Annotated in this window: 53 protein-coding genes and 1 pseudogene (1 of these 54 cut by a window edge); 36 read left to right on the top strand and 18 right to left on the bottom strand. The window is 63.8% G+C overall.

What is annotated here, in order from left to right:
* The coding region (locus IVB12_RS13890; protein WP_247298086.1) for a helix-turn-helix domain-containing protein at positions 1 to 183 on the bottom strand (183 nt) is incomplete at its 3' end.
* 359 nt (positions 184 to 542) lie between these two features.
* Positions 543 to 2954, bottom strand: coding sequence for a lytic transglycosylase domain-containing protein (locus tag IVB12_RS13885; protein WP_247299713.1), 2412 nt, complete (start codon positions 2952 to 2954; stop codon positions 543 to 545).
* Between the two features lie 279 nt (positions 2955 to 3233).
* On the opposite strand from IVB12_RS13885, the gene dapA reads away from it, so the two are divergent.
* The 4 genes from dapA to IVB12_RS13865 are packed head-to-tail and all read left to right on the top strand — an operon-like array spanning position 3234 to position 5711.
* Positions 3234 to 4124 (top strand): 4-hydroxy-tetrahydrodipicolinate synthase, encoded by an 891-nt coding sequence (gene dapA / locus IVB12_RS13880; RefSeq protein WP_247299686.1) that lies wholly within the window; start codon positions 3234 to 3236, stop codon positions 4122 to 4124.
* 52 nt (positions 4125 to 4176) lie between these two features.
* Positions 4177 to 4593 carry a large conductance mechanosensitive channel protein MscL gene (mscL, locus tag IVB12_RS13875; RefSeq protein WP_247299711.1) on the top strand — a complete coding sequence of 139 codons (417 nt, stop codon included), beginning with the start codon at positions 4177 to 4179 and terminating at the stop codon, positions 4591 to 4593.
* A gap of 59 nt (positions 4594 to 4652) precedes the next feature.
* Positions 4653 to 5126, top strand: a complete 474-nt coding sequence (gene smpB, locus IVB12_RS13870) for an SsrA-binding protein SmpB (RefSeq protein ID WP_247299684.1) — start codon at positions 4653 to 4655, stop codon at positions 5124 to 5126.
* 3 nt (positions 5127 to 5129) lie between these two features.
* Entirely contained in the window at positions 5130 to 5711 is a 582-nt protein-coding gene (locus tag IVB12_RS13865) for a peroxiredoxin (RefSeq protein ID WP_247299681.1), read from the top strand.
* A gap of 8 nt (positions 5712 to 5719) precedes the next feature.
* On the opposite strand, the gene IVB12_RS13860 is transcribed toward IVB12_RS13865, so the two are convergent.
* Together IVB12_RS13860 and IVB12_RS13855 are read right to left on the bottom strand one after the other, a co-directional pair.
* Positions 5720 to 6394, bottom strand: a complete 675-nt coding sequence (locus tag IVB12_RS13860; RefSeq protein WP_247299680.1) for a uracil-DNA glycosylase — start codon at positions 6392 to 6394, stop codon at positions 5720 to 5722.
* A complete protein-coding gene (locus IVB12_RS13855) occupies positions 6375 to 7019 on the bottom strand; it encodes an NYN domain-containing protein (protein WP_128933338.1) in 645 nt (214 codons plus the stop codon). The genes IVB12_RS13860 and IVB12_RS13855 overlap by 20 nt, the downstream gene beginning before the upstream one ends.
* 331 nt (positions 7020 to 7350) lie before the next feature.
* Here IVB12_RS13855 and rpoZ point away from each other — a divergent pair, with 331 nt between their 5' ends.
* The 13 genes from rpoZ (at position 7351) to IVB12_RS13790 (ending at position 21993) form a co-directional block, all read left to right on the top strand.
* Positions 7351 to 7743, top strand: coding sequence for a DNA-directed RNA polymerase subunit omega (rpoZ, locus tag IVB12_RS13850; protein WP_007603391.1), 393 nt, complete (start codon positions 7351 to 7353; stop codon positions 7741 to 7743).
* A 206-nt stretch (positions 7744 to 7949) separates the two neighbouring features.
* Positions 7950 to 10235, top strand: a complete 2286-nt coding sequence (locus IVB12_RS13845; protein WP_247299709.1) for a bifunctional (p)ppGpp synthetase/guanosine-3',5'-bis(diphosphate) 3'-pyrophosphohydrolase — start codon at positions 7950 to 7952, stop codon at positions 10233 to 10235.
* A 44-nt stretch (positions 10236 to 10279) separates the two neighbouring features.
* Positions 10280 to 11032, top strand: coding sequence for a pyridoxine 5'-phosphate synthase (locus IVB12_RS13840; RefSeq protein ID WP_247299678.1), 753 nt, complete (start codon positions 10280 to 10282; stop codon positions 11030 to 11032).
* Positions 11029 to 11448, top strand: coding sequence for a holo-ACP synthase (acpS, locus tag IVB12_RS13835; protein ID WP_247299675.1), 420 nt, complete (start codon positions 11029 to 11031; stop codon positions 11446 to 11448). Before IVB12_RS13840 ends, acpS begins: the two co-directional genes overlap by 4 nt.
* Before the next feature lie 248 nt (positions 11449 to 11696).
* Positions 11697 to 12461, top strand: coding sequence for a signal peptidase I (gene lepB / locus IVB12_RS13830; protein ID WP_247299673.1), 765 nt, complete (start codon positions 11697 to 11699; stop codon positions 12459 to 12461).
* Positions 12458 to 13294, top strand: a complete 837-nt coding sequence (rnc, locus tag IVB12_RS13825) for a ribonuclease III (protein ID WP_247299671.1) — start codon at positions 12458 to 12460, stop codon at positions 13292 to 13294. The genes lepB and rnc overlap by 4 nt, the downstream gene beginning before the upstream one ends.
* Positions 13284 to 14210 carry a GTPase Era gene (gene era, locus IVB12_RS13820; RefSeq protein ID WP_247277043.1) on the top strand — a complete coding sequence of 309 codons (927 nt, stop codon included), beginning with the start codon at positions 13284 to 13286 and terminating at the stop codon, positions 14208 to 14210. Before rnc ends, era begins: the two co-directional genes overlap by 11 nt.
* A gap of 21 nt (positions 14211 to 14231) precedes the next feature.
* Positions 14232 to 14612, top strand: coding sequence for a hypothetical protein (locus IVB12_RS13815; protein WP_247299667.1), 381 nt, complete (start codon positions 14232 to 14234; stop codon positions 14610 to 14612).
* 40 nt (positions 14613 to 14652) lie between these two features.
* Positions 14653 to 15405 (top strand): DNA repair protein RecO, encoded by a 753-nt coding sequence (gene recO / locus IVB12_RS13810; protein ID WP_247299664.1) that lies wholly within the window; start codon positions 14653 to 14655, stop codon positions 15403 to 15405.
* 83 nt (positions 15406 to 15488) lie between these two features.
* Positions 15489 to 15776 carry a hypothetical protein gene (locus tag IVB12_RS13805; RefSeq protein ID WP_247299661.1) on the top strand — a complete coding sequence of 96 codons (288 nt, stop codon included), beginning with the start codon at positions 15489 to 15491 and terminating at the stop codon, positions 15774 to 15776.
* A 60-nt stretch (positions 15777 to 15836) separates the two neighbouring features.
* Positions 15837 to 18095, top strand: a complete 2259-nt coding sequence (gene parC, locus IVB12_RS13800) for a DNA topoisomerase IV subunit A (protein WP_247299659.1) — start codon at positions 15837 to 15839, stop codon at positions 18093 to 18095.
* A 1194-nt stretch (positions 18096 to 19289) separates the two neighbouring features.
* On the top strand, positions 19290 to 19532 hold the full coding sequence (locus IVB12_RS13795) for a hypothetical protein (protein WP_247299657.1): 243 nt from the start codon (positions 19290 to 19292) through the stop codon (positions 19530 to 19532).
* Between the two features lie 1684 nt (positions 19533 to 21216).
* The gene (locus tag IVB12_RS13790) at positions 21217 to 21993 is read left to right on the top strand and encodes a DUF4239 domain-containing protein (RefSeq protein WP_247299655.1); all 777 of its coding nucleotides are present in this window, start codon (positions 21217 to 21219) and stop codon (positions 21991 to 21993) included.
* A 28-nt stretch (positions 21994 to 22021) separates the two neighbouring features.
* Here IVB12_RS13790 and IVB12_RS13785 read toward each other — a convergent pair.
* Positions 22022 to 22138 (bottom strand): annotated as a pseudogene (locus IVB12_RS13785) (IS110 family transposase); the annotation flags it as partial.
* 247 nt (positions 22139 to 22385) lie between these two features.
* On the opposite strand from IVB12_RS13785, the gene IVB12_RS13780 reads away from it, so the two are divergent.
* A complete protein-coding gene (locus tag IVB12_RS13780) occupies positions 22386 to 24314 on the top strand; it encodes a response regulator transcription factor (RefSeq protein WP_247299652.1) in 1929 nt (642 codons plus the stop codon).
* Between the two features lie 273 nt (positions 24315 to 24587).
* On the opposite strand, the gene IVB12_RS13775 is transcribed toward IVB12_RS13780, so the two are convergent.
* The 5 genes from IVB12_RS13775 to IVB12_RS13755 form a co-directional block, all read right to left on the bottom strand.
* Entirely contained in the window at positions 24588 to 25025 is a 438-nt protein-coding gene (locus IVB12_RS13775) for a nuclear transport factor 2 family protein (RefSeq protein WP_247299650.1), read from the bottom strand.
* A gap of 162 nt (positions 25026 to 25187) precedes the next feature.
* Positions 25188 to 25439: a hypothetical protein gene (locus IVB12_RS13770; protein ID WP_247299649.1), complete on the bottom strand. Its 252-nt coding sequence runs from the start codon at positions 25437 to 25439 to the stop codon at positions 25188 to 25190.
* A gap of 187 nt (positions 25440 to 25626) precedes the next feature.
* Positions 25627 to 26613 carry an ABC transporter substrate-binding protein gene (locus IVB12_RS13765; protein ID WP_247299706.1) on the bottom strand — a complete coding sequence of 329 codons (987 nt, stop codon included), beginning with the start codon at positions 26611 to 26613 and terminating at the stop codon, positions 25627 to 25629.
* 418 nt (positions 26614 to 27031) lie between these two features.
* Complete coding sequence (gene chrA / locus IVB12_RS13760; RefSeq protein ID WP_247299646.1) at positions 27032 to 28417, bottom strand: chromate efflux transporter; 1386 nt, start codon at positions 28415 to 28417, stop codon at positions 27032 to 27034.
* Positions 28417 to 29235 (bottom strand): chromate resistance protein ChrB domain-containing protein, encoded by an 819-nt coding sequence (locus IVB12_RS13755; RefSeq protein WP_247299705.1) that lies wholly within the window; start codon positions 29233 to 29235, stop codon positions 28417 to 28419. Before IVB12_RS13755 ends, chrA begins: the two co-directional genes overlap by 1 nt.
* 197 nt (positions 29236 to 29432) lie before the next feature.
* On the opposite strand from IVB12_RS13755, the gene dmeF reads away from it, so the two are divergent.
* The 3 genes from dmeF (at position 29433) to IVB12_RS13740 (ending at position 32363) form a co-directional block, all read left to right on the top strand.
* A complete protein-coding gene (dmeF, locus tag IVB12_RS13750; protein WP_247299644.1) occupies positions 29433 to 30401 on the top strand; it encodes a CDF family Co(II)/Ni(II) efflux transporter DmeF in 969 nt (322 codons plus the stop codon).
* A 72-nt stretch (positions 30402 to 30473) separates the two neighbouring features.
* Positions 30474 to 31304 carry an N-acyl homoserine lactonase family protein gene (locus tag IVB12_RS13745; RefSeq protein WP_247299643.1) on the top strand — a complete coding sequence of 277 codons (831 nt, stop codon included), beginning with the start codon at positions 30474 to 30476 and terminating at the stop codon, positions 31302 to 31304.
* Between the two features lie 180 nt (positions 31305 to 31484).
* Complete coding sequence (locus IVB12_RS13740) at positions 31485 to 32363, top strand: DMT family transporter (protein WP_247299641.1); 879 nt, start codon at positions 31485 to 31487, stop codon at positions 32361 to 32363.
* Here the strand turns inward: IVB12_RS13740 and IVB12_RS13735 are convergent.
* Together IVB12_RS13735 and IVB12_RS13730 are read right to left on the bottom strand one after the other, a co-directional pair.
* Complete coding sequence (locus tag IVB12_RS13735; RefSeq protein ID WP_247299639.1) at positions 32360 to 32551, bottom strand: hypothetical protein; 192 nt, start codon at positions 32549 to 32551, stop codon at positions 32360 to 32362. The genes IVB12_RS13740 and IVB12_RS13735 overlap by 4 nt on opposite strands.
* A 31-nt stretch (positions 32552 to 32582) precedes the next feature.
* The gene (locus IVB12_RS13730; RefSeq protein ID WP_247299696.1) at positions 32583 to 33740 is read right to left on the bottom strand and encodes an MFS transporter; all 1158 of its coding nucleotides are present in this window, start codon (positions 33738 to 33740) and stop codon (positions 32583 to 32585) included.
* A gap of 177 nt (positions 33741 to 33917) precedes the next feature.
* Here IVB12_RS13730 and IVB12_RS13725 point away from each other — a divergent pair, with 177 nt between their 5' ends.
* Positions 33918 to 35177 (top strand): adenylate/guanylate cyclase domain-containing protein, encoded by a 1260-nt coding sequence (locus tag IVB12_RS13725; protein ID WP_247299637.1) that lies wholly within the window; start codon positions 33918 to 33920, stop codon positions 35175 to 35177.
* Positions 35178 to 35213: 36 nt separating this feature from the next.
* Here IVB12_RS13725 and IVB12_RS13720 read toward each other — a convergent pair whose 3' ends face one another.
* Positions 35214 to 36458 carry an MFS transporter gene (locus IVB12_RS13720; RefSeq protein ID WP_247299634.1) on the bottom strand — a complete coding sequence of 415 codons (1245 nt, stop codon included), beginning with the start codon at positions 36456 to 36458 and terminating at the stop codon, positions 35214 to 35216.
* A gap of 163 nt (positions 36459 to 36621) precedes the next feature.
* Here IVB12_RS13720 and IVB12_RS13715 point away from each other — a divergent pair, with 163 nt between their 5' ends.
* Positions 36622 to 37986: an Nramp family divalent metal transporter gene (locus IVB12_RS13715; RefSeq protein ID WP_247299633.1), complete on the top strand. Its 1365-nt coding sequence runs from the start codon at positions 36622 to 36624 to the stop codon at positions 37984 to 37986.
* Between the two features lie 62 nt (positions 37987 to 38048).
* On the opposite strand, the gene IVB12_RS13710 is transcribed toward IVB12_RS13715, so the two are convergent.
* From IVB12_RS13710 to hemB, 3 genes are all read right to left on the bottom strand, one after another.
* Complete coding sequence (locus IVB12_RS13710; protein WP_247277061.1) at positions 38049 to 38825, bottom strand: arginyltransferase; 777 nt, start codon at positions 38823 to 38825, stop codon at positions 38049 to 38051.
* A gap of 119 nt (positions 38826 to 38944) precedes the next feature.
* Positions 38945 to 39481 (bottom strand): RDD family protein, encoded by a 537-nt coding sequence (locus tag IVB12_RS13705; protein WP_247299631.1) that lies wholly within the window; start codon positions 39479 to 39481, stop codon positions 38945 to 38947.
* 216 nt (positions 39482 to 39697) lie between these two features.
* Positions 39698 to 40762 carry a porphobilinogen synthase gene (gene hemB, locus IVB12_RS13700; protein WP_247299629.1) on the bottom strand — a complete coding sequence of 355 codons (1065 nt, stop codon included), beginning with the start codon at positions 40760 to 40762 and terminating at the stop codon, positions 39698 to 39700.
* A 123-nt stretch (positions 40763 to 40885) separates the two neighbouring features.
* Between hemB and IVB12_RS13695 the strand changes: the two genes are divergently transcribed.
* From IVB12_RS13695 to IVB12_RS13640, 12 genes are all read left to right on the top strand, one after another.
* Positions 40886 to 41383 (top strand): DUF6163 family protein, encoded by a 498-nt coding sequence (locus tag IVB12_RS13695; RefSeq protein ID WP_247299628.1) that lies wholly within the window; start codon positions 40886 to 40888, stop codon positions 41381 to 41383.
* A gap of 536 nt (positions 41384 to 41919) precedes the next feature.
* Positions 41920 to 42438, top strand: coding sequence for a MarR family winged helix-turn-helix transcriptional regulator (locus IVB12_RS13690; protein WP_018320040.1), 519 nt, complete (start codon positions 41920 to 41922; stop codon positions 42436 to 42438).
* 197 nt (positions 42439 to 42635) lie between these two features.
* Entirely contained in the window at positions 42636 to 42872 is a 237-nt protein-coding gene (locus IVB12_RS13685; RefSeq protein ID WP_247299626.1) for a hypothetical protein, read from the top strand.
* Positions 42873 to 42909: 37 nt separating this feature from the next.
* On the top strand, positions 42910 to 43131 hold the full coding sequence (locus tag IVB12_RS13680; RefSeq protein ID WP_028144414.1) for a hypothetical protein: 222 nt from the start codon (positions 42910 to 42912) through the stop codon (positions 43129 to 43131).
* A 265-nt stretch (positions 43132 to 43396) separates the two neighbouring features.
* Positions 43397 to 44695 carry a serine hydroxymethyltransferase gene (gene glyA, locus IVB12_RS13675; RefSeq protein ID WP_247277066.1) on the top strand — a complete coding sequence of 433 codons (1299 nt, stop codon included), beginning with the start codon at positions 43397 to 43399 and terminating at the stop codon, positions 44693 to 44695.
* 15 nt (positions 44696 to 44710) lie between these two features.
* The gene (gene nrdR, locus IVB12_RS13670; protein ID WP_011087793.1) at positions 44711 to 45193 is read left to right on the top strand and encodes a transcriptional regulator NrdR; all 483 of its coding nucleotides are present in this window, start codon (positions 44711 to 44713) and stop codon (positions 45191 to 45193) included.
* Positions 45190 to 46338, top strand: coding sequence for a bifunctional diaminohydroxyphosphoribosylaminopyrimidine deaminase/5-amino-6-(5-phosphoribosylamino)uracil reductase RibD (gene ribD, locus IVB12_RS13665; protein WP_247299623.1), 1149 nt, complete (start codon positions 45190 to 45192; stop codon positions 46336 to 46338). Before nrdR ends, ribD begins: the two co-directional genes overlap by 4 nt.
* On the top strand, positions 46338 to 46949 hold the full coding sequence (locus IVB12_RS13660; RefSeq protein ID WP_247299622.1) for a riboflavin synthase: 612 nt from the start codon (positions 46338 to 46340) through the stop codon (positions 46947 to 46949). Before ribD ends, IVB12_RS13660 begins: the two co-directional genes overlap by 1 nt.
* A gap of 154 nt (positions 46950 to 47103) precedes the next feature.
* The gene (gene ribH / locus IVB12_RS13655; protein WP_247299620.1) at positions 47104 to 47595 is read left to right on the top strand and encodes a 6,7-dimethyl-8-ribityllumazine synthase; all 492 of its coding nucleotides are present in this window, start codon (positions 47104 to 47106) and stop codon (positions 47593 to 47595) included.
* A gap of 3 nt (positions 47596 to 47598) precedes the next feature.
* Positions 47599 to 48096, top strand: a complete 498-nt coding sequence (gene nusB, locus IVB12_RS13650; RefSeq protein WP_027548253.1) for a transcription antitermination factor NusB — start codon at positions 47599 to 47601, stop codon at positions 48094 to 48096.
* A gap of 202 nt (positions 48097 to 48298) precedes the next feature.
* Entirely contained in the window at positions 48299 to 49297 is a 999-nt protein-coding gene (thiL, locus tag IVB12_RS13645) for a thiamine-phosphate kinase (RefSeq protein WP_247299618.1), read from the top strand.
* 233 nt (positions 49298 to 49530) lie between these two features.
* Positions 49531 to 51651 carry a sodium-translocating pyrophosphatase gene (locus tag IVB12_RS13640; RefSeq protein ID WP_247299616.1) on the top strand — a complete coding sequence of 707 codons (2121 nt, stop codon included), beginning with the start codon at positions 49531 to 49533 and terminating at the stop codon, positions 51649 to 51651.
* A gap of 149 nt (positions 51652 to 51800) precedes the next feature.
* On the opposite strand, the gene IVB12_RS13635 is transcribed toward IVB12_RS13640, so the two are convergent.
* Positions 51801 to 52802, bottom strand: coding sequence for a tripartite tricarboxylate transporter substrate binding protein (locus tag IVB12_RS13635; protein ID WP_247299614.1), 1002 nt, complete (start codon positions 52800 to 52802; stop codon positions 51801 to 51803).
* Between the two features lie 187 nt (positions 52803 to 52989).
* Positions 52990 to 53475, bottom strand: coding sequence for an outer membrane protein assembly factor BamE (locus IVB12_RS13630; RefSeq protein WP_247299612.1), 486 nt, complete (start codon positions 53473 to 53475; stop codon positions 52990 to 52992).
* 98 nt (positions 53476 to 53573) lie between these two features.
* Between IVB12_RS13630 and IVB12_RS13625 the strand changes: the two genes are divergently transcribed.
* Positions 53574 to 53832, top strand: partial view of a ubiquinol-cytochrome C chaperone family protein gene (locus tag IVB12_RS13625; RefSeq protein WP_247299609.1) — the 5' portion only. The gene runs 293 nt beyond the window's last position; only the first 259 of its 552 coding nucleotides appear in the window; its start codon is at positions 53574 to 53576; the stop codon falls past the right edge of the window.

Genomic DNA, 53832 nt, shown 5'->3' with positions numbered 1-53832 from the left:
CGGCAGCTGGTTGGCGTAGCGCACCGGCCGTCGCGACCGGTCCGTCAGGGCCTCGAACCCGTGTTCCTTGTACCGGCCAAAGATCTTGTAGCCGGTCTTCCGCGAGATGCCGAACTCCCGGCATACCTCCGTCATGGCCTCGCCGTCCAGCAGCCGGGCGACAAACCGCAGGCGCTCCTCCATCACCGAACTCGCTTTCCACGGCATCTACACCTCCCGCAGAACAAAAGCGGAAAGTGTAACCCGTCTGTCCGGTACGAAATGTCACCTATGTCTCGGGCCGCTCACTGTCCTTCAATATCCCGCGCCCGCCCGTGGAATGCTGCCGCCTCCACGGTGGGTGTTGCCGTGACCGCATGGCGCTCTCGCAAAAACTGTAACCAGGACAGTATGGTGCGAGAGGGAAGGCGGCTGACCGGAATTAAGGCCAAGGGAACCAAGCTCAGGACGCCGCCCCAGCTGATCTGGAACAAGATTCGAACATCGACCCGCGCACCGCGACCGGATACGGCGGGGCATGCCACCCCCTAAAGGTGGCGCGGCTATTCCACGCTGCCGGTGCCGCGGCGCAGGTCGGCCTCGATCTGCAACCGCGTGCCGCCGCCGAACCGGGCGCGGTAGACCTGAAGGTTTTCCATGATCCGCTGCACGTAATTGCGCGTCTCGGAGAACGGAATCAGCTCCACCCAATCGACCGCGTCAACTTTCGGATCGCGCGGATCGCCATAGCGTTCGACCCATTTCTTCACGCTGCCGCGACCGGCATTGTAGGCGGCAAAGGTCATGATGTAGGAGCCGCGATAATCTTCGAGCAGCCCACCGAGTTCGGCCGAGCCGAGCGTGGCGTTGTAGACCGAATCGTTCTTCAACCGGGACAGATCGTAAGTCGCGCCGTGGCGTTTGCAGACGTAGCGTGCGGCGTCCGGCGTCACCTGCATCAGCCCGTAGGCCTGCGCCGGCGAGACCACCGACGGATTGAACGCGCTCTCCTGCCGCGCGATCGCATAGACGATGCTGCGCTCGACCTCGGGCCCGATCGGCGTGAACTGCGGAATGCCGTTGACGGGATAGGCGTAGAAGTCGAACGGCAGGCCGCGATTGAGCGCGGCCTTGCCGAGCAGCAGCATGCCGCGCGCGTCGCGGTAGCGCTGGGTGAGCTCGCCAAGGCCGGCAAGCGCTTCGGGATCGCCGTTCTCGCCCATGTCGGCGAGCAACGGCACTGCCATCTCACGCTCGTCAAGCTCGTAGAGCAGTTGCGCGGCGCGCACGATCTCGAGCCGCTCGGCGCCGCGGCCCCGCGGCTGACTGTTGAGCTCGATCTGGGGCAGTCCGAGTTTTGCGCGCGCGAGCTGGCCGTAATAGCTGGTCGACTGCTCGGCTGCGCGGGCATAGGCGTTGCGCGCCTCCTGCTGGCGGCCCATCGCTTCCGCGGCGCGGCCCTGCCAATAGCCGGCGCGCGCCAGCGTCGTCGGATTGACGCTGCCGACCCCGATCCGGGCGAAATGCTGGGCGGCGGTCGCGGGATCGTTGAGGAAGCGGAGTGCGATCCAGCCCGCGGTAAATTCCTGCTCGGTCTTGTAGATGTCGCGCGAGGGCAGGGCGGCATCGCGCGCGATCAGATAGGCGCTGCGGAATTCCTCGGTGTCGATCATCTTGCGCGCCAGGAGGCGCCGCTCGATCCACCATTCGTCGAGATTGTAGAGTCGGTTCGGATCCTTTGGCGCCGACAGCATGAGCTGCGCCGCTTCGGCAAACTTCTCCTCGCGGCGCAGGAGCTGGATCTTGCTGAAGATGAAGCCGGGATCGTTGTGCAGCTCACGCGGCACGGCGTCGAGCAGCGCGCGCGCGTTGGGCGCCTTCTTGACGGCGGCGATGCGAGCCTTGGCGAGCGCGACATAGCCGGCGCCAAGGCGCTTGGCGGCGCGCAGCGCGGCCTCGTTCTCGCTGCCGTAGAGCAAAGTGTCCATCCGCGCCTTCTGATCGCCTGGCGTCAGCAGGGCGCCGAACTGGTCGAGCGCATTGTTCTCGGTCTCCTCCGACATCGGATCGCTGCGCCAGGCCTCGCGCACCAGCCGCTCGGCGTTGGCGCGGTCGCCGCGCGCCAGCATCGCCTTGGCGAGCGTGAAGCGGCCCTTGGCGGAGATCGGCGACTCATTCTCAAACCACGACCACGCAACTGAATCGTCGCGCCTGTCGTCCCACATCGCGGCCTCCAGGCGTCGGCGGAGGAAAGTCTGCGACGGCCAGCTCGGATTGGCGGACAGGAAGGCGCGGTAGCGCTCCACGGTCGCGCCATTGTCCTCGCTGCGCAGGATGATCCATTCCGCGAGCTTTCGCGCGACGGGATCCGAGATCGAAGCTGCATAATTGGTGGCATCGCCCGCCTTGCGCTTGCGCACGAGCTCGATGACGGTCTCCAGCGTGTCCTTGTCGGCCTGCGAGGTCGACGACGTTGCGGCGACCGCAGCCGGTATGACCGGCTTGCGCGGCGCTGCATGCTGGCGGGTCGCAGGAGCCAGCACGGGAGCTGCGATGGGTTTGGCCGCGGTCGGGGCGGCCGGTCTGACAGTGGCCGTCGAAGCCGGGGCGGGTGCGGTTTTGGGCGGCGCCCCGTTGGCGGTCGGTTTTGATGCTGGCGCGGGGGGAGCTGTCGCGGGCTTGGATGCTGCCGCGGGCTTGGACGCTGCTGCCGCGGGCTTGGGCCTGTCCTTTGCGGGTTCCTTGCCGGCGTTCGTCCCAGCGTCCTTGGCAGATTTCTTCGCGGCATCTTTGGCCGGGGCGCTGGCCCCCTTGCTGGTGCCCTTGGCCGTATCCTTCGAAGTTTCCTTGCCGGTTCCCTTGGACGAGTCCTTGGCGGCTGGCCTCGCGGAATTCTTAGCCTCGTCCGAAGTCGTCTCGTTGGGCTTTTCGTTGGACTTGGCCAAGGCAGCACAGCCGACCGACAGCCCTGCCATCAGGCACACGACCAGACCGGTGGATCGCCATGCGGCACGAGGAAGGGAGGTCACGGCGTTTCGTCGCCCCGAATCAGTCAAGTGGCCCAAGATCGAGCTGAATTTGATTGAATATGCGGACAAAATACCAACAGCCGCTTACCTCGGACCGATTTGCACCATCACCGCGGCAAAATCGCGGCCTAAACAGTGAGTCACACGCGGCGGGCCTTTTACCGGCCGGACAGACCCGATATGAATGGGCCTTGCTCAAGAGATCGCCGCGTACGGAGGAAGTCCATGGCAGCCAAGACGAAATTCCGGGGGTCGTTCACCGCCTTGGTCACGCCGTTCAAGAACGGCTCGCTGGACGAGGCGGCGTTCCGCTCTCTGGTGAATTGGCAGATTTCAGAGGGCACCAACGGCCTGGTCCCGGTCGGCACCACCGGCGAAAGCCCGACGCTCAGCCATGACGAGCACAAGAAGGTCGTCGAATGGTGCATCGCTGAGGCCAAGGGCCGCGTGCCGGTGATCGCGGGCGCCGGCTCCAACTCGACCAAGGAGGCCATCGAGCTCTCCCAGCACGCCGAGAAGGCGGGCGCCGATGCCGTGCTGGTCGTCACGCCCTACTACAACAAGCCAACCCAGGAAGGCATGTATCAGCACTTCAAGGCGATCAACGACGCGATCGGCATTCCCATCATCATCTATAACATTCCGCCGCGCTCGGTGATCGACATGTCGGTCGACACCATGAAGCGGCTGTGGGAGCTGAAGAACATCGCCGGCGTGAAGGACGCCACCGCCAGCATGGTCCGCGTGTCGCAGCAGCGCGCGGCGATGGGCGAGGATTTCAATCAGCTCTCCGGCGAGGACGCGACCATCCTCGGCTACATGGCCCATGGCGGCCATGGCTGCATCTCGGTGACCTCGAACGTCGCGCCGCGCTTGTGTTCGGAGTTCCACGTTGCCTGGCAGAAGGGCGACCATGCCACCGCCTTGAAGCTGCATGACAAGCTGATGCCGCTGCACAACAACCTTTTCATCGAAAGCAATCCGGCGCCGATCAAATACGCGATGTCGCTGCTCGGCAAGCTGGACGAGACGCTGCGGCTGCCGATGGTGCCGGTCTCCGAGCCGACTCGCATTGCCGTGCGCAGCGCGATGGTGCACGCGGGCCTGATCAACTGACGCGTTGGCCTTCGGGGAGCCTTACATGAGCGTCGAGGAAAGGGGCACGCGGATGCTCAAGGAGTTCCGCGAGTTCGCCATGAAGGGGAACGTCGTCGATCTCGCGGTCGGTGTCATCATCGGCGCGGCCTTCGGCGCCATCGTCAACTCGCTGGTCGGCGATGTCATCATGCCGATCATTGGCGCCGTCACCGGCGGACTCGACTTCTCGAACTACTTCACCCCCTTGTCGGCGAAGGTCACAGCCACCAACTTAGCCGATGCGAAAAAGCAGGGCGCCGTACTCGCTTGGGGCAGCTTTCTCACGCTGACGATCAACTTCATCATCATCGCCTTCGTGCTCTTCCTGGTGATCCGCGCCATAAATACCTTGAAGCGCAAGGAGGAGGCGGCACCTGCCGCTCCGCCGAAGCCGTCGGCCGAGGTCGAGCTGCTGACTGAGATCCGTGATCTCCTCAAGAAGTCTTGACGCGCGCGCTTCATCCGACCTGTTAGAATCCGTGCGCATCTTGATCAGGTTTGTCTGCGATGGCCGATAAGAACGAACGTCCGATCAAGGTCATGGCGGAAAATCGCAAGGCCCGCTTCAACTACGCCATCGAGGATACGATCGAGGCGGGCATTGCCCTGACCGGCACCGAGGTCAAGTCGATCCGCAACGGCAAGAGCACGATCGCGGAATCCTATGCCGACTCGAAGAATGGCGAGATCTGGCTGATCAACGCCACCATTCCCGAATATCTCCAGGGCAACCGCTTCAATCACGAGCCCAAACGGCCGCGAAAACTGCTGCTTCACCGCCGCGAGATCAACAAGCTGATGGGCGCGGTCGATCGCGAAGGCATGACGCTGATCCCGCTCAAGCTATACTTCAACGAGCGCGGTCGGGCCAAATTGCAGCTGGCGATTGCAAAGGGCAAGAAGCTGCACGACAAGCGCGAGTCCGAGAAGAAGCGCGATTGGAGCCGGGAGAAGGGCCGCCTGATGCGGGCAAGGGGATAGGGGATGATCCAGAGGAACCTGCTCGAGGTCGATTGGAGCCAGATTCCCGCGCCCGCCGACGACGGCGGCGCCGCGCATCTGACGGGCATGACGTTGCCGCCGATCGGCCTGCGCGCGACGGACGACACGTCAGTCACGCTGTCGGCGCTGCGCGGCCGGACCGTGGTGTTCGCCTATCCCCGCACAGGCGAGCCCGGCAAGATCGCACTGGTCGACGATTGGGACATGATCCCGGGCGCGCGGGGCTGCACCCCGCAGACTTGCGCGTTTCGCGACCTGTTTGCCGATTTGAAGGCGGCTGGCGCCTCGCACGTGTTCGGTCTCTCGACCCAGAGCAACGACTACCAGATCGAGATGGCCTCGCGGCTGCATCTGCCGTTCCCGGTGCTGTCGGACGAGAAGCTGAAGCTGACGCGCGCGCTGAATTTACCGACCATGCAGGTCGCAGGCCTGACGCTGATCAAGCGGCTTGCACTGATCATCGACGACGCCAGGATCACGCACGTGTTCTATCCGGTGTTTCCGCCGGACCGGAACGCCGGCGATGTGCTCGATTGGCTGAAGGCCAATCCAGCCAGGGGCTAGGTCGAGGCCTAATCGAGGTCGGCCTTCACCTTCGCGAACACGGACCGGAACATGTCGGGCGTCAGCACCCCTGTGTTGGTGTTGTAGCGGGAGCAGTGATAGCTGTCGTAAAGCTTGACCGCGCCGGCCTGGTGCACGGCGCCGTGGCCGAAGGGAGCTTGCGAGCCCTTCAGATTCAGCGGCTTGAGCACGCTGTCGTGCGCAATCCGCCCGAGCGCGACGATGGCGCGCAGGTTCGGCATGGTCGCCAAATTGGCGACGAGAAACCGGCGGCAGGTGGTGATCTCGATCGGAAGCGGCTTGTTCTGCGGCGGCACGCAATGCACGGCATTGGCGATCCGGCAATCGACCAGCTTCAGGCCGTCATCGGGGCGCGCCTGATAGATGCCCTTGGCAAACCCATATTCGAGCAGCGTCGCGTAAAGGAGATCACCGGCATAGTCGCCGGTGAAGGGACGACCGGTGCGGTTGGCTCCCTGCATCCCCGGCGCAAGGCCGACGATCAGCAGGCGCGCCTTGATGTCACCGAAGGGCGCAACCGGCGCATTGTGCCACGACGGCTCACGCGCGCGGTTGGCCTCGCGAAAGGCGACCAGGCGCGGACAGAGCGGACAGTCACGGTCGGGAACGACGGTGGAAGGCTGGCGGCTTGGCCGGGCCGCCTCACTCCTCGAAGTCGTCATCGCCCCTCGGCGCCATCGTGGTTGCGCGCTGGAGGAATTGCGGGGCGTGGTGGCGTCCCTCGCGCTCGCCGCGATCACGCGGGGCGGGGCGTTCGGACGGGTCGCGGCCGAGCTTGGATTGCAGCTCGACGAGGTCTGTGAACACGTCGGCCTGGCGGCGCAGCTCGTCGGCGATCATCGGCGGCTGGCTGGCAATGGTGGAGACCACGGTGACCCGCACGCCGCGGCGCTGCACGGCCTCGACCAGGGAGCGGAAGTCGCCGTCACCCGAGAACAGCACCATCTGGTCGATATGCTCGGCGAGCTCCATGGCGTCCACGGCGAGCTCGATGTCCATGTTGCCCTTGACCTTGCGGCGGCCGGAGGCGTCGATGAATTCCTTGGTCGCCTTGGTGACGACGGTGTAGCCGTTGTAGTCCAGCCAATCGATCAGCGGGCGAATCGAGGAGTATTCCTGATCCTCGATGATGGCGGTGTAGTAGAACGCCCGAAGCAGAGTCCCGCGGCTCTGAAACTCCTTCAGCAGGCGCTTGTAATCGATGTCGAAGCCCAGAGTTTTCGCCGTCGCGTAGAGATTGGCGCCATCGATGAAGAGCGCGATCTTGTTGGTAGGAGAAAGTGACATTCAGTTTGCTCGCGTAGTGGTCGTGATTGATCGTTTTATTGTTGGCGCGGCGGCAGCAAGCCGCGCAGTTCTAAGGCGCCGTCGAAAACCCGTCGAAACCGCAAATCCGGAGAAGTCGGGGCAATCAAGGTATAGTTATGGCGGACTTCCACACGCCCGGCGTTACCTTCGATGGCAGCCCGGGAAATCACCCATCCCAGCCCCAATGTGGGGGTAGCAGAGCCGTTTGGCGAGGCCAAATCACAAATTGGCCTTGCGAAAACGGCCCGGTCCCTATAACTAGCCCCGATCACCCACATATTTCGTCCCACCCACAACGGAGCGACAGTCCATGGCTCGCGTCACCGTAGAAGATTGTATCGACAAGGTCGACAACCGGTTTGACCTGGTCCTGCTGGCCGCCCACCGCGCCCGCATGATTTCGTCCGGTTCACAACTAACGGTTGATCGCGATAACGACAAGAACCCTGTTGTGTCCTTGCGCGAAATTGCCGAGACGACCATTTCGCCGGAGGACCTCCGCGAGGAGCTGGTGCACTCGCTCCAGAAGTTCGTCGAGGTCGACGAGCCCGAGCCTGATACGGTCCCGCTGATCGGTTCCGCGGGCGCGAGCGTCGATGCGGACGATACCGAGGTCGCCGTCGAACGCATGACCGAAGAGGAGCTCCTAAAGGGTCTCGAAGGCCTCGCACCGCCCGAGGAGCAGCCGGAGGAGGACGAGTAGGTCCTCCCGTCGCAATCATCGACCTCTTGTGATCTTATCAAGGCCCGAACCGTTGTTCGGGCCTTTGCTTTTGTTGGTGTTTTCGTGGTTACCATAGTGTTGTCGGTTCGCGCTGCGCCCTGTCACCGAATTGATCGGACGCGCCGGGGATCGGCGGTAAGATGTATGCAACGGGTCGCGTCGAGGCCCGTTTGAAGGCGGGACGTATGGTGTATCGGCGCTGGAAACCAATGCAGATGCAGGCCGCAACCGAATCGGTTGCCGTGGCCCCGACTGCGCCGGTGGCGCGCCCGGCGAAGCCACGCGCACGCATGATGCGTCAATATGACCTCGTCGAGCGCGTCAGGTCTTACAATCCCAACACCAACGAAGACCTGCTCAACCGTGCCTATGTCTATGCGATGAAGGCGCACGGCTCGCAGACCCGCGCCTCGGGCGATCCGTATTTCTCGCACCCGCTGGAAGTGGCGGCAATTCTCACCGACCTCAAGCTCGACGACGCCACCATCGTGGCCGCGCTGCTGCACGACACAATCGAGGACACCGAAGCGACACGGGCCGAGATCGACCAGATCTTCGGGCCCGAGATCGGCGCTCTGGTCGAGGGCCTGACCAAGCTGAAACGGCTGGAGCTGGTGTCGCGGGAGGCCAAACAGGCCGAGAATCTGCGCAAATTGTTGCTGGCCATTGCCGACGATGTCCGAGTGCTTCTGGTCAAGCTCGCCGACCGCCTGCACAACATGCGCACGCTGGACTTCGTGCCGACGGAATCGCGCAGGCGCATTGCCGAGGAGACGCTCGACATCTATGCGCCGCTGGCCGGCCGCATGGGCATGCAGGAAATGCGTGAAGAGCTGGAGGATCTGTCCTTCCGCACGCTCGATCCCGAGGCCTATTCGGTCGTGATGCAGCGGCTCGATGCGCTCGCCGAGCGCAACCGCAATCTGATCGGCGAGATCGAGGACCAGCTCTCCAACAATCTGCGCCACCGGGGGCTGGGCGCACGGGTCTATGGCCGCCGCAAGAAGCCGTTCTCGATCTGGACCAAGATGGAGCGCAAGTCGGTCGGCTTCGAGCAATTGTCCGACATCTTCGGCTTTCGCCTCGTCGTCAGCGACATCGAAGCCTGCTATCGCGCGCTCGGCATCGTCCACACCACCTGGCCGGTCGTGCCGGGGCGTTTCAAGGACTACATCTCGACGCCGAAGCAGAACGACTACCGCTCGATCCACACCACCGTGATCGGCCCCGGCAACCAGCGCGTCGAGCTCCAGATCCGCACCGAGGCGATGGACCAGATCGCCGAGCGCGGCATCGCCGCGCACGTCTTCTATAAGGAGGGCGTAGGCTCGCCGACCGAGTACCTCAAGCGCGAATCCAACGCCTTCGCCTGGCTACGCCACACCATCGGCATCCTCTCCGAGAGTGCCAATCCCGAGGAATTCCTCGAGCACACCAAGCTCGAGCTGTTCCATGATCAGGTGTTCTGCTTCACGCCCAAGGGCAAGCTGATCGCGCTGCCGCGCCATGCCAACGTGATCGACTTCGCCTATGCGGTGCATACCGACGTCGGCAATAGCGCGGTCGGCTGCAAGATCAACGGCAAGTTCGCGCCGCTGTCCTCGGAGCTCCAGAACGGCGACGAGGTCGAGGTGCTGACCTCGGAAGCGCAGTCGGCACCGCCGTCGGCCTGGGAGACGCTCGCGGTCACCGGCAAGGCGCGCGCCGCGATCCGGCGCGCCACGCGCACCGCCATGCGCGATCAATATGTCGGCCTCGGCCGGCGCATCGTCGAGCGCCTGTTCGAGCGCGCCAAGATCGAATATGCCGACGACAAGCTCAAGGGCGCGCTGCCACGGCTGGCGCGGACCTCGATCGAGGACGTCATGGCGGCGGTCGGGCGCGGCGAGATCAAGGCTTCCCACGTCGCGCGCGCGATGTATCCGGACTACAAGGAGGAGCGCATCGCGCGCTACGGCCTCAAGAAGGGGCTCGTCGCCAAGCTCAAGGAGAAGTCGTCGGAGTCGCCACGCAGCCCGGTCGCCATTCCGATCCGCGGCATCAATTCCGACCTGCCGGTGAAGTTCGCGCCGAACGGTGGCGCCGTGCCCGGCGACCGCATCGTCGGCATCGTGACGCCGGGCGAGGGCATCACGATCTACCCGATCCAGGCGCCGGCCCTGAAGGATTTCGAGGAGGAGCCGGAGCGCTGGCTCGACGTGCGCTGGGACATCGAGGATTCCTTGCCGCAGCGCTTCCCGGCCCGCATCAAGGTCGAGAACGTCAACGAGCCCGGCGCGCTGGCACAGATCGCGACGGTGATCGCCGAGCACGACGGCAACATCGACAATATCAGCATGCAGCGCCGCTCACCTGATTTCACGGAGACGACGATCGACCTCGAAGTCTACGATCTGAAGCATTTGAGCGCGATCCTGGCCCAATTGCGCGCCAAGGCGGTCGTCGCCCGCGTCGAACGTGTTAATGGATAGACGCTTCTCGCATGGTCTGTCCCCCTGAGCTCGTGAGTCCTGCAATGCCCGCACTTCCGCTCCGCCTCGGCGTCAACGTCGATCATGTCGCGACCCTGCGCAACGCGCGCGGCGGCCGCAATCCCGATCCGGTGCGCGCCGCCCTGGTGGCGATCGAAGCCGGGGCCGATGGCATCACGGCGCATTTGCGTGAGGATCGCCGGCACATCCGCGACGAGGACATGGCGCGGCTGAAGGCGGAGATCTCCAAGCCGCTCAATTTCGAGATGGCGGCGACCGACGACATGATGCGGATCTCGCTCGCCACAAGACCCCACGCGGTGTGCCTCGTGCCGGAGCGGCGGCAGGAGGTGACGACCGAGGGTGGGTTAGATGTCGTCGGCCAGAACGATGCGCTCGCGCCCTACATCGCGCGGCTGAGCGATGCCGGCATCCGGGTCTCGCTGTTCATCGCCGCCGACCCCGCGCAGATCGAAATGGCGGCGCGGCTGCGCGCCCCCGTGATCGAGATCCACACCGGCGCATGGTGCGACGCCGTCGTCGACGGCCAGACCAACAAGGCCGATGCCGAATGGCAGCGGATCGTGGCGGGGGCGAAGCTGGCGAAGGAAGCGGGGCTCGAGGTCCATGCCGGCCACGGGCTCGACTATACGACGGCGGAGACGATCGCGGCCCTGCCTGAGATCATGGAGCTCAACATCGGCTACTACATGATCGGCGAGGCGCTGTTCGTAGGGCTCGCCGAGACCGTGCGCAGCATGCGCGCGGCGATCGACCGCGGCCGGAGCCGGGCATGATCATCGGAATCGGCTCGGACCTGATCGACATCACCCGCGTCGCCAGGGTGATCGAGCGCCATGGCGAGCGCTTCCTCGACCGCATCTTCACCGCGGCCGAGCGGGCCAAGGCGGAGCGGCGCGCCAAGAACGAGAAGATGGTGGTGGCGACCTACGCCAAGCGCTTTGCCGCCAAGGAGGCCTGCTCCAAGGCGCTCGGTACCGGGATCCGGCGCGGCGTCTGGTGGCGCGACATGGGGGTGGTCAACTTGCCGGGCGGACGGCCGACCATGCACCTGACCGGCGGCGCCTTGGCTCGGCTTCAGGCGCTGACACCGGAAGGGTTCGAGGCGCGGATCGATGTTTCGATCACAGACGACTGGCCGCTCGCGCAGGCCTTCGTCGTCATTTCCGCCGTCCCGCTGGCCAAGCCCTGACCGGATCCTGTAATCTCATAATTCGTTTGAAATACCAATATCTTATGCAGTTTTGATGCGATCCTTGATTGCGTGGTCTCCGACAACCGTCTAAAAGTCCGTCGACGCAAATCAGGCTGGGTGAATTCGGCTTTACGCCGGAATTGGCCCTCACTATCAGAATCAGGACAATCTCCTTGGGCCGCGAGCCGATCGGCTGTTCGCGGGAGGAGGGCGCTCTGTGACCGCCGGCCGGAATTGAGAGAGCAATGAGCGTGACTTCGGGAACGAAAACTGAGAGCGGTGTCGGCGAAACGATTCGGGTCGTGATCCATGCCCTGCTGATCGCGCTGGTGATCCGCACGTTCCTGTTCCAGCCGTTCAACATCCCGTCCGGTTCGATGAAGGCCACGCTACTGGTCGGCGACTATCTGTTCGTCTCGAAATATTCCTACGGCTATAGTCACTATTCGATCCCGTTTTCGCCGCCGCTGTTCTCGGGGCGGATCTGGGGCTCTGACCCCGACCGCGGCGACATCGTCGTGTTTCGGCTGCCCAAGGACGATTCCACCGACTACATCAAGCGCGTGATCGGTCTTCCCGGCGACCGCATCCAGATGCGGGACGGTCTGCTCTACATCAACGACACTCCGGTCGAGCGGCAGCGCATGAGCGAGTTCGTCGGCGAGGATCCGTGCGGCTCCGAAGGCGGGGGCATCTCCCGGGTGAAGCGCTGGAAGGAGACGCTACCGAACGGCGTGTCCTACGAGACGCTGGACTGCGCCGACAACGGCTACATGGACAACACCAACGTCTACACGGTGCCGCCCGGTCACTTCTTCATGATGGGCGACAACCGCGACAACTCGACCGACAGCCGCTTCCTCGGCCAGGTCGGTTATGTACCGCAGGAGAATTTGATCGGCCGCGCGCAGATGATCTTCTTCTCCATCGCCGAAGGCGAGCATGCCTGGATGTTCTGGCGCTGGCCTTGGGCGGTGCGCTGGAATCGTTTCTTCAATATCGTCCGATGAAAGACGAAGCCAAGGACATCGCGACCCCACTGACGGAGGCGCAAGCCGGCCCCGAGGGCGAAGCTGCGACCAAACCGCTTGCGAGCAAGGCGCCCGTGAAGAAGAAGCGGACGCGAAGCAGCAAGGCCAAGGGCGCGGACGCGAACGCGGCGCTCGAGGCGCGCATCGGCCACAGCTTCAGTGACCCGAACCTCTTGATGCAGGCGATCACGCATGTCTCGGCACTGAAGTCCGGGCGCAAGCGCGGCGACAGCTATCAGCGCCTGGAATTTCTCGGCGACCACGTGCTCGGGCTGGTCGTCTCCGACATGCTCTATCACACCTTCCCAAACGCCGACGAAGGCGAGCTGTCCAAGCGGCTTGCCGAGCTCGTGCGCAAGGAGAGCTGCGCCGACGTCGCAAAATCGCTCGGTCTGCTCGACGACATCAAGCTCGGCTCGGTCGGCCCCAGCGCCGACGCCCGCCTGCGCAAGAGCGTGCTCGGGGACATCTGCGAGGCCGTGATCGGCGCCGTCTTCCTCGACGGCGGGTACGCGGCGGCCGCCGAATTCGTCAGGCGCAACTGGACCGAGCGCATGCACAAGCCGCGCCGTCCCTTGCGCGACCCCAAGACCGTGCTCCAGGAATGGGCGCAGGGGAAAGGCTTGCCGACCCCGGTCTACCGCGAGGTCGAGCGTACCGGCCCGCATCACGATCCGCAATTCCGGGTTGCCGTCGACCTGCCGGGATTGGCCCCGGCCGAAGGCATCGGCGGCAGCAAGCGTGCGGCAGAGAAGGTGGCAGCTTCAGTGATGATCGAACGCGAAGGCGTTGGCGGCGGCAATGACGGCTGAAGCAAGCGGCGAGGCGCCTACCGCTACGCGCTGCGGCTTCGTTGCGCTGATCGGCGCGCCGAATGTCGGCAAGTCCACGCTGACGAACGCGCTGGTCGGCGCCAAGGTCACGATCGTCTCGCGCAAGGTGCAGACTACGCGCGCGCTGATCCGCGGCATCGTGATCGAGAACAACGCGCAGATCATCCTGGTCGACACGCCCGGCATCTTCTCGCCGAAGCGCCGGCTCGACCGTGCCATGGTCTCGACCGCCTGGAGCGGGGCTCACGACGCCGATCTCGTCTGCGTGCTCCTCGATGCCAAGACCGGGATCGACGAGGAGGCCGAGGCGATCCTCGCCAAGGCGGCCAGCGTCAACCACGAGAAGATCCTGGTGATCAACAAGGTCGACCTGGTCCAGCGCGAGAAGCTGTTGGCTCTGGCCCAGGCCGCCAACGAGCGCATGAAATTCGCGAAGACCTTCATGATTGCGGCGATCTCGGGCGACGGCGTCGACGACATCCGCACGACGCTGGCCGAGATGGTGCCTCCTGGTCCATTCCTCTATCCCGAGGACCAGATGTCGGACGCGCCGATGCGGCAGCTAGCTGCCGAAATCACGCGCGAAAAAATCTATCAGAAGCTGCACCAGGAATTGCCCTACCAGTCCACGGTCGAGACCGACAAGTGGGAGGAGCGCAAGGACAAGTCGGTGCGCATCGAGCAGACGATCTTCGTCGAGCGCGAAAGCCAGCGCAAGATCGTGCTCGGCAAGGGCGGCGCCACCATCAAGTCGATCGGCGCCGACTCGCGCAAAGAACTGATGCAGATCCTGGATGTACCGGTGCATCTGTTCCTGTTCGTCAAGGTGCGCGAGAACTGGGGCGACGATCCCGATCGCTATCGCGAGATGGGCCTGGACTTCCCCAAGGAATAACCAAGAACAGATCGGTATCCGATGAGCGTGCCCAGCAACGTCCGGCGCTTCGAAGCGCTGCTCTATGCATCGTTGATGCTGGATGCCCTGTCGGTCGCGGTGCAGGACCGCACGCCCAACGCCGAGATGGCCGAGCAAATGATCATGACCGCCACCCTGCTCGCCGGCGGCATGATCCTGCTTCTCGTCTATTTCGTCTGGCTCGCCGCGCATGGACGCAAGAACTGGCCGCGCTGGGTGCTTGCGGCAGCCCTCGTGCTGTCGGTGATCTCGCTCGGCCAGATCATCGGCGAGAAGGGCATGGAGCTCGACAGCGCCATCGAGATCGTCTCCTGCGTGCTGACGACGATGGGCCTGTATTTCTCCTTCACGGGCGATGCACAGGGCTGGTTCAACGCCTAGCGTCTCGCGCGACGCCGCAGGGTGGGTTACACTTCCTGCCATGGAATGGACCGACGAAGGCATCGTGCTGGGGGTGCGCCGGCATGGCGAGAGCAGCGCCATCGTCGAGCTGTTGACGCGCGCGCACGGCCGGCATCTTGGTCTCGTCCGCGGCGGTGCCGGCTCGCGGATGCGGCCGCTTTTGCAGCCGGGGAACAGCGTCAGTGCGGTGTGGCGGGCGCGGCTCGACGAGCATCTCGGCACCTATGCGATCGAGGGATTGAAGCTGCGCGCGGCGACGCTGCTGGCATCGTCCCACGGGGTCTACGGCGTTACCCATCTCGCTTCGATCGCGCGGCTGCTGCCCGAGCGCGATCCGCATGAGGCGATCTTTGCTCTGCTCGAACATTCGCTCGATGATTTCGACGATATCGGCGGCGCCGCCGTGCACGTCATCCATTTCGAGCTGGCGATGCTGGCCGAACTCGGCTTTGGGCTGGCGCTGGAGAATTGCGCGGTAACCGGGGAGACCACGGACCTGATCTATGTCTCGCCCAAATCCGGCGGCGCGGTCTCGCGCGGCGCGGGCGAGCCCTGGCGCGACCGGCTGTTGCGGCTGCCGCCATTCCTGCGCCAGGGCGAGGTGCACACCGACCTTACCGAGCAGGATCTCCAGGACGGCTTTCGGCTCACCGGTTTGTTCCTGCTGCGCCACGTGCTGGAGCCGCGCGGGCAGGGCCATTCCGACGCGCGCGCCGGATTTATCAACGCCTTGATGCGGCAGCAGGGAAGGGCGGAGATTCCGGTGCCATGATTAAATAGCGCCTCTGCCGGTTCCCGGGAACCAAATCTTGGCCGGCCGAATTGACCCGCGGTTCCACAGCGGGGTTAGCCTAAATGTTGATCAGGGGATTCGCCTTGTCGGCGGCGCTGCTCGCGTGCGCGCCTGATGCAATGGCCGGCGAGCCGCAACTTGGCGTGTTTCGTCGGGCATCCTGCACCGTCATTCGGTATTATGTGGCCAAATATTCGGTTGCAGCCGCAGAGGCATGGGCGCGGTCCAAGGGCGCGAGCGAGGCTGAGATCGAGACCGCCCGGCGTTGCCTGGCCAATGCACCGGCCAGCACGCAGGCTCAGAATCCGCAAACCACCCAGCCTGTGACCGCCGGCTGGGCGGGGCACTAGCCACCCCCAAGGAACCAATCCATCCTTGCCCGATTCGCTTCCACGGTTTAACCGGGCGGCATGGGAAAACGAATCGTTCCGCCGGAAGAACCGGCCGAAATTCACGAGGTGCCGCTGCGTGAAGCGCTGGAAGAGCGCTATCTCGCCTATGCGCTCTCCACCATCATGCACCGTGCGTTGCCGGACGCGCGCGACGGCCTGAAGCCGGTGCACCGGCGCATCCTCTATGGCATGCGCCTGCTCCGGCTCGACCCCGGTACGGCGTTCAAGAAATCCGCAAAGATCGTCGGCGACGTGATGGGCTCGTTCCATCCGCATGGCGACCAGGCCATCTACGACGCCATGGTCCGCCTCGCGCAGGACTTCTCCTCGCGTTACCCGCTGGTCGACGGCCAGGGCAATTTCGGCAATATCGACGGCGATAACCCGGCTGCCTACCGTTACACCGAAGCGCGCATGACCGACGTCGCGCGTCTTCTGCTCGATGGTATCGACGAGGACGGGGTCGAGTTCCGCGCCAATTACGACGGCCAGTCGAAGGAGCCGATCGTCCTGCCCGGCGGCTTCCCCAACCTGCTTGCCAACGGCGCGCAAGGAATCGCGGTCGGCATGGCGACCTCGATCCCGCCGCACAACGCCGCCGAGCTGTGCGACGCCGCGCTGCATCTGATCGAGAAGCCCGACGCGAAATCCAAGGCGCTGCTGAAGTGGGTTAAGGGTCCGGATTTCCCGACCGGCGGCATCATCGTCGATTCCAAGCAGGCAATCGCCGAGGCGTACACGACGGGCCGCGGTTCGTTCCGCGTGCGTGCGCGGTGGGAGCAGGAGGAGGGCGCTCGCGGCACCTGGGTGGTCGTGGTCACCGAGATCCCCTGGCTGGTGCAGAAGTCGCGGATGGTGGAGAGGATCGCCGAGCTGTTGGACCAGAAGAAGCTCCCGCTGGTCGGTGATGTCAGGGACGAATCGGCCGAGGACGTCCGTCTCGTCATCGAGCCGAAGTCGAAGAACGTCGATCCCGCGCTGATGATGGAGTCGCTGTTCCGGCTGACGGAGCTTGAAAGCAAGATCCCGCTGAACCTGAACGTGCTGATCAAGGGCAAGGTGCCCAAGGTGGTCGGCCTGGCCGAGTGCTTGCGCGAGTGGCTCGACCATCTGCGCGACGTGCTGATCCGCCGCAACAATCACCGCAAGGCGCAGATCGAGCACCGGCTGGAAGTGCTCGGCGGCCTCCTGATCGCCTATCTGAACATCGACAAGGTGATCAAGATCATCCGCACCGAGGATGAGCCGAAGCCCGAGCTGATGAAGGCGTTCAAGCTCACCGAGGTGCAGACTGAAGCCATTCTCAATATGCGGCTGCGCAGTTTGCGCAAGCTCGAGGAGATGGAGATCCGCACCGAGGACAAGAACCTGCGCGCCGAGCTCAAGGGCATCAATGCGGTGCTCGCCTCGGAAGCCGAGCAATGGAAAAAGGTCGGCGAGCAGGTCGGCAAGGTCCGCGACATGTTCGGGCCGAAGACGCCGCTCGGCAAGCGCCGCACCACCTTTGCCGACGCACCCGAGCACGATCTCGCCGCGATCGAGGAAGCCTTTGTCGAGCGCGAGCCGGTGACGGTCGTGGTCTCTGACAAGGGCTGGATCCGCACCATGAAGGGTCATGTTGAGGATCTCTCGGGCCTTGCCTTCAAGCAGGACGACAAGCTCGGTTTCGCCTTCTTTGCGGAGACGACCTCGAAGCTGCTGCTGTTCGCCACCAACGGCAAGTTCTACTCGCTCGATGTGGCGAAGCTGCCCGGGGGCCGCGGCCACGGCGAACCGATCCGCCTGTTCATCGACCTCGAGCAGGAGGCTGCGCCGGTTGCGCTGTTCGTCAACAAGGGCGGGCGCAAATTCCTGGTCGCGAGCCACGAAGGCCAGGGTTTTGTGGTCAACGAGGACGATTGCGTCGGCACCACCAAGAAGGGCAAGCAGGTCCTCAACGTCGAGATGCCGAACGAGGCACGCGCGATCACCGAGGTAACAGGCGACACCGTTGCTGTCATCGGCGAGAACCGCAAGATGCTGATCTTCCCGCTCGACCAGGTCCCCGAGATGGCCCGCGGCCGCGGCACGCGCTTGCAGAAATACAAGGACGGCGGCCTCTCCGACGTCGCGGTATTCGATGCCAAGGCGGGGCTGACCTGGAAGGACTCCGCGGGGCGCGAATTCTCGGCAACGATGAAAGAGCTCGCCGAATGGCAAGGCAACCGCGCCGATGCCGGCCGTCTGGCACCGAAGGGGTTTCCGAAGTCGAACAAGTTCGGCCGGGTGATCGGGTAGGGCGGCTCTCGCCACAACGCCGGTGTCATGCTCCGCGAAACCGGGGCATCCAGTACGCCGCAGCTTCTCGGTCCGATCACGACCTTCTCTGAAATACTGGATCGCCCGGTCAAGCCGGGCGATGACAGCGAGGGGGCTAGACCACCTCCGATGCAATTTTCAAACAGCAGAGGAGCGTTCTCATTCTCGCGGCTCATCTCGCCCGAGCTTTGCTTCACGGCGCGCCCCTCGGAAATACAGGGCGCAGGGAAGGCCGGGCGCCGGCGGCACCCGAGTCCGTGTGCGATGGAAATGCACACGGGGTGGACAACAGGTGATGCCGGTCGCCCGGCCTTCCCTGCGCGAATGGTTTTAACGGTGTCCTTCGTGCTCTCCTCGGGGAGCGATGCACTGTTGCCCCCGTCGCCATGCGGATGACTGATGCGCGGGCCCGGTCGGGCCGCTACATCACCACAGGACTTGACGCACAGACCGCGGGCGTCAGGACCACACGACTTCTCCGTCCGCGCACGTCTTCGCTGGGAATCCGAGGGGTGGCGTGTGCTCGCCCCCGAACCCATGCGAAGACGCTGTCAGCGCCGTGTCGTTCGCGCGAAGGCATTGCTCACGGCTGAAGCCGCCCTGCAATGCCTGTTACGCTCGACGCCGTCGCGTCCATCGCTGCCCAGCCCGCGGTTCGTGACGATCGCGATCCGCCCCTTGTCTCGGGCCAGGGTGCTTTGCGTATACGACAAATCCGAATTTCGGTAAAGTGGAATATTTCGCGAAACGGGCTTGACAGGCGAGGGTGCGGAAGTGGTCAGCTGTTTTGCCCGACGGGTGCTGGCTGACGGGTGCGCTGTGACGAGCCTTTGACCCGCAGCTTGCAATGATGCGACGGCGGAAGGCTACAAAACTGTCCCTCATGGAGTGACGAAGCTCGACGTCGGAACCATAGGTTCGTTGCTACGTTTTCCCGGGCATGGAATGCCCCCGTTCCATGGAGAGGCACCAGCTCGCATTCCATTGCCCGCGAACTGGTGCCTTTCTCGATCGCAAATGGAGCGAACCTCGTGTTTGGTCAGCAACAATGAAATGGATGCTCGTGGTCTTGGTTGGCGGTATCGCGCCGGTGAACACCGACTTGTTTTCGACAAGTTCGCGGATTGCCTCTCAGCCGAAGAGCAAATGTGGAAGCACTATCGGAGAAATTCGATGAAATTCTCTTTGGCGATCCTCAGCCTTCTTGGACTACTCACATCGGCCGCGCTAGCCGACCCCTGGAAGGACGAAAGCGGTAAGCATCGCTGGAGCTACGATCGTGGTCCCTACCGCGCCTACAATTACGATCGCGAATACAAGCAAGAATACCGTCATGGCCCCTGCAAGATCGAACGAAAGTGGGGCAAGCACGGCGAATACAAAGAAGAGACGAAGTGCAAGGGCTACCGCGACTGACCTGACTGAGTTGGTCCTTCCAGATCACGCCTCGATAACGTGGGTCTCAGCTTGGCGCCAGCCTCGGAGCTGAGGCTTTTTTGTCGCCTGTGTACATTTTTGTACAAGCACCGGAACGCAGGCCGAGTTTCTGACTCATCTCACGGGGACCTCGATCGGATAGAAAAGACGTGCCGCGTTACACCTCCTTCGCCCGAGAGGCGGCAGCAACGTTGCTGCGAATGGCAAAAACGACAAAGGACCCGCAGGTCGCGTCGGGATTGGTCCAGCGAGCGGCCGACCTGAAGGACCGCACGGGTGAGCTGCCCCCGGTTGATATTGAGGCCGCCACGGAGCCAAAGAAGCCACTAACGCGGAACTGAAGCCTGCCCCATTGGCCCTTTTCGCTTCGAAACCCGCCGGGCCCCAGCTCGGGGGGCAACGGGGATGAAGCTGGGGTGCCCTCAAGAGAGATTCCGGTCGTGCTCCTTTGGTTCAGGAACATGACGGGCGGGCTACTGTTCGTGCAGGAACCTTGCCCTACCTGAGATGTTTCGAAAGCAACGCAACTCCTCAGGAGGAGGCTCACATGAGAACCCTGTTACTGGCTAGTATACTGGCGATTGCGGGTTTCGCTGTCGCCGCGCCGATCTCTATTGCACCGGCATCAGCTCAAGTTGCCGTTGATACTCCGTTTGGCGGCGTAAGAGTGGGGCCGGAGCGGCGTTACTACCGAGAGTATGATCGGCCCGCTTATCGCGCCTACGGATATGATCGCGGATATCGCGGTGACTGCCGCACCGTCACGATCGAGCGCGACGACGGTTCGGTCCGCAGGATCCGCCGTTGTGACTAGCGGTATCGGACCAGAAGATTGACCTCGGGTGCTTACTAAGAGGATCCGGGGGCACTATTCACTTAGAGGGCCGCTTCAGTTGGCGGCCTCTTTCATGTCGTGAATGTCGCCTGCTGGACCCAGAACGGAGTTGGACTCAGATGCGCACCTCAGCAGGTTGTCACCGACAGAGTTGCGGGATGTGATCCGACGAGCTTTGGCAGGTCAACAGGTTTGTGCCACCGGGCTCACACCTGTAAATCGCTCCGGAATAACATTGGCGTCGTACCCGCTACAGAAGACAAAAAGTTATCCTCTGCCGGATCAGCTCGTCGGCAATTGGGTAAGCCGCCTCATTGTGAAGGTGGCGCCGTATGGTCATCTGAAGGAGTACCCAATAAGCATCCTTCTGAAGCCACTTGCTCCCGCGCAGCTAGTTACGGCCGTTTCGCAGCTTTTCAACATCGGGCTCGCCGACCTGATGATCCAGTCAGATACTCAATAACTCAATAAGATGGGCGCAAGATCGCGGTCCCATCACCACAGCGACCGCACGCTGAGGGCCATGTCGCGTCCTGGGCTGGTGCTCCTGAACGGCATCCTCTAATGGGCAAAGCGGAAGTCGCCCGCTCGAGCATTATCGAGGGCTCCTGACCCCTCCGGACATCGGGGTTCGAGCTGCCGCGGCGCAGCGGTTAACGGCTTCGGCATCTGCCGATTGTCGGCAAAGCATATTCCCGATCCTAGTCGGTGTCGTCCTCGGCACCACGCGAATGCCCGCTGGCCTGCAGCACCCGTGCGGTGTGGCCTTCCGGTCAGGGGACTCGGGGCGTATTCTAGAAGGCAGGAGTAGCCAGCTCCGGAGGACCAATGTTGCATTGGATTGAGTCCCATTCGATTCTCGGCATCATGCTTCTTGTATTCGGCTTTTGTTACGTGTTGACGATTGCGATTTTCGGCGCAGCGGCAATCCTGTCCCGGCGCGCAGTGGTGAGGGAGCTGAAGGCGGCCTCGCCTGTGACGTTGACGCCTCTAGCGGTTATCCTGGCCCTGCTCCTCGCCTTCCTGTCCTCGCGTGTATGGACAAATGTCGATCGCGCCGGGGAATATGTCGGTCAGGAAGCCAGTGCTCTCCGACAGGCCCTGCTCCTCGCGGATGCTTTGCCACCGGATGTTCGGAACAATCTGCGCGATAGCCTCAAGCGCCACCTTCATTTCATCGAAACGCAGGATTGGCCAGCGATGGGCAGGGGCGAAGCCACCTTGCAAGCAATCCCGACTGGATTGACTGACGCGATGGCGGCGGTCCTTTCCTTTACGCCCGCACAACCCGCTCAGCAACTGGCCCAGGAGCGCGCTTTGGTGGCGATCGAACATGCGTTTGAAGTCCGGCGAGATAGAATTCGGCTCAGCCAGCTTCAGATCGCGCCGATCCAGTGGGCAGTCATCGTTGCCTTGACGATGCTGATCCTCGTGACGATCGCAATGATACATATCGATAATCGAACGGCGATGGCGGCGACCCCGTTGATCTTTTCAACGGCAGTCGCTGTGTGCCTCGTCCTGCTCATGGTCTACGCCCGGCCTTTTGGCTTTGGAGGCGTGTCCATGGCACCGACAGCGTTTCGAGAGGTCGCTGTGGACTGACACCCTATACCCTCGCGGATCGGAGGCTTGACCACTTCTGCCGCAGCACGATGGCACCGCGGTGATCATGACCCACGACGTGGAACGAATTCTTGCCATTATCGATGCCGATCACCGCGATCGTCGCACTGAGGTTCTGAGACATGGCGTGCTCCTTGAGCGGACGGTTTACTCATCTCGTTCTGCCCACACTGTGATTTCCCATCCGATGGGCTTTTCTCCGAGGGCCATCGATCGGCTGCAAGCATGAACATCATCCGATCGCCTTACTAATCTACAGGAACCAAGAGGATTGTTGTGCGTTGCCGGGCTGCTCTTGAGTGTCACTCCGTTCAAGCTAGCTCGCCTCTGCTGGGTGAACTTAGGACGGAAGGCCGGGCGAGGTAGAGCAGGTGCTTCGTATCCGACTACTGATAGCAGATCGTCGTCCGATCGTTCTGCAGGGTTTTGGGACGCTACTTGCGGCGGAGCGTGACTTCGAGATTGTTGCGTCATGCACTAATGGAGCGGGTTGCCTCGAAGCACTCCGGAGGTTGACGCCAGATGTCGCCCTTTTAGAGGACGGATTTTCTGACGTGACGGCTTCTGAAATGCTCGCCGCCGTTACTGCGGAAAACCTTCCCACGCGCTTGGTATTCTACACAGCATCGGTTGCGCGAGGCGATATCGCTGACGCCGTCGCGGCGGGTGCCTGCACTGCGATTCCGATGCGCGAGGAGCCCGAAACCTTGTTCCGGTCACTGAGGCTGGTGGCACCGACCGCGGATCGGACGGCTACCCGCAAGCCCGGCAAGGGCGCGTGCGGCGAAACTGGACTTGCAGCGTTGACGGACCTGGAGCACAAGATCCTACGTCTGGTCGCCTGCGGTATGTCGAACAAGGAGATTGCGCGCCAGCTCAACGTCGCCACAGGCACCATCAAGGCGCGAGTTGATCACATATCTGCGCAGCTTGAGATCAAAAGCCGAACCGAGCTCGCAACGTTCGCCCTGTCGCGCCTTTACGGCAGGGTCGGCGCGCTTGCAGCTCTGATTTGGGCAGCGCTGGACGACGTTCAACCCGCGAGCGCGAGCGCAGTTGATCATGCGCTTACCGATAGTGTCACGGTAATGGCCGCAGACGACACCGGCGCTGTCGTGACCATCAAAATCAGCCCCCAAAAAACGACCGCGGCTTCGGGTAAAACGGCCAGAGCCGTGGGTAAAGCCGATCGTGCCGAGAACTCTGCAGCTGACATCCCGACGCGGGGCAGCAAGCTCGTCGAGTCCCGCGCCGATATTGCCGCCAGCACGATCACATCGCCGACACTCAACCCTCCGAGGTCAAGCATCAGTGACTTTGGCGGGTTTATGCTCATGGCGGTCGGAGTTTCGATTTACGAACTCCTTAACAGTCCTGCGCAGGCGTTCACTTTTTGCGATACCTTTGCGTCGGCTGCCGCAAACGCCACCAGCGAATTGGGCGTCCTTAATATGCCTGGCAGCGCCGATGCGAACCTAAACGAGTTCGAGAACCTAGCCTGGCTTAATCCCGAAGGCCGCCACGAATCATTCGTTTTCGAGGCTGGCCGAAGCGATGCCATCGGCAGAAGCGACGAGCTTCAGATCGTCGATGCATTCGCAAGCGAACATGGCGTGGGCGCCGGCGGCAACCCTCACGTCGGGTCCGGCGCCATCGACGCTCCGATCGATCATAGCGGCCTCGAGCAGGCGGCCGCGACGGACGCATCGAGGAAGGCCGAACACGGCACAATACACGCGACTCCACTAGACGGATCCAATGATGAACAATCGCAGCGTGATTTGCATGTTTCGGAACAGGGAGCAGCAGCCGGTAAGCCACACGCCGGAGACGGGCCACCGGGACACGATCCAGGTCATGGACAATCGCAGCGCGATTTGCATATCTCGGAACAGCGGGCAGCAGCGGGTAAGCAGTCTGCCAAGCACGATTCAACCGGACACGATTCTGACTGGGGGCAATCGCATCGGGACTTAGACGCTTCGGAGGCTGACTCGCACAAGGCGCCCATAAGCGGTTCTAAAACTCTGCAAGCGGGGCCGGGCCAGAATGCAACGGCAGCTGCGCCCCAGTTCGAAGATTCCTTTCATTTCAAGAATGATAAGGCAGAGGTCAGACATTCAGAGAATTTTGAGAACGGCCACGGACCGGATGCAGTGGGAGATACTCTGCACGACGCCGGAAGAAATGGACTGGCGCTAATTCAGGACGCGGACCTGATTGGCCCTTCGCACGCCGCGCAAAGCGCCCCTGATCACGCAAGAGTTGAGCACCATCTGACGCATGATTTGTTTGTGTAGCCTTCGAGGCCTCACTAGGGACGGTACTGCTGCTTTGAGCGTTGCCGGCGCGTCCGCCGCGCCTGCGTCTAGGCCCTTAGCCGCCATGCAGCCCTGTCGGTTCAAGGTCCCGTTCCGGCAGCAGCTTCTAAGGGCGAATCGGAAGTCGTCCCGCTTGGTCATCATCGTCGACGGCTTGCTACCCACCCCGGACATATCTTGCACCAGGACAAGTAGCCCTTCTGGGTGTCCGGTAAGGCCGCCGCCTCACCGGACTGATCAGCTTCGACCGCTTTAGTTGAATGTTTGCAGCCTCAATTTGAGCGATCCATCGGCTTGGCGTTCGAATACGTGCATCGCCAAACCACCCAATGGAGACGGCTTGCCCTCCTTGTCCTTACCCGTGGCACTCCACTTGGCTGTCCCGAACACAACCTTGTCGTCTCCGCCGGCGTCAATCATCTCCAACTTGTGACCCGTCACGCCGTTCGCGAACAGTCCGGCAAAGAAACTCTCGATCTCAGACGGACCTGACGCCACCTGATGTGTGGGCGGCATCAATTTTGCCGTGGCGACATAGGAAGCGCCGATGGCTTTTGCGTCGTGCTTGTTGAATGCGGCATCCCAAGAGGCGTATGCCTTCTCCACATCCCCCTTGGCATCCGCAGCCAGCGAAATCCCTGGCGCGCCGAGCAGACAAATGACTAGTGCTGATGTTTGAGCCAACTTCATAAGGATACTCCTCTGTTGGATGATAATGCCTTTCCCGATTGATCAGATTATCAGTCCGGTCGTCCGCCGCGGCTGCGCTCCCGCGGGCATGACGACACCGTCGCCGGTTGCGTTGTGGCCGGCCCTTGGTTCATTAAGGAAGAGGTGCAGGCGGTGGTAACTTCAATGGCGCCGTTCACCTCGGGAGTCCATATCGCGCGCCATGACACCGCTGATGCAGCCGATCACACATGCGCCGAACTTCAACCACCACGACCAGTTTTGCGAAGGCATATTCATCATGGCTGGTTGCCCGAAGACTCCATCCAATAGCTTGCGGAACAGCAATTCCGGGCAACTACCGTCAACCACGTTGACAAATGGGAGAGAGCGCCGGCGCACCGTGCGTCGGCCGGAAATCCCTGCGCTGGTCACGGTGTAATTCGCCTTTAGGGCCCGTGGCTGACCTTAGCTCAGAGCGCCGCGAGGTCTGCTTCCTGAAGGTGACCCGAACAGGGTCATGCAAGCTGGCCAAGGCCGCCTTTGACCCACTGCAGACATCTTGGAAGCCGCTGGCGTTTCACTTCCATGGACCAACATCGCGAGGCAACTTGAGCGATTGTCAGATCGTCTCATCCGCGATCGACAGCAGCGTGGCCGGAAAGTTCAGATTGAGTTTGTCGGCAGCTTGTCTATTCAGCAGAAGCTCAAATTTCGTCGGCTGGCTGATTGGGATGTCGCCCGGCTTCTTACCCTTCAACAACTCGTCCACGATTTCGGCAAGCCGGCGGGTCGATTCCGTCAGGTCGACGCCGTAAGCCATGAGGCCACCAGCTTCAACGAAGTCGCGATAGTTGTAGATGGCCGGAATTCGATGATTGGCTGCCAATTCCACGATAAGCTTGCGATTGGTTATGTGTTCGGGATTTGTTGGAAAGAACAGGCCATCGACCTTCTCAGCTTCCACTTGAGCGAACATTCGCTCGTATTCAGCTGGAGTATAGTTCTCGATCGGGGCGATCGAAATTGGTACGTTCGCTTCTTTGGCCGCCTGTTCTGCAAATTTCCAGTGCGGGGCGGTGCGTTGTGCAGGAGCCGCCACGAACCTGGTATTCGAGAGTTTACCCACCGTTTCCGTCAAAAATTGAAGTCGCTTTCCAAAGACTTCGTATCCGGCATCGGCGCTCACGCCAGTTATATTCCCTTCCGGCCGAGACAGGCTAGACACGATGCCCAGTTTGATCGGATCGGCACTGATACTTGCTACCGGAATCGACCTCGTCAGCAACTTGAAAGCATTCGACAATGCGTCGTGCATTGAAACGATTACATCGGGTCTCGTTTCCACCACCTTCCTCGCAAGGTCGTTGTAAGCCTCGATCCTTCCGAAGGCAGAATATCGCTCAACGATAATGTTTTGGTTCTCGACGTAACCAAGCCGCTTCAGTTGACGGAAGAAGGAGCTGATCGAACGGCGACCATTCTCGGTCAGATTTTCAGGCAGCTCGGATGGGTGAACTACAGCGACGCGCCACACTTTGCCGGAAGCTGCCCGTGCGAAGGTCGCAGTTGCCAACAAACCAAACGCCAGTGAACGGCGCGTCATCACCCGTTCCAAGACCTCTCTCCTTTTTCGGCAGCATACGCCCGACCGGAGCGGCCCGCCAATGTCAATCCTAGCGGAAATGAGGCTTCAACCGGTTGATGGGCGGATTTTGTGCGTCCGCAAAATGGGCAAATCTGGCTCGCGGCTCGCTGGCCCTTCGTGGTCGCGACCAGTGTCAACACAAGCTCGATTGCTATTCTCGACATGACCGCCTTTCCTCTTACCATCGTCGAAGCCGGCGTTCACGCCGAGCTTGCTAAGAAAAGATTGCAATGCGGCAATGCGTGTTGGCGCTGAGCCATGAAGTACGCAAAGTTCTCCTTCATATGCTCGGCGTATTCCAGGCGATAGCGCTCGTGATCTTCGCCGGTCTGATCGTCCCGGCGGCTAAGAAACGCGCGGTGGTTGGTAAGGGGGGCCCTTAAATTACCCCCGCTACCCGCATCGCCACGCCCGCGGCACAACTGCCGGCGAGAACTGTGAGCATGCCGAGCTTGAACCGGAAGATCGCGGTGGCCGCTGCAATCGACAGCACCAGCGCCGGCACGTCGACGCTCGTCAGCACCGGCATGTCGAAGTCGAACGGGAAGGCGTTCACCGGCACCGTCGCGCGGAACAGCGTGTGCAGCGCGAACCAGATCGAGAGGTTGAGGATCACGCCGACAACCGCGGCGGTGATCGCACTGAGCGCGCCGGCCAATCCCGTGTTGCCGCGCAGGCGCTCGATATAGGGCGCGCCGAGAAAGATCCAGAGGAAGCAGGGCGTGAAGGTGACCCAGGTCGCGAGCAGGCCGCCAAGCGTTGCCGCCAGCATCGGCGACAAACCGCTCGGGTCGCGGTAGGCGGCCATGAAGCCGACGAACTGCAGCACCATGATCAGCGGGCCCGGCGTGGTCTCGGCCATGCCGAGGCCGTCCAGCATTTCATGCGGCTTCAGCCAGTGATAATGCTCGACCGCCTGTTGCGCGACATAGGCCAGCACGGCGTAGGCGCCGCCGAAGGTGACCAGTGACATCTTCGAGAAGAACAGTGCGATCTGGCTGAAGACGTTGGCCTGACCGAAGACGGCGAGCAGGGCGATCACCGGCACGAGCCAGAGCGCCAGCCACAGCGCGCCGACGCGGATCGCGCGCGCCGTATTGGGCCGCACGTGCTCGGGCACGGCTTCGCCGAGCATGCTGTCGATCGCGGCGCCGCTGCCGCCGTGGCCGTGACCAGCCGGTGCGAATTCCGGCCGGCCAGCGCGCGCGCCGGCATAGCCGATGATGCCGGCGGCGATGATGATGATCGGGAAGGGGACCGCAAAGAAGAAGATGGCGATGAAGGCCGCGGCCGCGAGCGCCATCATGATGCGGTTCTTCAGCGCGCGCTTGCCGACGCGGACCACGGCCTCGACCACGATGGCGAGCACGGCGGCTTTCAGTCCGAAAAACAGCGCCTCGACGAAGCTGACATTGCCATAGGCGGCGTAGACGTAACTCAGGCCCATGATGGCGATGATGCCGGGCAGGATGAACAGCCCGCCCGCCATCAGCCCGCCGGCGGTGCGATGCATCAGCCAGCCCACATAGGTGGCAAGCTGTTGTGCTTCCGGTCCCGGCAGCAGCATGCAGTAATTCAGCGCGTGCAGGAAGCGGCCTTCAGAGATCCACTTCTTCTCTTCGACCAGAATACGATGCATCACCGCGATCTGGCCCGCGGGCCCGCCGAAGCTCAAAGAGGCGACGCGGAGCCAGACGCGAAAGGCTTCACCGAAGCTGACGCCGTGACCGGCATCAGCTCCTGCTTGAACGTTGCGGATATCCATTACGCCTTCACCTTGTTGGTCGGCCAGTTGTGGGTCTCGGTGGTGGCGTCGCGGCACCAGCGGTAGAAGGCGTCGTAGAGCAGCATGCCAGCCTCGAGCTGCGCGAGGTCGTCGTCATACATGCGCGACAGTCCGAGCGAGGCCGCGAGCAGGCCCGGCGCTTCTGGCGCAAGATCAGGCCGCGCGGTGTCGGCGCCGCGCACCAGCGTCGCCAGCCGGAGCAGAGGCGGCGAGGCGATCCCGAATTCCTCGATCATGACGTCGAAGGTGCAGAGCTCGCCGCGGTGGCTCCAGAACACGTTCTCAATGTCGAAGGGAGCTGCATTGAACCGCTCGCCGACGCCGATCACCTCGGACGGTGCTACATACAGGAACACCGCATTGGGATCGACAAAGCGGCGGATCAGCCAGGGGCAAGCGATGCGATCGACCTTCGGCCGGGCCCGCGTGACCCAGACAGTGCGCCCTCTGGCATCGCGCGGCGGCAGCTTGCGCGTGTCGAGCAGCGGCAGGTTTGCCGCTTTCCAGCCCTCGAAGCCGCCCTCCAGGGTCTCAGCCTCGACGCCGAGCTGGCGCAGCCACGCCGCCGTGCCCTGCGCGAGCTTTTCACCGCGCAGGCAGGAGACGATGGCCCTTCGGCCCGCGAAGTTGCCGCCCCAGTCCGTCACCTTGTCGTGACTGAGCTTGATAGAGCCTGGGATCAGCCGCCGGTCGGCGGCAAAATCCTCCTCGGTGCGTACATCGATGAGGGCAGGGCTGTTCGCGGTGCCGATCAGCCGTGCCAATTTGTCAGATGAGATGGTCGTGAAAGTAGAAATGATGCGTCCTCGCAAGAAACGAACGGGACGCGATGCTTGGGCGTGTCGCCTCGTGGGGAGATCGCTCAAATCCCCATGGCGCCGATTACAGCGAAACTAAGCAGGACTGTCAATCCGCGGCACGATTGGACCTTAGAAAATCGCGCCTCGGCGGTCTATACTGCAGGCCGACAGACCTGAATCTTCTGGAGAATTCGATGCATTCCCACTCCATCGAACAATGGACCCATGACCACGCCTTTCTTGGCGACAAGCACGACGAGAACGAGCGGCGTACCTGGCTCGTGGTCGTCCTGACGCTGGTCATGATGGTCGGCGAGATCGTCGCCGGCTCGCTGTTCGGATCGATGGCGCTGCTGGCCGACGGCTGGCACATGGGCACCCATGCGGCGGCGCTCGGCATCGCCGCCTTTGCCTATCGTTTCGCGCGCCGGCACCTGGGGAATGCGCATTTCACCTTCGGCACCGGCAAGTTCGGCGATCTCGCCGCCTTCTCTAGCGCGATCATCCTCGGCCTGATCGCGATCGAGATCGCATATGAGAGCGTGCTGCGGCTGATCACGCCGGTGCCGATCGTCTATGCCGAGGCAATCGCGGTCGCCGCGCTCGGCCTGTGCGTCAATCTCGCGAGCGCGTGGCTCTTGCGCGGCAGCCACGATCATCATCACGGCCACAGCCACGCGCATGATCATCACGACGATCATGACCACGACCAGGATGATCATGGCCATCACCATCATCATCACGACAACAATCTTCGCGCCGCCTATGTGCACGTCATGGCGGACGCAGCGACCTCGGTGCTGGCGATCGCAGCACTCGCCGTCGCGATGTATTCGGGCTGGGTCTGGGCCGATCCAGCCGTCGGGCTGATCGGCAGCGCCGTGATCGCGAGCTGGGCGTTCGGCCTGATCAAGTCATCGGGGGCGGTGCTGCTCGACGTGCGCGCCGACGAGAAGCTGGAGCGGGTGATCCGAGCGCGGATGGAAGTCGGCGAGGACCGCGTCACCGATTTGCATCTGTGGCAGGTGGGGCCCGGCCATTGTGCCGTGCTGCTCTCGGTGGTGTCGGACCAGCCGAAGCAGCCGGCCGTCTACAAGCGGCGGCTCGCGGGGCTGAAGGGCCTCAGCCACGTCACGGTCGAAGTCGAGACCTGTCCGCATTGATTGGCTTGACGGGAATTTCGCGAACGGGCCGGGGTTGATCCTCGGTCGTCGCCCTGTACGGGAGGAACAACAATGATGCCGAGGATCAAGCTCGCGCTCGCCATCGCTGCACTCGCTCTGCCCGGCGCTTCAGCGCTGGCGCAATCGGAGAAAACCGGGGTCGAAAAGCTCTACGTGCTCAATTGCGGCGAGGGCACCGCCGGCGACCTCTCGCGCTGGACGCCTGGCCTCAACGAGGGCAAGGCGATGGACTTCGTCGACAGCTGCTATCTCATCAAGCAGGCCAAGGGCTGGTTCCTGTGGGACACCGGCATTGCGGATTCCGTCGCCGCGATGCCGAATGGACTCGCGCCCGCCGATCCCAAAGCCGTCACTTGGCGCCGTCCGAAGACGCTTGCCGCCCAGCTCGAACAGCTCGGGCTCAAGCCCGACGACGTCAAGGCGATGGCTGTCTCGCACACGCATCCCGATCATACCGGCAATGTCGAGCTGTTTCCGCAGTCCATGCTCTACGTGCAGAAGGCCGAATACGACTGGCCCGGGCCCAATAACGCGCCGCGCTTCAAGCCGTCGCATCCGGTCGAGCAGCTCGCAGGCGACAAGGACGTGTTCGGCGACGGCAGCGTGACCATTCTATCCACGCCCGGCCATACGCCGGGACACCAGTCGCTGCTGGTGAAACTGCCAAAAACCGGCGCGGTGATCCTGTCGGGCGATGCCGTCCACTTCAAGGACAATTGGGACAACCGCCGCGTGCCGAGCATGAACGTCAACAAGGACCAGAGCGCGGCCTCGATGCAGAAGATCGCCGACACGCTCGCCAGGGAAAAAGCGCAGCTCTGGATCAACCACGACAAGGCCCAGCGCGACAGCCAGAAGCTGGCGCCGGAGTTTTACGAGTAGAGCGTTTTCGAGCGAAGTGGGCACCGGTTCGCGCCAAGAAAACGCGTCAAAACAAGCATCCAGAGCTTCCGTTCCGATCGCATCGGACCGGACGCGCTGGGCGTGTGACGAAGCTGCTGCCACGACGATGGCAGCAGCTTCGTGCTAGGCCCGCCAAAAGCTCCGCGACAGGAGACAGCGGTGGGCGAATGGGCCGGGGTTGTGATCGCGCTGGCGTCGAGCAGCCTCGGTGGCACGGCGGCGGCCATTACCCGCTATCTCGTCGGCGGCGCCGATCCGATCATGCTCGCGATCCTGCGCTGGGGGATCGGCTTTCTCTGCCTCGTGCCATGCGCGCTGCTGCTTGGCGTGCGTTGGCCGCAGCGGTCCGATTGGCCGACCGTGGCGCTGCTCGGCATCAGCTTCTTCGGTCTGTTCTTCATCCTCTACAACATCGCGGTGTCCTACACGACCGCTGCCCGCGCCAGTCTTGCGCTCGCGGCGCTGCCGCTTCACACGATGGTGGTGGGGGCGCTCCTTGGCGTCGAGCGGCTGACGGCGCGCAAGATCACGGGTGTCGGCATCGCCGTGCTCGGCGTGGCGGCAGCGCTGGCTACCGGCCTGGCGCACAGTCCGCCAGGGGCCTGGCGCGGCGAATTGATCATGACCGCAGCCGTGTTCTGCATGGCATTCTACAACGTATTGTCGCGTCCGTTGATGCAGCGCTCGAGCGCGCTCGGCTTTCTCACCGTCGGCATGGGTGCGGGTGCCGTCGTGCTGGTGCTGGCGGGTCTGGTGAGAGGCAGCTTTGCGGCGCTCGAGCACTTCACCACGGCGCAGTGGATTGCCGGCGTCTATCTCGGCATTGGCGGCGGCGCACTCGCCTTCATCCTCTGGGTCATGGCGCTGGAGCGGGCAACGCCGACTCGCGTCGCCAACACGATGACGATCAATCCGATCGCCGCCGCTCTGCTTGCTGCGCTCCTCATCCGCGAGCCGATTACGCCTCATCTGCTTGTCGGATTGGTTGCGGTGTTCGCCGGAATCTGGATCGCGACCAGCGAGACGAAGCCCGCCTAGCTCCGCGGGAAGGTCACCGTGGGCGGACTCGCTTCCGGCGGCTTCTTCGGCTTCAGCGTGCCGGCATAGAACGAGAGCAGCCAGACCAGCAGGACGGCGAGGAGATAGACGCCCCAGGCCTGCGGCGGCGTGGTCGCCCAGCGCAGGAGGCCTTTGAACGTGCGCGGCGGGCCGGGGTCTTCGCTCATGGCCCGCTTGTGCGCGAAAGGGGCCGGGCGGTCAATCCGGGCGCGGCCCGGCGCGGATCAGGAACAACGCCGCCAACGCCGACAGGCTGAGCGCGGAGGAGACGATCAGCACCTTGGCGCCCATGACGTCGATCAGCAGACCGAACGCGAGCGGCGCCACGGCCTGGGCCATCCGCGCCGGTGCGCCGATGATGCCGAGACGGTAGCCAAAGTCCTTCGGTCCGAAAATCGCGAGCGGCAGCGTGCCGCGCGCGATCGTCAGGATACCGTTGCCGGAGCCGTGGAACAGCGCAAACGCGCTCGCCGCAGCGCCGCCGAAGATCGCGACGACCACCGCGCCGATCGGATGGGTGAGGCAGGCGAGCCGCGTCGACCACAGCGGATGGAAGCGGCTGAGGAAGCCCGCCTCGAGCATGCGCGCGCCGACCTGGGCCGGGCCGATCAGCGCGCCCGCCGCGATGGCTTCGACGGGTGTTGCGCCCGTCGTCTCCAGGATGCGGGGGAAATGCGCGGCCATCGCGCCGGTGACGGTCCAGACCGCGGCGAAGATGAAGGCAAGCAGGATCATGGTGCGGTCGAGCGGCAAATGCGGCTTCTCGGCGGTCGCTGCCGTCTGCCTCGCGCCCCTGATCACCGGCAGCATGAAGAAGTTGAGGGGCAGGCCGATCAGGATATTGGCAGCCGCCCAGGCAAAGCAGGTCTCGCGCCAGCCGATATGGGACAGACCCCACGCGGTGAGCGGCCAGCCGACCGTCGAGGCGAAGCCCGCCATCAGCGTGATGCCGGTGATGGGCCTGCGCGCCTCGGTGCCGTAGATGCGCCCCAGAGCGGCGAAGGCGGCGTCGTAAAGGCCCATCGCCATGCCGATGCCGAGAATGAGCCAGGCGATCGCCATCACTGCCACCGAGTGCGAGAGGCCGAGGAGGACGAGGCCGGCGGCGATGGTCAGGTTCGAGGCCGAAAGCACCTGCCGCCCGCCGACGAGATCGATCTGCCGCCCGATGCGCGGGCCGAGCATCGCCGAGATCACGAGCGAAGCCGAGAACGCGGCAAAGATCCAGTTGGAGGAAATGCCGAGGTCGTGCGCCATGGGATCGGCGAGCAGCGCCGGCAGATAATAGCTGGAAGCCCAGGCCAGGGTCTGCGTGGCGCCAAGCGCCAGGATAATCGGAAGCTGGCGCCGGCTCATCTGCGCGTGGCTCCGATTCTGGCCGACAAGCTCGTCATTATGGGCATCTGCCGCGCGCGCGGCGAACACGTCAACCGCCCCTGCGACATATTCGATCTGCAAGGGATGGGAGCCTTGCGCACGGCCCGCGCGTGGCTCGCGCCTTTCGCTCGTCACGAATGCACGCCATAATGGCGCATGCAATTGACCTCGCGCCTCGAATTGATGAACTGGATCGCCGGCCAGGGCCTTACCAGCCTGCCCGAACCGGAACTGCTGCGTGGTTTCTGCGAGCGATGCCGCGCCGAGGGGCTGGAACTATCGCGCGGGCTCGTCGTCATCGACACGCTGCATCCGATCTATGAGGGTCGCGGCTTTCGCTGGAGCGACCGGCCGAGCAACGAGAGCGACGCGTTCGAATACGGCTCGACCGCCGAAGGCGATGCGGCCAAGAGCTGGCGCCGCTCGGTGTTCTTCCACATGCTCGAGCATGGCCACGACGAGATGGTGATCGATCTCGCCGACGCGCCGTCGCTGGATTTCTCGCAGATCGGCGAGCTCGCCGAGAAGGGGCACAAGCATTATCTCGCCTTCGTACACCGCTTCGGCGAGAACGGCGCGCTCGGCCTGATGGATTGCCTCTATTCCTGCTGGACGACGCGTCGTGACAGCGGGTTCTCCGAACCCGAGCTCGAAGCCCTGCGCGATCTGGTGCCGGTGCTGGGGCTCGCGATCAAATCGGCACAGCAGGTCGACATCGCCCGCACGCTCGGCCGCGTCTATCTCGGGCGGGACGCCTCCGAGCAGGTGCTGCGCGGACGTATCTCGCGCGGCGTCACCGAGCGCATCAACGCCGTGCTCTGGTATTCGGACTTGCGTGGCTCGACCGGGATCAGCGAGAGCATCGGTCCCGACGAGATCATTCCGTTCCTCAACGACTATGCGCAAGCGGTGATCGACCCGATCCACGATGCGGGCGGCGACGTGCTGAAGCTGATCGGCGACGGCGTGCTTGCGATGTTCACCGGCGAGGACATGGCGGCGGCGCGCCGCGCCGCGCTACGGGCGGAGCATCTGTTTCGCAAGAACGTCGCGGCGCTGAACGCACGCCGCGCGGCCGACGGTCGTCCCACCACGTCGGCCTATATCGGTCTGCATGTCGGGGAGGTCTTCTACGGCAATATCGGCAGCGAGGACCGGCTCGACTTCACCGTGGTTGGACCGACCGTCAACGAAGTCAGTCGCATCGCCTCGATGAGCCGCTCGGTCGATCGCGAACTGCTCGCGTCCTCGGAATTCTACAAGGGTCTCGACGCCGCCGGCCGGCGCTATCTCGTCTCCACCGGCCGCTACGCACTGCGCGGCATCGGCCGCGCGCAGGACCTCTACACGCTCGATCCCGACGTCGATGTCAGCGAGCCGGTGACGGGGAGCTACGAGCGCTATCTGGCGGGGTAGGTGATTTCACCAGCATCGCCCCGGAATGACCGGGCTTCAGCACCCCGCCACCACTTCGTCCCCCACCATGTCCGGCTGCCGGTCGAGCGCCACCGCCGGTGACAGCAGGATCACCAGGGCCTGTACGCCGAACACTGCCGCTGCGAGATAGAGGCAGGCCTCCGCGCTCCAGAACCCGCCGACGATTGCGCCCAGCGCCGAGCCGAGCGGGCGGGCGCCGTAGCTCATGATGTTGATGGCGGAGACGCGCCCCAGAAGGCGCGGCGGCGTCACCGATTGGCGCAGCGTCGTGGTCGAGATCACCCACAGGATCGGTCCGACGCCGAGCAAGAAGAAGCTCAAAGCCGCAAGCCAGGGCGAGGGGACCAGCACCGTCAGCGCCATCACCAATGCTGCGACGAAGCCGGTGACGGGGCCGAGGCCGACGACCGCGCCGAACGCGACGCGCTGCATCACGCGGGTGGCGACCAGCGCGCCGATCACCATGCCGACGCCGTACATCGTCAGCACGGTGCCGACGCCGGCGGCGGTGAGGCCGAGATGACGCACGGCATAGGGCACGAACACCGCGATCTGCAAGAACCAGCCGGTGTTGAAGATGAATTGGGTGATGAACACCGGCCGCAGCAGCGGATGGTGAAACACGAAGGCCGCGCCTTCGCGGATATCCTGGAACGGATGGCGCCGCGGAGATGTTGCCCGCGCGGGCTCGTAGATGCCGGCGAGCAGCACCACGGCGATCGCCGACAGCGCAGCCGCAAAGCCGAAGGCCGGGCTTGCGCCCCACCAGCCCACCAGCACGCCGCCGAGCGCAGGTCCGCTCGCAAACGCGATGGTGCGCGCGAGCTCGATCCGCGCATTCGCCGCCGGCAAAAGGTCCGAACTGACCAGCGAGGGCACCAGTGCCGGTGCCGCCACGCTGTAGACGACGGTGCCGCACACAGCGGCAAAGCCGAGCAGCGCCAGCAGCGGCAAATTGAGCGCGCCCAGCGCCAGCAGGAGGACGATGGCCGCGAGTGCAGCGGTCCGCACCGCCTCGGCTCCCGCCATCAGCCAGCGGCGGGAGATGCGGTCGGCGAGCACGCCAGCGGGAATGGCGAACAGGACAAAGGGCAAAGTGAGGGCGGTCTGCAGCAGGCCGGTCCGGCCTTCGGCGACCCCCAGCGTCAGCACGGCAACGATGGGCGCTGCGGCCAGTGCGATCTGCTCGGCCGATTGCGCCGCGAGGTTCGACCAGGCGAGGCGGTTGAAGGTGTCAGGGAGGCGCGGGGGCGTTGACATGGCTCTATCCTGCAAAAGGCGAATTTGCGCCCATGTTCGCCCGCGAGGACCGCCGAACCCACCCGCTTCCCGACAAGGGCCACGGGTCTGCGCTGAGAACCGGTACGGCTAGATGCAGTTGCAAATGAGTTGCAATAAGAAACAAGTCAGGTATTCTGCCGCCATGGATGCCCAATCACCCCATCTGACCCGAGCCCTGAGCCAAGACGCCGCCGGCTGGCGCACCGATGCGCCCACCACCAAGAGCCTCGCCGAGGTCAATTCCACAATTGCCATTCCGGCCGCCGGCCGCTGGTGGCGGCGGCTGCTGGCCTTCGTCGGTCCGGGCTATCTCGTCTCGGTCGGCTACATGGATCCCGGCAACTGGGCGACCGACCTCGCCGGCGGATCGAAGTTCGGCTACACGCTGCTCTCGGTCATCCTGCTCTCGAATTTGATGGCGATCCTGCTGCAGTCGCTGGCAGCGCGGCTCGGCATCGTCACCGACCGCGACCTCGCGCAGGCCTGCCGCGCGACCTATTCGCCGGTGGTGAACTTCCTGCTCTGGCTTGCCTGCGAGGCGGCGATCATCGCGTGCGATCTCGCCGAAGTCATCGGCACCGCGATCGCGCTGAAGCTGCTGTTCGGCATTCCCCTGATCGGCGGCGCGCTGCTCGCCGCGCTTGACGCTTTCCTGCTGCTGCTCCTGATGAATCGCGGCTTCCGTTTCCTCGAAGCCTTCGTGATCGCGCTGCTTGGCGTCATCGCGGTCTGCTTCGCCGTCCAGATCGTGGCTGCGGCGCCGCCGGTTGCGGAGGTGCTGCGTGGCTTCGTGCCAAAGACCGAGATCTTCACCAATTCCGAGATGCTGTACATCGCGATCGGCATCATCGGCGCGACCGTGATGCCGCATAATCTCTACCTGCACTCCTCGATCGTTCAGACGCGCGCCTATGAGCGCAATGACGCTGGCCGGCGCGAGGCGATCAAATGGGCGACGACGGACTCGACCATCGCCCTGATGCTGGCGCTGTTCATCAATGCCGCCATCCTTATCGTCGCTGCTGCGACCTTCCACAGAACCGGCCATTCCGACGTCGCCGAGATCGGCCAGGCTTTTGAACTGCTGTCGCCGCTGCTCGGTCTCGGCATCGCCTCGACGCTGTTCGCGGTGGCGCTGCTCGCCTCCGGCCTCAATTCAACGGTTACGGCGACGCTCGCCGGCCAGATCGTGATGGAAGGCTTTCTCGATCTGCGTCTGCCGAGCTGGGCGCGCCGCCTGCTCACGCGCGGCATAGCCATCATTCCCGTGATCGTCGTCACCGCGATCTATGGCGAGCGCGGCACCGCCGATTTGCTGGTGTTCAGCCAGGTCGTGCTGTCGATGCAACTGCCCTTCGCCGTCATCCCGCTGGTCCGCTTCGTCTCCGACCGCCGCAAGATGGGGAAGTTCGCGATTCCGATGTCAGTCGCCGCGATCGCGTGGATCGTCGCAGGCGTGATCGTTGTTTTGAACCTGAAGCTGCTGGCGGACACGCTGTTCGGGTGAGTGGCGAGTAGTGAATGGGGAGCGTTTCACCTACTCGCTATCGCCACTCACCATTCGCTTCTTCAGTCTTGCGGCTCGGATGCCACATCCCCCTGCGCGTCGACGCGAAGCCAGCCTGAGGGCGCGAGGCGCTGCTGCGGCAGGAAGCGGGCCTTGTAGTCCATCTTCTTCGAGCCCTCGATCCAGTAGCCGAGATAGACGTAGGGCAGCCCTTGCCGGCGCGCGCGGGCGATGTGGTCGAGGATCATGAAGGTGCCCATCGAGCGGCTGACCTGGCTCGGCTCGAAGAACGAATAGACCATCGACAGTCCGTCGCTGAGCACGTCGGTCAGCGCCACCGCGATCAGTTCCTCGCCGCGGCCGGTGAGGCCGCTGTCGGGGCCGCGTTTGCGGTACTCGATGATGCGGGTCTCGACATGGCTGTCCTCGACCATCATGGCGTAGTCGAGCACGGTCATGTCGGCCATGCCGCCATGGCGATGGCGGGCGTCGAGATAGGCGCGGAATATCGAATATTGCTCGGAGGTGGGAACGGCGCTGCGCTGCTCGCCGATGATGTCGGCGTTGCGCGCCAGCACTTTCCTGAAGTTGCGGGACGGCCGGAACTCATTGGCGACAACCCGGACGGAGACGCAGGCGCGGCACTGGTCGCAGGCGGGACGGTACGCAATCGACTGGCTGCGGCGGAACCCGCCATGGGTCAGGAGATCGTTGAGGTCACCGGCGCGCTCACCCACGAGGTGCGTAAACACCTTGCGCTCATGCCGGCCCGGCAGATAGGGGCACGGGGAGGGCGCCGTGAGGTAAAATTGCGGGGTATCGCGCGAGTGCTGGGTCAAGGGACGTCGTGGGCCTCCAAACTGTGTGTCAGCATCGCGCTACGGAAGCTCCGGGTCAATTGGCCTGCTCGGCAGATCAGATCAGTCAGCTTAGAAGATCCGGGTTGATAGGTCCTTGATCAGAACGTCCTTGCGGCCTGGGGCGCGGGTACGCGGACCGAATTGTTGATCACGACCGTTCCCAAGACGAAATCATGCAGCAGGCGACGGCGGCCGTTGAACAGGCCGACCAGCACCACGAAGGGCGACAGGAACGAGACCATCACCCAGAACAGCACCGCATGGGTGGCGCCGAGCACGAAGTAGCCGGGCGCGCCGTACCAGGTGCGCAGTTCCAGATCCATCAGGCGCATGCCCACCGTCGCGGAGGAAGGGCCGCCGATGCTCGCGCCGTAATAGATGATGGCCCAGACCACCGAGGCCGGCCAGGCGATCCAGAACAGCGCCCAACCGATGCCGAGCGTGACCACACCGAACAAGGCGATGAAGATATAGCCGAGGATCACCGGCACCGAGATCACGACCATGTCGACCAGGAAGGCGAACACCCGCCGCGTCGCAACACCGCGGAACAGCTCCGGATGCAGATAGGGATCGTAGGCGTGCGGCTGCAGGCCGCCGTTGCGCCAGGCGCCTGAATTGCCCGAGTCCGACATGTCCGTTCTCCCAGCGAACCCCCGTGGCAGGACATGGGAACAGGGCGTTCGCATGCCAAGGGCGCGCTGGGATCAACAAGCGAAAATATTCCGGCAATTCGGCGGCGGAGCGGCGCGGCGGGGATGCGCCGGCGCGACGCCTTCATCGTCGTCCTCGCGAAGACCAGGACAGGTGGCCGGCCTTCGCCGCGACGACATCGAAGAGGCGGTGGGCGTTTATGACCCCTGCGCCCGCAGCTTCTCCGCGACTTTCGGCGCAAAGTAGCTCAGCACACCGTCGGCGCCGGCGCGCTTGAAGGCGAGCAGGCTTTCCATCATCGCGCGCTCGCCGTCGAGCCAGCCGTTATTGGCCGCGGCCGCGATCATCGCGTATTCGCCGGAGACCTGGTAGGCGAAGGTCGGCATCGCAAAAGTATCCTTCACACGGCGGACCACGTCCAGATAAGGCATGCCGGGCTTCACCATCACCATGTCGGCGCCCTCGGTGATGTCGAGCTCGACCTCGCGCAGTGCTTCGTCGGTATTGGCGCTGTCCATCTGGTAGGTGCGCTTGTCGCCGATGAGCGTCTTGGCCGAGCCGATGGCGTCGCGGAACGGGCCATAGAAGGCGGAAGCGTATTTGGCCGCATAGGCCATGATCTGCACGTCGAGCAGGCCTGAGCGGTCGAGCCCCTCGCGGATCGCGGCGACGCGGCCGTCCATCATGTCCGAAGGCGCGATGATGTCGCACCCGGCTTCGGCCTGCACCAGGGCCTGGCGCACCAGCACCGCGACCGTCTCGTCATTCAAGATCTTGCCGTCGGAGATCAGGCCGTCATGGCCATGACTGGTGAAGGGATCGAGCGCGACGTCGCAGAGAATGCCGAGCTCCGGAAACTCCTTCTTGATCGCGCGCACAGCTTGGCAGACCAGATTGTTCGGGTTGGTCGCTTCCGATCCTTCCTCGTCGCGTAAGGACGGGTCGGTATAGGGAAACAGCGCGATACAGGGGATGGTGAGCTTCATGGCGCGCTCGGCCTCGCGCACCGCCTGGTCGACGCTGAGGCGGTCGACGCCGGGCATCGAGGCAACGGGCTCGCGCTTGTCGTTGCCGTCGATCAGGAACAGCGGCCAGATCAGATCATCCGTGGTGACGACATTCTCGCGCACCAGGCGCCGGGCCCACTCGGCCTTGCGGTTGCGGCGCGGACGGACGGTCAGATCGAGGGCAGGGGAGGCGCTGGCGCCATCCCGGCGCGAAACCTCGCGCAATTCGATCGGACGTCCGTATTTGATCGCCATCACTCTTCCTCCGGCTGGAATTATTCTTATACCAGCTCGCATGGTTCCCGTCACCGCGGCTTGACCTGCCGCAAGGGATGGCAGCCGATTGATTTTGCGGGGCGAAGCAGCCAGAAGGGGGCCATGTCCGAGATCTCCACACGCGATGCGGCCCGCGACAGCGCCCGGGACAATGCCAGAGACAGCGCCAGGGATAGCGCGTTGTCGGTGGCGGCGATCTCGTCGGAGCGCTCTGCGTCCGATGACAATGTCTGGACGCGCCGGCTCGTGCTGTTCCTGCGTGTGATGGCGCTGCTCTCGATCCTGAAGGGTCTCTATCACTGGGCGCAAGTGACGGGTTTCGTCGGCGGCGAGGACGAGGCTTTCGAGAACCAGGCGATGGCTTGGCAGGCCGCAACCGTCTACTTCGCCGTGATCGAGCTCGTCGCAGCAGTTGGTCTCTGGCTGGCGACGCCCTGGGGCGCCGTGGTGTGGCTGACGACCGTAGTGTCGATGGCGGTGATCGAGCTGATGTTTCCCGGCATCTACGGCGGCAGCCTGGTCGTGGTCGGTGTCGAAGCGTTCATGCTCGCCGCCTATCTCGCGCTGGCCTGGATGGCTGCGCGGGAACGACCGCCGTAGCAGCGTTTCTCGGCGCGATCAAAGATGCTCGCGTGCCCCGGACGCAATGCGGCGCGCCCCTGGCGATGCGAAGCATCGTCCGGTGCGGCGTGATGCGTTGCAGAGCCGGGGCCCATCTCACCGCAATCTCGTTTGTGGCTTCTTGGGTCCCGGCTCTGCGCTCCGCTTCGCTGCGCTTGTCCGGGACACTGCGCGTTTGGTTGACCGTTGGTTGCCTAAAATTTGCGGTAAGTTTTCGTTGACCAGCGTTGTTCCGCCACAGCTGTTACGCCCGCGTTTCGAAACGGGGCGGGGCTGTGCTGGAATGCGACAAGGGGGGCGGACGGAGGGTGAACACGACCTTGCGAGGGTCAACAGAGTGTTGCGGAAAGTGCTTGTAGCACAGGCTTAATCCGCAATTCACTGTCTTAAATTCATGATCTCTTTATTCTCTTATTTAAGCCGTTCTTCAAACGAGCCCCTTAAGTTGCACCTATCAGGCGGGACACAAGTTTCGTCGAATAAGTGTCGATAAAAACGACAACAGGGGAAGTGTCATGATGAAAGCCGTCGCAACTGCGGCAGATACCGCAGAGCGCGTCTCCGGCCAGCAGGGTTCGGTGCAGTCGCTCTATCTGGAAGCTTTGACTCTGGTGGAGCGGCTGCATCGCCGGCTCCTCGACGTGATCAAGGACGAGTTCGATCGCCGCGGCCGTGCGGACATCAACTCGGTCCAGGCGCTTTTGCTCTACAACATCGGTGACAAGGAGCTGACCGCGGGCGAGCTGCGCACGCGCGGTTACTATCTCGGCTCCAACGTCTCCTACAATCTGAAGAAGCTCGTCGAGCTCGGTTTCCTCGATCATCAGCGCTCGCGCGTTGATCGCCGCTCGGTGCGCATCCGCCTGACGCCACAGGGCCAGGAAGTCCGCCGCATCGTTGATGCGCTCTACCAGAAGCACGTCAAGACGGTGGAGCAGGTCGGCGGCATCTCGGGCGAGGAATTCTCGACCCTAAACAAGTCGCTGCACCGCCTCGAGCGGTTCTGGACCGACCAGATCCTGTACCGGCTCTGAGTTCCAAGGGATCAAGGCCAAGCCGGCCCCAATAAGACCGGCAAGCCTCCGAACGTGCCTCGACTTCCCCAAGAGCACCGGCCCGGATTTCGTCCGGGACCGGTGCGTTTTACTTTTTGCAGTGCGAAAAAAATGTCTCGCTGTGAGGAACCAGTTCCGGCCTCGGCGCTTATCTCCTTCGGATCGGAGAAACGTCGATGCTGGTCGAGCGTGGGCTTCAGGCGCTGAACGTGGAACTTGTGAGCGAAGCCTACGCGATTGCCGCCAACTACCTTCGCCGCTCCGGCGCGATCCCAGATTCCCTCGTCACCGACGAGCGCCTGCTCGGGATCATCGTCAAGCTGCTCCAGCAGGGCGAATTCAACAAGATCAGGCTCGCCAACAAGGCGATCACCGGGTTTGAGATGCAGTCCGAGGCTCGAGCGGTTGCCTGATCAAAACTCCCAAAATTCGAGAGAACCAGAGGGTGCCATGGAAGCCGCCATCGACCGCATCATGCAGACCTATGACCTGCTCGCCAACCGCACCGCGGCGGCAAGCGAGGAGGCACGGGCCAAGGTCACGAACTATCTCACTACCTTGATGGAGGCCGGCGAGAAGGACCCCCACCGCTTGACGGTCTGCGGCCTGACTTATCTGCGGCAGCTCGACGGCAGCGTGGACCCCGTGAAAGCGGGGTATACCGGGCTTTAAAACCGCGCCGGCTTGGGCCGCCGGCCGTTGGGCGAGGTGCGGTCCAAAGTGGTTCTGTCCGGACATTCGCGGAAGGCGCGGTTCTATGAAACCGCTCCAATGCCGAGAACCTCCAATCCCCACCATATCTTGCACAAATCTCAGGCCGGACCCGCAAATGCTTGGCCGGGAGCGGGCAATGTGGTAGATCGCGCATGCTTCCGACCGCCACACCAGACCCGCCCGTAGCCCGCCAAAAGGCTGCGGCGGTGGAGATATTCGCAAGATGACCTCAGCCAAAACCGCTTCCGCGCCCGATTCGTTTTTCACCGCCTCGCTCGAGCAGGCCGACCCGGACATCGCCGCCGCCATCAAGGGCGAGCTCGGCCGGCAGCGCCATGAGGTCGAGCTGATCGCCTCCGAGAACATCGTCAGCCGGGCCGTGCTGGAAGCGCAGGGTTCGGTGATGACCAACAAATATGCGGAAGGCTATCCGGGCGCGCGCTACTACGGCGGTTGTGAGTGGGTCGACGTCGCCGAGAACCTTGCGATCGATCGCGCCAAGAAGCTGTTCGGCGCCAACTTTGCCAACGTGCAACCGAACTCCGGCAGCCAGATGAATCAGGCGGTGTTCCTGGCGCTGCTCCAGCCGGGCGACACCTTCATGGGTCTTGATCTTGCGGCCGGCGGCCATCTCACCCACGGCTCGCCCGTCAACATGAGCGGCAAGTGGTTCAAGGCCGCGCACTACACCGTGCGCCGCGAGGACCAGATCATCGACATGGACGCGGTCGCCAAGCAGGCCGAAGAGGTCAAGCCGAAGCTGATCGTCGCGGGCGGCTCGGCCTATTCTCGCGCCTGGGACTTCAAGCGTTTCCGCGAGATCGCCGATAGCGTCGGCGCGTATCTGCTGGTCGACATGGCTCACTTCGCCGGCCTCGTCGCCGGCGGCGTGCACGCCTCGCCGGTGCCCTATGCCCACGTCACCACCACCACGACGCACAAATCGCTGCGCGGTCCGCGTGGCGGCCTGATGCTCTGGAACGACGAGACGCTGACAAAGAAGCTAAACGGGGCGATTTTCCCGGGCCTGCAGGGAGGTCCCCTGATGCATGTGATCGCGGCGAAGGCGGTCGCCTTCGGCGAAGCGCTGCGTCCGGACTTCAAGGTCTACGCCAAGAACGTCGTCGAGAATGCCAAGGCGCTGGCCGAGGCGATGAAGAGCCATGGGTTCGATATTGTCTCGGGCGGCACCGACAACCATCTGATGCTCGTTGACCTCAGGCCGAAGGGCCTGAAGGGCAACGTCTCGGAGAAGGCGCTGGTCCGCGCCGCCATCACCTGCAACAAGAACGGGATTCCGTTCGATCCCGAAAAGCCGTTCGTCACCTCCGGCCTCCGCCTCGGCACTCCGGCCGCGACCACCCGCGGTTTCGGTGTCGCCGAATTCCAGCAGGTCGGCGGCATGATCGCCGAAGTGCTCAACGCGATCGCACAATCCGACGACGGCAAGGCGCCGCTCGTGGAAGCGGCGATCAAGGAACGGGTCAAGGCGCTCACCGACCGGTTCCCGATCTACCAGTAAGGTCAAGGTACACGGATGCGCTGCCCGAACTGCAACAGTCTCGATACGCAGGTAAAGGACTCGCGTCCGACCGAGGATTCGTCCGTCATCCGCAGGCGGCGCGTGTGCGTCGCCTGCAATTTCCGCTTCACCACCTTCGAGCGCGTGCAGCTGCGCGAGCTCACGGTGATCAAGCGCAACGGCCGCCGCGTGCCGTTCGACCGCGACAAGCTGATGCGCTCGGTGCAGATCTCGCTGCGCAAGCGGCAGGTCGAGCCGGAGCGGGTGGAGAAGATGGTCTCCACCATCGTGCGCGAGCTCGAGACCGGCGGTGAGGCGGAGATCTCCTCCGAGGTGATCGGCGAGACCGTGATGGAGCATCTGCGCACGCTCGACGACGTCGCCTATGTACGCTTTGCTTCCGTCTACCGCAATTTCCGCGAGGCCAAGGATTTCGCCGACGTGCTCGGCGAGCTCTCCGGTGAGGAGGAAGCGCGGCTCGCCGCGATCCGCAAATGATCTTCCGCCTCCTGGAAGATCAGTTCGCGCAGAAGGCCCGTGAGGCCAAGGATGCGGATCTCCGCTTCATGCAGCTTGCGCTGGCGCTTGGGCGTCGCGGGCAGGGCCGCACCTGGCCTAATCCGGCGGTTGGCGCGGTCATCGTCAAGGACGGCGTGATCGTCGGTCGCGGCTGGACACAGCCTGGCGGGCGGCCGCATGGCGAGCCCGAAGCCTTGCGGCGGGCAGGCGAAGCGGCGCGCGGCGCCACGCTCTATGTCACACTGGAGCCGTGCTCGCATTTCGGCAAGTCGCCGCCTTGCGCCGATGCGGTGATCGCCGCCGGGATCGAGCGGGTCGTAGCGCCGATCGAGGATCCCAATCCTGAAGTCGCCGGCCAGGGTCATGCGCGCTTGCGGGCAGCCGGCATCGCAGTAGACGTCGGTCTGTGCGCGGCAGAGGCTGCGTTCGATCACGCCGGGCATTTCCGTCGCATCCGGGACAAGCGTCCTCACGTGATCCTGAAGCTTGCGGTCTCGCCTGACGACAAGATCGGCGCGGCCGGCGGCAAGCCGGTCGCGATCACCGGCGAGGCGGTGCGCAATCGCGTGCATCTCTTGCGCGCTCAGAGCGATGCCATCCTGGTCGGCATCGGCACGGTGCTGGCGGACGATCCGATGCTCACCTGCCGCCTGCCGGGCATGGGGGCGCGCTCGCCGGTGCGGGTCGTGCTCGATCAGAACCTGCGCATTCCCGGCGCGAGCAAGCTTGTCCGCACTGCGCGAGAAACACCGCTCTGGGTGGTGAGTTCTGAACTCGCCGAAGCCGCAGCCGCCACACGGCTTGGCGCGGCCGGTGCGCAAATGTTGCGTGTGCCGTCGGTCGGTGCATCAGGACTCGATCTCACGGCCGTGCTGCGTGCGCTGGCCGAGAAAGGCATCACGCGGCTGATGGTCGAAGGCGGCAGCCGTGTCGCCGCGTCCTTCGTCGCGGCCGACCTCGTCGACGAAATCTGGCTGTTCCGCGGCACGGAAGAGGTGGGCTCTGGCGGCGTCGATGCGCTCGATGCATTGCCCCTGTCGAAAATCACGCAGTCGCGGGCCTACAAGGTTCATGCTAGCGAGACATTCGACAAGGATACTCTCACCGTTTACGAGCGCTCGTAATGTTCACTGGCATTGTCACCGATATTGGCGAGATCGTCAGTTTCACGCCGACGGCGCAGGGGCAGCTGCACCGTCTGCGCATCGCCTGCAATTATGATCGCGCCACCATCGCCGATGGCGCCTCGATCGCCTGCAACGGCGTCTGCCTCACCGTGGTCGCCTCCGGCGTTCAAGCGGACAAGACGTGGTTCGAGGTCGATGCCGCCGCCGAGACGCTGGCGCTGACGACCGCAAAACACTGGAAGGTCGGCACACGGCTGAACCTCGAGCGGGCGCTGAAGATCGGCGACGAGCTCGGCGGTCATATTGTCGCCGGCCATGCCGACGGTGTCGCGACGCTTCTCAGCCGCGAGGACCTGCCCGAGATGGCGCGGTTCGAGCTCTCGACGACGCGCGAGCTGGCGCGCTTCATCGCCACCAAGGGCTCGATCACGCTCGACGGCGTCTCGCTGACCGTCAATACAGTGAAGGACGTGACCTTTTCGGTGCTTATCATCCCGCACACGCTGACGGTGACGACGATCGGCGGCTGGAAAGCGGGGGACGAGGTCAATATCGAGGTCGATCTGATGGCTCGCTACGCGGCGCGGCTGACGGAAATGACGGCGTAGCCGTCATTCCGGGGCGATGCGTAAGCATCGAACCCGGAATCTCGAGATTCCGGGTTCGGCTCTTCGAGCCGCCCGGAATGACCATGTCTTTAGAACTTGGCTTACCTGCTTCCGGCGACTACATAGCGCCGACCCTTTCGAAACGGATTGAACGATGGCAGACGCGCGGCGCGCACCCCTGAAAGACCAGACCGACATTTCCGGCGCCCGCGCGCTGATTGTCGAAGCGCGGTTCTATGACGATCTCCAGGACGCGCTTCTCGACGGCGCAATCGCCGAGCTGAAGGCGGCCGGCCTGACGCATGAGGTCATCACGGTTCCCGGCGCGCTGGAAATTCCGGCGGCGGTCGCCATCGCGGTCGACGCGGCTGCGGCGAACGGCAAGCCCTATGACGCAGTGATCGCGCTCGGCTGCGTCATCCGCGGCGACACCATTCATTTCGAGATCGTCTCGCAGGAATCCTCGCGCGCGCTGATGGATCTTGCCGTGGCGCGAAAGCTGCCGCTCGGCAACGGCATTCTCACCGTCAACACCGAAGCGCAGGCCTGGGCGCGGGCACGCGCCAGCGAGCTCAACAAAGGCGGCGATGCCGCACGTGCCGCGCTTGTGATGCTGCGCATCAAACGCCGTCTGGCGCAGGCCTGAGCCATGGCCGACAACAACAAAAAGCCGGCGGGTGCTCCGGAGAAGAAGGCGAACCGCCGCGGCGCGGCGCGGCTCGCCGCCGTCCAGGCGCTCTACCAGATGGACATCGCCGGTGCGGGCATCAACGACATTTTTGCGGAGTTCGAGAGCCACTGGCTCGGCAACGAGGTCGAGGGCGATACGTACCTTCCGGCGGAGGCCGCCTTCTTCCGCGACGTCGTTTCCGGCGTCGTGCGCGACCAGAAGAAGCTCGATCCGCTGATCGACGAGGCGCTGTCGAAGGGGTGGCCCCTGAAGCGGATCGAGGCGATCCTGCGTGCAGTGCTGCGGGCCGGGGCCTATGAGCTCCAGCACCGCAAGGACGTCCCGGGCCGCGTCGTGGTCTCTGAATATGTCGACGTCGCCAACGCTTTCGTCGACCGCGAGGAGACCGGCATGGTCAACGCAGTCCTCGACCAGATCGGCCGCCAGTTTCGCGGTGACGAGTTCGGGCGTGGGTAGCGATACCCTGGGGTGATGAAGTGATGCGGTATGATTGCCCCATACATCGCCATCATCACCCGCGAAGGCGGGTGATCCAATACGGCGGGGCCTATCGATGTCGCCCGAGCTCTCTGGAATACCGGATCGCCCAGTCGCTTTTTTGGAGACGCGCTTCGCGCCTTTGCCGGGGCGATGACAGAGAGGAGTGAGGCTGGCGCCGATGGCAGACACGCAAAATCTCTCTGGCGAAGACTCCCTCATCGCGCGCTATTTCAAGCCGCTGGCGATCGATCCCGGCGCGTTCGGCCTAGTCGACGATGCCGCGATCCTGAGATCGGCTGGCGAGGACATCGTCGTCACCACCGATGCGGTAGTGGAGGGCGTGCATTATCTTGCCGCTGATCCGCCTGACACCATCGCGCGCAAGGCGCTGCGGGTGAACCTGTCCGATCTCGCGGCCAAGGGCGCGGTCCCAGCCGGATTCGTGCTGACGCTGGCATTGCGCAACAGGGAGGATGCCTGGCTGCGGCCGTTTGCGGATGCGCTCGGCGAGGACGCCAAGAGCTTCGCGTGCCCGCTGCTCGGCGGCGATACGGTGTCGACGCCGGGACCGCAGATGATCTCGATCACTGCCTTCGGCCGCGTCCCGCAAGGACGAATGGTCGGTCGCATCGGCGCCCGGCCGGGCGACCGCATTCTGGTGACGGGGACGATCGGCGATGCCGCGCTCGGCCTCCACGTGCTCACCGGCGGCGCTGCGGCCGGCGCGCTGACATCCGATCCCGCCGCGCGGGATTTTCTGGTCTCGCGCTATCGCGTGCCGCGGCCGCGCAATGCGCTGGCGCAGGCCGTGCGCGATCACGCAAGCGCCGCGATGGATGTCTCCGACGGGCTCGCGGGCGATCTCGCCAAGCTTTGCGCAGCATCCGGTGTCTCGGCCACGGTCGACGTCGCGAACATACCGCTATCGGCTGCGGCAGCAGGCCTGGTCGCGCGCAAGGCTGTTGGCGTCGAGACGCTACTGGCCGGTGGCGACGATTACGAGGTGCTGTGCACCGTCCCGCCGGCGCAAAGCGATGCGCTGATCGCCTCGGGGCGGGCGGCTGGCCTTGCCGTCACGGCGATCGGCACGATTGTTGCGGGCCAAGAGCCGCCGCGCTTCCTTGATGGGCAGGGGCAGGAATTGACTTTGAAGCGCCTTTCGTACAGCCATTTCTAGGAATCGCTCCAAGCCAGCGCCAGACGCTCAGGGCCCGGCCTAAATACCTGCCGAGATCGGCTGTTTCGGCCTTATCCGGCGTTGCACCCTCAATTTGATTTTGGCAAGCTCGCAACCGACTGGGGCCGCCCCTTCGGGCAAGGGGCGGCTTTGTTCAAAATCAAGGCGCCGCACCGCACGACGGACAACAAAAGGCGCCGGGGGTACATCAAGGATCTGAGGCAAAAAATCACATGACAGCATTATGGTTGATAGTACTCTGCGGAGTGCTTTCCGTCGTCTACGCGATTTGGGCGACGTCTTCGGTGTTGAGCGCGGATGCGGGGTCGCCGCGCATGCAGGAGATCGCAGGAGCGGTGCGCGAAGGTGCACAGGCGTATCTGCGGCGCCAGTACACCACGATCGGTCTCGTCGGCATCGTCATCTTCGTGCTGCTTGCCTATTTCCTTGGGGTTTATGTCGCGATCGGTTTTGCCATCGGCGCCATCCTGTCGGGGGCGGCCGGCTTCATCGGCATGAACGTCTCGGTCCGCGCCAATGTGCGCACTGCTCAGGCCGCGACGACCTCGCTCGCGGGCGGCCTGGAGCTCGCCTTCAAAGCAGGCGCCATCACTGGCCTTCTGGTCGCCGGTCTCGCCCTGCTGGGCGTCACACTCTATTTCGCCTTCCTGGTCCACTCGCTTAAGCTCGCGCCCGACAGCCGTCTCGTCGTCGACGCCCTGGTGGCGCTCGGCTTCGGCGCCTCGCTGATCTCGATCTTCGCCCGTCTTGGCGGCGGTATCTTCACCAAGGGGGCGGACGTCGGCGGCGACCTCGTCGGCAAGGTCGAGGCCGGCATCCCCGAGGATGACCCGCGCAACCCCGCCACGATCGCCGACAATGTCGGCGACAATGTCGGCGACTGTGCCGGCATGGCCGCTGACCTGTTCGAGACCTATGCGGTGACCGCCGTCGCCACCATGGTCCTGGCGGCGATCTTCTTCGCCAAGACGCCGATCCTCGCCAACATGATGACGCTGCCGCTCGCGATCGGCGGCATCTGCATCATCACCTCGATCATCGGCACCTTCTTCGTGAAGCTCGGGCCGAGCCAGTCGATCATGGGCGCGCTCTACAAGGGCCTGATCGCGACCGGCATCCTGTCCCTGATAGGCATCGCGCTGGTGATCTACTACTTGATCGGCTTCGGCAAGCTCGACGGCGTCGACTACACCGGCACAGCTCTGTTCGAATGCGGCGTGGTCGGCCTCGTCGTCACGGCGCTGATCATCTGGATCACCGAATACTACACCGGCACCGACTATCGACCGGTGAAGTCGATTGCCCAGGCTTCGGTGACCGGTCACGGCACCAACGTGATCCAGGGCCTCGCCGTCTCGATGGAAGCGACCGCGCTGCCCGCGATCGTCATCATCGCCGGCATCCTGGTCACCTACAGCCTCGCTGGGCTGTTCGGCATCGCGATCGCGACTGCCACCATGCTGGCGCTGGCCGGCATGATCGTCGCGCTCGACGCATTCGGTCCGGTCACCGACAATGCCGGTGGCATTGCCGAGATGGCGGGCCTGCCGAAGGAGGTGCGCAAGTCGACCGACGCGCTCGACGCGGTCGGCAACACCACCAAGGCGGTGACGAAGGGCTACGCGATCGGCTCGGCCGGACTCGGTGCGCTGGTGCTGTTCGCGGCCTACAACCAGGACCTCAAGTTCTTCGTTGCCGACTCCGCGCGCCATCCCTACTTCGCAGGCGTCAATCCGGACTTCTCGCTCAACAATCCCTACGTGGTGGTGGGCCTGTTGTTCGGCGGCCTCTTGCCGTATCTGTTCGGCGCGATGGGCATGACGGCCGTCGGCCGTGCTGCCGGCGCGATCGTGGAAGAGGTGCGCCGTCAGTTCCGCGAGAAGCCCGGCATCATGCAGGGCACTGACAAACCGGACTACGGCAAGGCGGTGGATCTGCTCACGAAAGCGGCGATCAAGGAGATGATCATCCCCTCGCTGCTGCCGGTGCTGTCGCCCATTGTCGTCTACTTCCTGATCTACGCGATCGCGGGTGGAGGTGCGGCCGGCAAGTCAGCGGCGTTCTCGGCGGTGGGCGCGATGCTGCTCGGCGTAATCGTGACGGGCCTGTTCGTCGCGATCTCCATGACCTCGGGCGGCGGCGCCTGGGACAACGCCAAGAAGTACATCGAGGACGGCCATTTCGGCGGCAAAGGTAGTGATGCCCACAAGTCGGCGGTGACCGGCGACACCGTCGGCGATCCCTACAAGGACACCGCCGGCCCCGCGGTGAACCCGATGATCAAGATCACGAACATCGTGGCCTTGCTGCTGCTGGCGATCTTGGCGCATTGAGCGGCGGAAGTGGAACGAGACAAAACCCCGCGGCGCGAGCCGCGGGGTTTTCTTTCTCATTGTCATTCCGGGGCGGTCCGCAGACCGAACCCGGAATCTCGAGATTCCGGGTTCGGCTCGTTGGAGCCGCCCCGGAATGACGCTGTGCGTTACTGCACGTCCATCTGCAGGCCTTCCTTCTGGATGATCGCGGCGAACTTCTTTGTCTCGGCATCCACGAAGGCGGCGAAGTGCTGCGGCGTGCCGTAGTCGGCGCGGGCGCCCATGGCGGCGATCTGCTTCTTGATGTCGTCGCGCTCCAGCATCGCCTTCACTTGGAGATTGAGCGCTTCGAGCACGGGCGCGGGGACGCCCTTCGGCAGGAAGACGGCGAACCAGGAGGACACGTCGAAGTTCGCCAGCTCCGGCGCGCTCTCGCGCATGGTCGGCAGATTCGGCGCGAGCTCGCTACGCTCGGTCGTGGTGACGCAGAGGCCGTTGAGCGTGCCGTTCTGCACCTGCGGCAGGCTCGGATAGAGATTGTCGAACAGGATCTGGATGTCGCCCGCGAGCGCGGCCTGGAGTGCGGGGCCGGCGCCGCGGAACGGGATGTGGGTCATCTTCAACCCGGTGAGCTGAAGGAACCAGGCGCCGGTGAGGTGAGGGCTCTGGCCGACGCCTGAGGAGGCGTAGCTGAGCTTGTCCGGATTGGCCTTCAGGTACGCGATCAGCTCGGGAATCGATGTGATGCCGGTCTTCGGATGCGCCGAGACGATGTTCGGAATCCGGATCATGTTGGAGACCGGCTGGAGCTGCTCCGGCTTGTAGGTGAGGTTCTTGAAAATGCTGTAGGCGATCGCGTTCGGCCCCGGATTGCCGATCAGGATGGTGTGACCATCGGGCTTGGCGCGGACCACCTCGGCTGTGCCAATGGTGCCGCCACCGCCCGAGCGGTTCTCCACGACCGCCGACTGGCCCCAGGCAGTCTGCAGATGCGCGGCGAGGAGCCTGCCCATGACGTCGGTCGAGCCGCCAGCCGCCGCCGGCACGATGAGGCGAACGTTCTCGGTGGGCTTCCAGTCGGCCAGGCTCGATCGCGGCAGGATTGCTGCGGCCGAGAGGCCGGCAGCGCCAGCGAGCACACGACGACGGGACAAAAAAGTCTTGGGCACGAGTCCACTCCCTGCTTCTCGTTTTGCAGCGAGCGTAGGGAACCCGACGTGCGACGGCAAGTCGCACGAAACGGCACGACGCCGCAGGCTCGAGCCCATTCCGGTGCAATCGGAACGGGCTCCAGATTCTTCATGCGTTTTCTTTACGCGAACCGGTATCCACTTGGCTCGAAAACGCCCTAAGAGCTCAGTTAAAGCTGAGCAGCTTGAACAGCGGGGTGAGGTAGCTCATCTCCTGACCCGAGGTCGCCGTGGTGCGGCTGATGAAGTCGAAGATCTTGCCGTCCTGAAGGCCGTAATTCGCCAGCCGGCGCACGCGCCGGTTCTTGTCGAAATAGATCGCGATCACGCGTTGGTCGACCACCTTCTGGTTCATGAAGGCGACGGGACGCTCGGAGCGCTGGGAGATGTAGTAGAACACCTCGCCGTCCAGGGTCGCGACGGTGGAGGGCGTGCCCATCACGATCAGCACCTGGTCCTGGCTCGCGCCAATCGGAATCTGCTCCAGTGCCCCAGGCGGCAGGATGTAGCCCTTCTGGAACTGCTCGCCGGTGCAACCCGCAAGCGCCGCGCTGACCAGGGTCGCGGCCGCGACTATGCGCAGGCCGCGCCAACATGCGTGAAGGCCGCGCCGCTGACTTGCGCGCTGGCTGGTCTGGTTCGTTATCGTCATTGCGGAACTGATTCCGTCCCCTTGCGTCGCGCGAGGCGCTGAAGTACCGGGCGGAGGCTCTGAATGCAACACGCGCGCGCCTGCTTGCGGAAACCACAATGCTTTGGCCGTTCAATCACTTCAGGAAACCCCGGCTAGCCCCGCGGGGCACCATCGAGGCCATCTATGGCATGATCGTGACGCAGGCGCGAGAACCCATATTTTACCGTGACTTGGGCGTGCCGGACACGGTTAACGGGCGTTTCGACCTGTTGCTGCTGCATCTTTGGCTGCTGCTGCGCCGCCTGCGCACGGTCCAGGGCGCCACCGAGCTGTCGCAGGCGCTGTTCGACCGCTTCTGCGAGGACATGGACGACA

The sequence above is a fragment of the Bradyrhizobium sp. 179 genome, from assembly GCF_023073535.1.
Taxonomy (GTDB): domain Bacteria; phylum Pseudomonadota; class Alphaproteobacteria; order Rhizobiales; family Xanthobacteraceae; genus Bradyrhizobium.
The sequence above is the reverse complement of the archived record's forward strand: the minus strand, read 5'-3'. Positions and strand labels throughout refer to the sequence as shown.

What these genes read in the sequence shown, in the direction of transcription:
- IVB12_RS13885 (WP_247299713.1), bottom strand. Translation starts at nt 2,954, where the DNA reads ATGGCAGGGCTGTCGGTCGGCTGTGCTGCCTTGGCCAAGTCCAACGAA.
- dapA (WP_247299686.1), top strand. Translation starts at nt 3,234, where the DNA reads ATGGCAGCCAAGACGAAATTCCGGGGGTCGTTCACCGCCTTGGTCACG.
- mscL (WP_247299711.1), top strand. Translation starts at nt 4,177, where the DNA reads ATGCTCAAGGAGTTCCGCGAGTTCGCCATGAAGGGGAACGTCGTCGAT.
- smpB (WP_247299684.1), top strand. Translation starts at nt 4,653, where the DNA reads ATGGCCGATAAGAACGAACGTCCGATCAAGGTCATGGCGGAAAATCGC.
- IVB12_RS13865 (WP_247299681.1), top strand. Translation starts at nt 5,130, where the DNA reads ATGATCCAGAGGAACCTGCTCGAGGTCGATTGGAGCCAGATTCCCGCG.
- IVB12_RS13860 (WP_247299680.1), bottom strand. Translation starts at nt 6,394, where the DNA reads ATGACGACTTCGAGGAGTGAGGCGGCCCGGCCAAGCCGCCAGCCTTCC.
- IVB12_RS13855 (WP_128933338.1), bottom strand. Translation starts at nt 7,019, where the DNA reads ATGTCACTTTCTCCTACCAACAAGATCGCGCTCTTCATCGATGGCGCC.
- rpoZ (WP_007603391.1), top strand. Translation starts at nt 7,351, where the DNA reads ATGGCTCGCGTCACCGTAGAAGATTGTATCGACAAGGTCGACAACCGG.
- IVB12_RS13845 (WP_247299709.1), top strand. Translation starts at nt 7,950, where the DNA reads ATGGTGTATCGGCGCTGGAAACCAATGCAGATGCAGGCCGCAACCGAA.
- IVB12_RS13840 (WP_247299678.1), top strand. Translation starts at nt 10,280, where the DNA reads ATGCCCGCACTTCCGCTCCGCCTCGGCGTCAACGTCGATCATGTCGCG.
- acpS (WP_247299675.1), top strand. Translation starts at nt 11,029, where the DNA reads ATGATCATCGGAATCGGCTCGGACCTGATCGACATCACCCGCGTCGCC.
- lepB (WP_247299673.1), top strand. Translation starts at nt 11,697, where the DNA reads ATGAGCGTGACTTCGGGAACGAAAACTGAGAGCGGTGTCGGCGAAACG.
- rnc (WP_247299671.1), top strand. Translation starts at nt 12,458, where the DNA reads ATGAAAGACGAAGCCAAGGACATCGCGACCCCACTGACGGAGGCGCAA.
- era (WP_247277043.1), top strand. Translation starts at nt 13,284, where the DNA reads ATGACGGCTGAAGCAAGCGGCGAGGCGCCTACCGCTACGCGCTGCGGC.
- IVB12_RS13815 (WP_247299667.1), top strand. Translation starts at nt 14,232, where the DNA reads ATGAGCGTGCCCAGCAACGTCCGGCGCTTCGAAGCGCTGCTCTATGCA.
- recO (WP_247299664.1), top strand. Translation starts at nt 14,653, where the DNA reads ATGGAATGGACCGACGAAGGCATCGTGCTGGGGGTGCGCCGGCATGGC.
- IVB12_RS13805 (WP_247299661.1), top strand. Translation starts at nt 15,489, where the DNA reads ATGTTGATCAGGGGATTCGCCTTGTCGGCGGCGCTGCTCGCGTGCGCG.
- parC (WP_247299659.1), top strand. Translation starts at nt 15,837, where the DNA reads ATGGGAAAACGAATCGTTCCGCCGGAAGAACCGGCCGAAATTCACGAG.
- IVB12_RS13795 (WP_247299657.1), top strand. Translation starts at nt 19,290, where the DNA reads ATGAAATTCTCTTTGGCGATCCTCAGCCTTCTTGGACTACTCACATCG.
- IVB12_RS13790 (WP_247299655.1), top strand. Translation starts at nt 21,217, where the DNA reads ATGTTGCATTGGATTGAGTCCCATTCGATTCTCGGCATCATGCTTCTT.
- IVB12_RS13775 (WP_247299650.1), bottom strand. Translation starts at nt 25,025, where the DNA reads ATGAAGTTGGCTCAAACATCAGCACTAGTCATTTGTCTGCTCGGCGCG.
- chrA (WP_247299646.1), bottom strand. Translation starts at nt 28,417, where the DNA reads ATGGATATCCGCAACGTTCAAGCAGGAGCTGATGCCGGTCACGGCGTC.
- dmeF (WP_247299644.1), top strand. Translation starts at nt 29,433, where the DNA reads ATGCATTCCCACTCCATCGAACAATGGACCCATGACCACGCCTTTCTT.
- IVB12_RS13745 (WP_247299643.1), top strand. Translation starts at nt 30,474, where the DNA reads ATGATGCCGAGGATCAAGCTCGCGCTCGCCATCGCTGCACTCGCTCTG.
- IVB12_RS13735 (WP_247299639.1), bottom strand. Translation starts at nt 32,551, where the DNA reads ATGAGCGAAGACCCCGGCCCGCCGCGCACGTTCAAAGGCCTCCTGCGC.
- IVB12_RS13730 (WP_247299696.1), bottom strand. Translation starts at nt 33,740, where the DNA reads ATGAGCCGGCGCCAGCTTCCGATTATCCTGGCGCTTGGCGCCACGCAG.
- IVB12_RS13725 (WP_247299637.1), top strand. Translation starts at nt 33,918, where the DNA reads ATGCAATTGACCTCGCGCCTCGAATTGATGAACTGGATCGCCGGCCAG.
- IVB12_RS13720 (WP_247299634.1), bottom strand. Translation starts at nt 36,458, where the DNA reads ATGTCAACGCCCCCGCGCCTCCCTGACACCTTCAACCGCCTCGCCTGG.
- IVB12_RS13715 (WP_247299633.1), top strand. Translation starts at nt 36,622, where the DNA reads ATGGATGCCCAATCACCCCATCTGACCCGAGCCCTGAGCCAAGACGCC.
- IVB12_RS13705 (WP_247299631.1), bottom strand. Translation starts at nt 39,481, where the DNA reads ATGTCGGACTCGGGCAATTCAGGCGCCTGGCGCAACGGCGGCCTGCAG.
- hemB (WP_247299629.1), bottom strand. Translation starts at nt 40,762, where the DNA reads ATGGCGATCAAATACGGACGTCCGATCGAATTGCGCGAGGTTTCGCGC.
- IVB12_RS13695 (WP_247299628.1), top strand. Translation starts at nt 40,886, where the DNA reads ATGTCCGAGATCTCCACACGCGATGCGGCCCGCGACAGCGCCCGGGAC.
- IVB12_RS13690 (WP_018320040.1), top strand. Translation starts at nt 41,920, where the DNA reads ATGATGAAAGCCGTCGCAACTGCGGCAGATACCGCAGAGCGCGTCTCC.
- IVB12_RS13685 (WP_247299626.1), top strand. Translation starts at nt 42,636, where the DNA reads ATGCTGGTCGAGCGTGGGCTTCAGGCGCTGAACGTGGAACTTGTGAGC.
- IVB12_RS13680 (WP_028144414.1), top strand. Translation starts at nt 42,910, where the DNA reads ATGGAAGCCGCCATCGACCGCATCATGCAGACCTATGACCTGCTCGCC.
- glyA (WP_247277066.1), top strand. Translation starts at nt 43,397, where the DNA reads ATGACCTCAGCCAAAACCGCTTCCGCGCCCGATTCGTTTTTCACCGCC.
- nrdR (WP_011087793.1), top strand. Translation starts at nt 44,711, where the DNA reads ATGCGCTGCCCGAACTGCAACAGTCTCGATACGCAGGTAAAGGACTCG.
- ribD (WP_247299623.1), top strand. Translation starts at nt 45,190, where the DNA reads ATGATCTTCCGCCTCCTGGAAGATCAGTTCGCGCAGAAGGCCCGTGAG.
- IVB12_RS13660 (WP_247299622.1), top strand. Translation starts at nt 46,338, where the DNA reads ATGTTCACTGGCATTGTCACCGATATTGGCGAGATCGTCAGTTTCACG.
- ribH (WP_247299620.1), top strand. Translation starts at nt 47,104, where the DNA reads ATGGCAGACGCGCGGCGCGCACCCCTGAAAGACCAGACCGACATTTCC.
- nusB (WP_027548253.1), top strand. Translation starts at nt 47,599, where the DNA reads ATGGCCGACAACAACAAAAAGCCGGCGGGTGCTCCGGAGAAGAAGGCG.
- thiL (WP_247299618.1), top strand. Translation starts at nt 48,299, where the DNA reads ATGGCAGACACGCAAAATCTCTCTGGCGAAGACTCCCTCATCGCGCGC.
- IVB12_RS13640 (WP_247299616.1), top strand. Translation starts at nt 49,531, where the DNA reads ATGACAGCATTATGGTTGATAGTACTCTGCGGAGTGCTTTCCGTCGTC.
- IVB12_RS13630 (WP_247299612.1), bottom strand. Translation starts at nt 53,475, where the DNA reads ATGACGATAACGAACCAGACCAGCCAGCGCGCAAGTCAGCGGCGCGGC.